Here is a 55,452-nt window from a genome sequence, read left to right as displayed (position 1 = left end):
ACCGCCGACGGGCACCCCCCTGCGGGCACCCCCCTGCGGGCATCGCCCGCGGCGCGGCACCCGCTCGCCACGGCCTCGGCAGCGACGACCGGGGTGGCGCTGTGGAGGGCTGCCGGAGCGGGATGCCGTGCGGAGGGAGTGCCCGACGCTTCGTCGAGGGGACCGGACGGCGTCCGGCGCGCCCGCCGAAGCCGCACATCGGCACGGCACGCCGGTCGTGCGCCGAACGCAGCACCCCCCGCCCGCGTTCGGCGCACGACCAGAGGTCTGGAAGGATGGCCGGCAACCGTTCGCAACGGGTCGGACCCGCGGGCGGCGACAGGCGGGCGGGAGAGCGGAGCGGTGCGGCACATGCCGGAGTACCCGGAGTACCTCATCGCGGTCGTGTTCGCCGCGGGCGGCGTCGTCAACGCCCTGCTGGCACCCCACCGGTTCTCCACCGCCGTCCTGTTCTGCCTCGCGGTGACCTCCGCCGGACTCGGTCTGGCCGCTCGTGATGGGGCGGCCCACCCGGCCATCGCCACCGGCCTCGCCGTCGGCGCCGTGATGCTGGCGCTCGCGCTGGGTCTGCTGCTGCTGGCCGACGGCGTCCTGCTGGTCCGGCGCTACGGACCGCAGGCAGCCCTGCTGGCGACCGGGGCCGCCGGTTGCGCGGTGCTGGCGGTGCTCGGCCTCGACGCGGTCTTCCACGCGGTCGGCGGCCAGGTGCTCGGTGACCTCCTGGTCGCGGTGAACGCGGCCGCGGGATACCTGACTCTGCTCTTCCTCGTCTTCGCCGGCTACGCGTTCGTCCGGGGCCGCACCACCCCCCTGCCGGAGACCACCCATGTCGTCGTCCTGGGTGCCGGGCTCGACGGAGACCGGCCCGGCCCGCTGCTGACCCGCAGGCTGGAGCGCGCCCTCGCGGTCGGCAGCGCGCGGGCACCGGACACGCCTCGTGCCGTGTTCGTCGTCTCGGGCGGGCAGGGCGACGACGAGGTGCGCTCCGAGGCGGACGCGATGGCCGACTACCTGCGCGGACGCGGAGTGCCCGCCGACCGGATCGTGCGGGAGGACCGCTCCGTCAACACCGGGCAGAACCTCCGCTTCAGCGCGGCCCTCGTGGACGGCACCGCTCCCGGCCACCGTGCCACGGTCGTCACCAGCAGCTTCCACGTCTACCGCACGACGCTGCTGGCCCGCCGTGTCGGCGTGCCCGTCCACGTCGTGGGCGCGCCGACGTCGCCCGCCTACTGGCCGGCCGCGACACTCCGTGAATTCGCCGCCGTCCTGTGGCTGGACCGCCTCCCCCTGATCGGACTCAGCCTGCTGCTGGCAGTGCCGGTGGCGACGGCGATCTTCGAGCACTGAGAAGCCGGCCGCAGCCCCCGAGGACCTCGCACCATGAGAGGTCCCCCTCCACACCGCACGCGAGATGCAGGCCACCGGCACACCGTCCACAGCGGCGAGCCTCCAGCCCGAAGGGCTGCCTCATCCCTCCCTTGCGCTGGAGTGCGCTCCAAGTCGTAGCGTCGGGAGCGCAACGGTGCCCGAAGCCGCCCCAGCGCCCGCTCCTCCGGGATGCCGGGTGGACGCATCCATGCCTGGATGGACGGGGAGGCTTCGTGCCGCCGACGGACGATCACTGCGAAGGGAAGGCTGGGACACGACATGCGGAAGCGTCGTTTGCGGGAATTGCAGGTATCGGCCATCGGCCTGGGGTGCATGGGCATGTCCGCCTTCTACGGGACCGCCGACGAGGAGGAGGCCGTCGCGACGATCCGGCACGCCCTCGACCTCGGGGTGAACTTCCTGGACACCGCGCAGATGTACGGCCCGCTCACCAACGAGTCCCTCGTCGGCGAGGCCGTCCGGGGGCGCCGGGACGAATACGTGATCGCGACGAAGTTCAACTACCGGATGGACGACGCCGTACCGGGCGACGCCGGCACGGTCGGCCCGCAGGACGGCTCCGCCGAACACGTCCGCAGCTCCGTCCACGGTTCCCTGAAACGACTCGGAACCGACCACATCGACCTGTACTACCAGCACCGGGTCGACCCGAACGTGCCGATCGAGGAGACGGTCGGCGCGCTGGGCGAACTGGTCGCCGAGGGCAAGGTGCGCTACATCGGGCTGAGCGAGGCCGGCGCCCGCACCATCCGGCGTGCGCACGCCGTGCACCCGATCACGGCCGTGCAGAGCGAGTACTCGCTGTGGTCGCGGGACGTGGAGGCCGAGGTGCTGCCCGCCTGCAGGGAACTGGGCATCGGCTTCGTACCGTACTCGCCCCTCGGCCGCGGCTTCCTCGCCGGGCGGTTCAGCTCGCCGGACGACCTGGACGCCGACGACTGGCGCCGCCAGAACCCGCGCTTCCAGGACGCCAACCTCCAGGCGAACCTGCGGCTGGCGGCGAAGGTGAAGGAGATCGCCGCCGAGAAGGACGTCACGCCGGCTCAGCTGGCCATCGCGTGGGTGCTGGCCCAGGGCGAGGACCTGGTGCCGATCCCGGGCACCAAGCGCCGCACCTACCTGAGGCAGAACGCCGCCGCCGTCGACATCGAGCTGACGAAGGACGACCTGGCCCGCATCGACGCGGAGCTGCCCGAGGCGGCCGGTGAGCGGTACGACGAGGCAGGCATGCGGTCCGTCAACCGGTAGGGGGAGGGGCGCACAACGGTCTCCGTCGCGCTCGCGGCGGCGTCAGGCGGCTGGGGGAGCGGAGTCGACGACGACGGTGTCGCGTCTGTCGCTCACGCCCGCGCGCCGGGCCTCGACGGGGCGATCTCGGAGATCAGGGCCTCGACGAGCGTCCTGATCTCGTCGCGGATCGGACGGACGGCCTCCACGCCCTGTCCGGCCGGGTCGTCGAGCTTCCAGTCGAGGTAGCGCTTGCCGGGGAAGACGGGGCAGGTGTCGCCACAGCCCATGGTGATGCACACGTCGGACTGCTTCACCGCGTCGAGGGTGAGGATCTTCGGGACCTCGGCGGAGATGTCGATGCCGACCTCGGCCATGGCCTCGACGGCGGCCGGGTTGATCTGCTCGCCCGGGTCGGAGCCGGCGGAGCGGACCTCGACGCGGTCACCGGCCATGTGGGTCAGCCAGGCCGCGGCCATCTGGGAACGGCCGGCGTTGTGGACGCAGACGAACAGAACCGACGGCTTCCTGCCGGGACTTGCGGGCATGAGGAGCTCTCTCGTCTCACGGCGGCTGCACGCCGCCCACGACATCGGCATCCGCTCGTATCAGCGAACGATGATGTGACAGTATCAGTGGATGCTGACTTCAGTCGATCCTGATGTGATCCGGGCGCTGGGCGATCCGCTCCGGCTGCGGATCGTGACCCTGCTGGCGCGCGAGACGCTGTGCACCACGCACCTGGTGGAGGAGACCGGGGCCAAGCAGACCAACCTGTCCAACCACATGAAGGTGCTGCGCGAGGCCGGCCTGGTGGAGACCGAGCCGTGCGGACGCTTCACCTACTACAGGCTCAAGCCCGAGGTGCTGGCCGGCCTGTCCGGGCAGTTCGCCGCCCTCGCCGCTTCCGCCCGTACCGCTGCCGAGAACAGGCGGGCCTGCCCGTGACGTCCACGCAGTCCACCACGACCGCAACCGCGCTCGAGTCGTCGGTCGTCGCCAGGCTCTCCACCCTCGACCGCTACCTGGCGGTGTGGATTCTCGCCGCGATGGCCATCGGCCTCGGACTCGGCCGGCTCGTCCCCGGGCTGAACGACGCCTTGGCGCGGGTGGAGATCGGCGGGATCTCGCTGCCGATCGCGCTCGGCCTGCTGGTCATGATGTACCCGGTGCTGGCGAAGGTCCGCTACGACCGGCTCGACGCCGTCACCGGCGACCGCACGCTGATGGTCTCCTCGCTGGTCGTCAACTGGGTCGTCGGCCCCGCGGTCATGTTCGCGCTCGCGTGGACCTTCCTGCCGGACCTGCCGGAGTACCGCACCGGTCTGATCATCGTCGGCCTGGCCCGCTGCATCGCCATGGTGATCATCTGGAACGACCTCGCCTGCGGCGACCGCGAGGCCGCCGCCGTCCTCGTCGCCCTCAACTCGGTTTTCCAGGTCCTCGCGTTCGGGCTGCTGGGCTGGTTCTACCTCGACCTGCTGCCCGGCTGGATCGGCCTGGGAGACGGCGAGCACCTGGACATCTCCATGGGGAGGATCGCGCTGAACGTCGTGATCTTCCTCGGCATCCCGCTCGCCGCGGGCTTCCTCACCCGACGCGCGGGCGAGAAGAAACTCGGGCGCGCCGACTACGAGCAGCGGTTCCTGCCGAGGATCGGGCCGTGGGCGCTGTACGGGCTGCTGTTCACGATCGTCGTCCTCTTCGCCCTGCAAGGGAAGACGATCACCTCGCAGCCGTGGGACGTCGCGCGGATCGCGCTGCCGCTGCTGGTGTACTTCGCGGTGATGTGGTTCGGCACCTTCGCCCTCGGCAAGGCCCTCGGTCTGGCCTACGACCGCACCGCCACCCTGGCGTTCACCGCGGCGGGCAACAACTTCGAGCTCGCCATCGCGGTCGCCGTCACCACCTTCGGCGTCACCTCCGGCCAGGCCCTGTCCGGCGTCGTCGGCCCGCTCATCGAGGTCCCGGTCCTCGTGGCGCTGGTCCACGTCTCCCTCGCCTGGCGCCGTACGTTCACCACGCGCCCCGGAACGCCGCCCCGCTGACCCGTCCCGTCCATGCCCGTCGCCCCGTCCAGTCGATGCCGTGCCAGTGGCTCCGGCGCCGACCGCCGGTCAGGTCGCGGCCGGCAGGGTCAGCAGCTTGCCCATCGCCGCCAGTACCGACCGCTCGACGCGGTAGTAGACCCAGGTGCCGCGCCGCTCGGAGGTGAGCAGCCCGGCCTCCTTGAGCTTCTTCAGGTGGTGGGAGACGGTCGGCTGGGAGACGCCGACGTCCGAGATGTCGCACACGCACGCCTCGCCGCCCTCGTGGGAGGCCACGGCAGAGAAGAGGCGGAGACGGACCGGGTCGCCGAGCGCCTTGAACATCCGCGCGGCCGTCTCGGCCTCCTCGGCGGTCATGGGCCGCTCGGTCAGCGGCGGGCAGCACGGCGCCGCGCCCTGACCATCGGCGGAATCGAGCAGCGGCAGCGCCTTCGCGTGGGACATGCGTCTATGTTGACACATGTCTAACCAGGCGGGCAGGCGGGCGATTCGGCTGCAGAACGGCCGCCGGTGCGGCACCCCCCGGGTGGGGGCGTTCGAGGCGGGCGACCCGCCGCCCGATCGCCGCCACCTCGACGCGATCCACGAAGGAACTCCTCCCGAATTCGATAGGTGTCTATGTTGACGTCTGTCGATGCCGGTGCCATGCTGGCCAGGGAAGACATCGACGAACGTCGAATCATGCAAGGAGTCGCCGTGAGCGCGTCCCCCACCACCGAGCTGCCCGTCCTCGTGATCGGCGCCGGCCCCACCGGTCTGGCCGCCGCCGCCCACCTGCTCGAGCGCGGCGTCGAGCCCCTGGTCCTCGAAGCCGGCCCGGCCGCCGGTGCAGCGGTGCGGGAGTGGTCGCACGTACGGCTGTTCTCCACCTGGGGCGAGGTCGTCGACCCGGCCGCCGAGAAGCTCCTCGTTCCGACCGGCTGGACGCGGCCCGACCCGGCGACCTACCCCTCCGGCGGCGACTGGGTCGAGCAGTACCTGCAGCCGCTCGCCGACGTCCTCGGCGAGCGCGTACGCACCGGCGCCCGAGTCACCGGAGTCTCCCGGGCGGGAAGAGACCGGATCGTGGACGCCGACCGCGAGCAGCAGCCCTTCGTCGTCCACGTCGCCCACGCCGACGGAGCCGAGGAGCGCCTGTTCGCCCGCGCGGTCATCGACGCCTCCGGCACCTGGGCCACGCCCGGCCCGGCCGGCGGCAGCGGACTCGCCGCCCTCGGCGAGCACGCGGCGGCCGACCGTGTCACCTACCGGGTCCCCGACCTCGACGACCCGGCCGTGCGCGCCCGGTACGCGGGCAAGCGCACCGCCGTCATCGGCTCCGGCGCCTCCGCCTTCACCGCGCTCGCCGACCTGGCCGACCTGGCCGAGGCCGGCGACGCCGCCGGCACGAAGGGCGTATGGATCCTGCGCCGCGGCATCTCCGGGTCCACCTTCGGCGGAGGAGAGGCCGACCGACTGCCCGCCCGCGGCGCCCTGGGCCTGGCCGCCAAGGCGGCCGTCGACCAGGGGCACGCCGACGCGGTCACGGGCTTTCGCACCGAGGCGATCGAGCGCGCCACGGACGGCCGTGCGGTGCTGGTAGGCGAGGACGGCCGCCGCCTCGACCCGGTCGACGAGGTGATCGTGCTGACCGGCTTCCGCCCCGACCTGTCCTTCCTGTCCGAGATCCGTCTCGGTCTCGACGAGCGCCTCCAGGCCCCCGTCGAGCTCGCTGCGCTGATCGACCCGAACCAGCACTCCTGCGGCACCGTCCCCCCGCACGGCCACCGCGAGCTCTCCCACCCCGAACGGGGCATCTACCTGGTCGGCATGAAGTCCTACGGCCGCGCCCCGACCTTCCTCGCCATGACCGGCTACGAGCAGGTCCGCTCCGTCGCCGCCGCCATCGCCGACGACCTCGAGGCGGCCGACCGCGTCGAACTCACCCTGCCCGAGACCGGGGTGTGCGGCGGTGCCGGCCTCTTCGACGCCCCCGAATCCGACCAGAGTGGCGGCGGTTGCTGCGCCCCCGCACCCCGGCTCGTCCGGCTCGCCCCGGGCGCGGTGGCCGTCGGCGCCGCTGCCGAGGAGGCTCCGGCGAGTGGCTGAAGGACGCCGGCGCCGGACGTGGTGAAGTCGCCGAGTCCCAGGACCTGCCGCCTCAGCTCCGGGAGCGAGGGTGCGGCTCGGATGCGGCCACCATGATGTCCGGCAAGTAGTGACGGGCGAAAAGGGTGGCGACCAGGTCCCGTCTGCTGCGGACACCCGTCTTGTCGAACACCGCCTTGAGGTGATCCTGGACCGTGTGCGGTGACAAGCCGGTGCTACGGCTGATGTCGGCGGTGGACTTCCCCCGCAGCACCGAGACCGTGATGTCCCTCTCACGAGGGGTCAGCCCGTACGCGGCGACGATCAGCGAGATGTGCTCGGCGGGACCGGCCCGTTCGACGACGACGGCGGTGCGCGCCGGGGTCGCCGAGGATGCGTCCAAGCGCCAGGCGTGTAACCGGACCCGGCCGTGCCGGTGACTGTGCATCCACGAGGTGTGGGAGGGCGCGGCCCCGTCGGCCTGCACGGCCGCTGCCAGCGCGTAGACGGCGGGCGGCAGTCCGTGGTCACCGGTCGGCACGTCGCCGGAGTGAGCCGGGTCGTCGAACCACGTGGCCACGGTGGGCGTCGTGTGCACCACCTGATGGCCGCCGTCCAGCAGCACCAGTCCCGGCGCCAGCGCCGAGGCGTTCTCCTCGGCGAGCCGTGTCAGGTGCAGCCGACGCAGTGCATCGCCCAGCGGTCGGACCAACGCCGCCGCCGCGGCCAGCTCCGGCGAGCCGAACGGGGGCGCGTCGTCGGCGCGTCCCATGACCAGGGCGCCCCACGCCCCGTGGCGGTCCCGCAACAGCACACGCAACTCGTCGCGGAAGCCCAAGGGCCGCATGATGTCGCGGTACCGGGGACTGAGGTCGAGGTTGCCGCCCGTCTCCCGGCTGAGCAGGCCCACCGGCGTCGGCCTGGCCGCCAGATCCGACAGGTCGTTGGCGTCTCCCTCGCGGTACTCGATGTCGAGCATGCGCGGCAGCATGGCGGGCGGCAGGCCGTCCCGGTAGTCACCGCCGGTGTTCATCAACGTCTGCGGATCCACGGTCACGCACGCACACACGTCGAACCGCACCGCGGGCCGTACGACCCGCTTCACCGCCTCGAAGAACTCCTCGACGTTCTGCGCGGACCGCGCCGCCCGCGCCGCCGCGTCCCCGATCTCGCCGACCCGCGTCGTTCCCCCGTCACGTCTCATGGTCCGAGGCTAAGTCCGAGCAGCGGTTCCCGAGCCCGGCTTGCGCAGGCGGCCGTGCCTCCGCTTGCCGTGCCCGGGAACGGGTGCGCTCGGGAAGCGGGACCGAAGCCCCGCCGCCGGTCAGCGGTTGTTGTGCAGGACGAGGTTGAGCTTCGCCCAGTCCTTGCCGCCGTTCTCCCCGTTGCGCAGCGTGATCTCGCTGATCGTCGAGGTCTGTCCCGCGGGGACGTAGCGGTTGAAGTTGTACTCGGCGTCGAGGTCGGTGTTGGTGTCGTTCGTGCCCTCGTAGAACTGCAGGGTCACGTGGATCGTGACTCCGCCGGTGGCGTCGGTCTGCGCGGACACGTGCTTCTCCACGCGGATCTCGCCGCCGCACGTGGTCTCCCACCACACCGACGGCGTGCGGACTTCGTTCACCCAGCCCTCGGAGGCGACGTTGCCGTCGCAGTAGGTACCGGCGGCGAAGATCCCCTCGTCGTCGCGGATCGTGAAGGTGCCCGTCAGGGCGATGTTCCGCCACACCGAGGCCGTGGCCGCGTGGTCCGCCGCGGACGGGGCCGCGACAGCGGCCGGAACTCCCGCCACCGTCAGGCCGGCGGCGGCCGTGGCTGCGGTCAGCAGCCCGATGGTCCTTCTTCGGATGGACATGTCTTCCCCCTCGTTGTCGTCACGGATGCGCCGCAGGCGGCTCGCCGCCGTCGACCAGGTCAACAGTGCCGCGATCGGCAGGCGTATCCCATCCCAGAAAAGTGGGGGGGGGGAGGCAGGTGTCCACTGTTGCCGGCGTCGGGGAGTGCCGAAGTGCTCGATCTGCCTGGTGAGGATGGCGCGGTGCGGCGGGCGACGCGTCGGTGCCGTCGCCCGCCGCACGAGCCTCGTGCGTCGGCTCAGCTGTAGGGGATCACCACCACGGACTTGTCCGTGCCGGTCTGCAGCTTCGACGTGCCGTTGCCGATGGCGCTCCAGACCTCGAGCCGGACGGTTCCGCCCTTGAGAGCGCCGAGGGTGCCTGTGGACGCCTTGAGGCCGCGCGTCTGCGTGTACTCCTCCCATCCGGCGACCGGGTCGGTGGCGAAGTAGTTGTACGTCTCGGTCCGGTCGAAGCTGCCGTCACCGGTGAAGTCGTAGCTGACACGTGCCTGCTGGCCGAGGCCGACGGTGGTGCCGGCGTCCACCTGCAGCCGGAACGTCGTACCCGCGCCCGGGGTGGGCGTGCCGTTGACTCCGCGGACCTCGTAGACGAGTGGCTGGTACGGCGTGCCGTCGTGGTTGGCGCCGCCGCCGGAGGCGATCGTGTCGCTGCCGGAGGTGCCACCGGTCGCCGTGGTCAGCACTCCACCGCTGCGGAGCTGGAAGGTGTTCCCCGTCGGCGGGTCGGGGTCCGGGTCGGGGTCCGAGGATCCCGACCCGGTGGCGGTCGCGGTGGAGCGAGCCGGAACCGAGAGCGTCTTCCCGTCCGAGAAGGTGACGGTCCGCGCCGACGCCCCGTGGTTGTGGGCGACGTACGTACGGGTCGTCCCCTTGGTGAAGACGGCCGAGGTGGGGAGGTCGCCGGTCACCGTCGTGTCCGGTGCGCCGAGTGCGTCGAGTGTGTTGATCCAGTGATACGTGTGCGCCTTCGATTCTCCCTGTTCCGGGGTGTAGTTCGCGTTGCCCGCGTCCCACTTCGACTTGGCCGCGGCGGGGTCGGCCAGGGACTCGAACTCCCAGAGGATGTCGCGCCATTCGACGGCGGGGCCGCCGTTCTCCCGCTCCATCTCGGCGATGTTGCGCCGGATCGCGGCCTTCTCGCCACCGAGGTGCAGGGAACCGCCCGTGACGGGCAGGACGTTGATGCCGTGGATCTCTTCGGGGTTGGCGGTCCACCAGGTGGAGTAGGCCGCGCCGCTTCCCCACACCATGCCGGCCGTGTCGTGGTTGAAGGAGGAGGGGAAGACCTGCTGGTCGGCGTCGAACCAGTACTGCGCGATCGACTCCGACTCGGTGGTCAGCAGGTAGGTGCCGAGGTCGCGCAGAGACGTGTCCCCGGTGGCGGAACCCCACAGGACGAGGGCCGCGCTGAGGTTCGTGGACTCGGAGGAGGACTCCTGGTTGTTGCCGGCGGCGAAGCCCTGGTGGCCGGAGGCCCAGCTGTGACCGGCGTAGACGTCGAAACCGCGCAGGAAGGGGAAGGCGCTGTCGGTGCGGCTGGGGTTGACGGCGTCCCGCACCAGGGTCTTGACCATGCCGCCCCACGCGGAGTCGGCGGCCCATGCCTGGTCGTACTGCGCGACGATCGCGGCCGCGTAGACGTAGTAGCTGTAGTGGAAGTGGTGGTCGTTCAGTTCGGTGTCGCTGCCGTACGAGGCCGGGTAGCCCGTGAGGGTCTTCCAGTCCTTGTCGTAGCTGAACTCGTTGGCGCCACCCGCTGTGAACCACTCCTGGAGTTTGCCCTTGAGCAGCCCGAGCAGGCGGTCGCGTGTGCCGGTCTCACCGATCTGCTCGGCCACCGGGACGAGTTGGGCGAGACGGCCGAGCGCCTTGCCGGTCCAGTAGGTGTCGGTGGCGCCGGAGAAGGGGTCGGAGGCGTTCACGACCTCGTTCAGGTAGCCGCGCAGCCGGGCCGCGTCCACACCGCTGGACTTGGGCAGCCCGGGCAGGACCGGTGCCGCCTTCTGGCTCGTGGTGAACGAGGCCGACTCGCGCACCTTCATGGTGCCGCGCGGTGAGACGTAGGTGTAGGAGGTCAGGGCGTCGGAGGTGTTCAGCCACTGGTGACGGTAGAGCGCCTGCAGCGTGCCCCGCTCGGTGCCTTCCTTGGCCTCCGTGGTGAGCGTGTAGGTGGCGCGGACGGTGCCACCGGAGTAGCTCCAGGCGACCTTGGAGTCGGTGACGAAGCTGAAGGCGTACTTCTTGAAGGTCGCCAGCGCGCCGGTGGACGGCAGCACGGCGACGGAGAAGTAGTCCTTCGAGCCCAGGCCCGCCGTGACGGTGGACCCGGAGACGTTCCAGTCGCTGCCGGTCGGTGCGAAGAGCGCGTAGTGGTGTCCGGCGACGGTGATGCCGAGGACGTTGCCCTGGTCGCTGAAGACTGTGGGTGCGCCGGCGGTGGTGATCTGCGCGTTGCCACCCGTGCCCTTGGCGTATACGAACGGGGAGCCGTGGCCGATGGTGGTGCGCAGCGTGCGGGTGCCGTCGGACCACAGGGGGGTGACCGTCCAGTCGGACCAGTCGTCGGCCTTGGTGTCCGGGGAGTTGAGTCCGCTCAGCCCGATGGTGAGGTCCCGCTTGTGGGCGTACTCGTACTGACGGCCGTCACCGACGATCGAGGGGGAGGTCGGGTAGCCGACGTCGAGTCCGCCGGCCGTGGCCTGGTAGGTGAGGGGGTGCCCGTACATGGGGGTCGACCACGGATTGTCGCCGTAGCGCTGGAAGGCGAGGGAGGACCACCAGTCGTTGGTGGGCACGGCCCGGTTGCGCGCGGCGGCGGTCACCTTGGGCGTGACCGGCGTTCCTGTGTTGGTGGTGGGGCCGGACGTACCGGACGGCCGGGTGTCGGAGTAACTGCCCGAGCCGACGGGCACGGTGGCCGCGGCCGCCGGTGTGGCGGCCGGGCCCAGACCGAATGCGGCGAGGGCTGGGGCCAGCAGCAGTATCGCTGCCCGTCTGGTGTGTGGGGATGGCATGCGGCACCTCAAGTCTTCACAGGAGGGGAGTCTGAGAGCGCTCTCAGATGGCCGGAACGTAAATGCTGGGTAATAGAGGTGTCAATGGCTTGAACACAGCCGGTAGTTGATGGCCCATCGCAGCCGTTATGCCTTCGCAGCTTGACGATGAGCGCCGGTTGGTCCGGCTCGACACGGAACGGGAAGGGCGAACTCCGCGTCGACGGCGGCCTCATGCGATCGCTTCGGCGGGCTCACGCGCCCCCGTGACCAGGGCGGGTCCTTGGCTGATGGACGTACGCGCCGCAAGTCCGGTCGCCCCGCCCGCCCGGGGTTGGCGGCGCCACGGGTCGCACGTCCTCTGGGGAACGCACCGCTGCCCACTCAGGCGAGGCACGATGCCCATCCGGGCAAGGCAGCATGGCCCACTCGCAACGTCGCCAAGGCCGCGCTCGTCGGCGCCGGAGCACTCGCTCTGCTCGTCCCGCTCAGCGGGGACCGCCCCCGCGCCCGTCTCCGGCGTGCAGGGTGCCACCCCGCGTCATGGCCGCACCGCAGGCGGTCGTGCCGTACGGACCGTCGACATCCGGCCCGGCTCGGGCCGGCCCGGCCCGTCCGTTCCCCACGGTCGGCTCCGTGGCGACGGATCAGCCGCGCGGCCTCTGCCGGACAGCCCCGGCCGGCCGGGGACGTCGAGGACCGGTGTGCGCGCGATCGTTCGTGGCGCAGTGCAGGTCCGCGGTGGGCGTCTGACTGGGCAGCGCCGTGAACCGCGCTCGGTCCCAGCCGCGCGATGCACCGCCTCGGTGCGGACGGTGAACTCCCAGGCGTCACCGTCCGCCCTCGGCGTTGGGTCCCTGCGGACAGCACCGGGAAGTCGGTGGTCCGGTATTGCCCCGGAGGCAGTCTGTGGTGCCTATCGCCTGGTCGGCCGCGGAGTCCACGCGGCACAGAGCGCCGGTCCTGACGTCGACGTCACATGCGCACCGCCCGCGCGCATGCGCGGGGGGCCGACCCGCAGCGGAGCAGCAGGGGGGCGGCACCGGGCGGCACCAGGTCGTCATGCGCCCCGTGCCGGTCCCATGACCACCGGCTTCTCGATCACTTTCGGCGAGCGCCGCGAGCACAGCGGCGGGCGCAGCTACCGGCGGGGACCACGCCGACCGACGCCGAACGCGGGCAAGTCCCCGGATTCGGGAGCCGCGGCCGCGACGTCTGTCTACCCCACGTCCTGAGCGGTAGCTTGGAGGAGAAGGCCCCAGTAGGAGGGGGATTCGATGCCGTGGTTCCTGTGGTTGCTCGCTGCCGTGACGTTGGGTGCCGCGGAGTTCTTCACCTTGACCTTGGTGTTCGGACTGCTGGCAGGGGCCGCTCTGGTCGCCGCGGTGGTCGCCGGCGTCGGCGTCGGCCTGTTCGGCCAGCTCCTGGCGCTCGGGGCGGCAGCAGCAGCCGGTCTCCTGGTCATCCGTCCCATTGCGCTGCGGCACATGGAACAGCCCCTCACCTACGAGGGCAGTGACGCGCTGATCGGCAGGCGGGCCGAAGTCGTGCAGGAGGTCACCGCGACGCGTGGCCTGATCAAACTGTCCGGCGAGGAGTGGTCCGCCCGTGCCTTCGACGAAACGCTGGTGATCCCGGTGGGAGCGCTGGTGGACGTCCTGGAGATCGAAGGCGCCACGGCCGTCGTCTACCCCCGTGAACTCCTTCCGTGAACCGGCTGAGCACACAGCAACGGAGGCACCGTGGACGCTGTTGTCATCCTCGCGCTCGTAGCGGCCCTCGTGGTCGTCTTCCTCGTGGCCTCCACCGTGCGGATCGTCCCGCAGGCGCGCCGCTACAACATCGAGCGGTTCGGCCGGTACCGCCGGACGCTGCAACCCGGCCTGAACCTCGTCGTGCCGGTGGCGGACCGCATCAACACGAAACTCGACGTGCGCGAGCAGGTCTACTCGTCGGATCCCAGGCCGGTGATCACCGAGGACAACCTCGTGGTGAACATCGACACCGTGCTCTACTACCAGATCACCGACCCGCGGGCGGCGGCCTACGAGGTCGCCGACTACCTGCAGGCGATCGATCAGCTGACCGTGACCACACTGCGCAACGTCATCGGCAGCATGGACCTGGAGGAGACGCTCACCTCACGGGAGGAGATCAACTCCCGGCTGCGCGCCGTCCTCGACGATGCCACCGGCAAGTGGGGCATCCGGGTCAACCGCGTGGAGATCAAGGCCATCGATCCACCGCACACCATCAAGGAGGCGATGGAGAAGCAGATGCGTGCCGAGCGCGACAAGCGCGCGGCCATCCTGCACGCCGAGGGGGAGCGGCAGGCCAAGATCCTCACTGCGGAAGGCACCAAGCAGAAGGACATCCTCGAGGCACAGGGCGCACAGCAGGCCATGATCCTCCGGGCGGACGGTGAGGCGAAGGCGGTGGAGCTCGTCTTCCAGGCCGTCCACCGCAACAACGCCGACCCGAAGATCCTGGCCTACAAGTACCTGGAGACGCTGCCGCACCTGGCGAACAGCGACAACAACACGTTCTGGGTGATACCGGGGGAGCTGACGGAGGCGGTTCGGACCGTCACGCGCGCATTCGGTGACCAGTCGGCCGGCGCCCCCGGCGCCACGGCCGCACCGGAGGAAGCGGCGGGCGCCAGGACGGACGGCGGGGCGGGCGAGGGCCGGACTCCGGAACTGGACGCGGGCTGGACGGCTTCGTTCGACGCCGCCGCGGCGGCCGACGAGGCCGGCAAGCAGGCCGCCGCCGCGGTGAGCGACGCCAAGGCGGAGGCCGAGGCCGCGAAGTCACCCCAGACACCGCGCCGGGGGCCGGCATCCGCCGGTTGAGCCCGCGCTCGACCACGGCCGGTCCCGCCGGGCCACCGGCTTGCGGGACAGGTCGGCACGCCGCCGGTCCGGTCCGCTGCCCGGCTCCGGCCCGGTCGGCCCACCGGGGTGACTCGCACGGCAGCCAAATGGGCATGGGGAAGACAGCGCGCCAGCTCTACGGGTTCATGGCGCCGGCAGCGGTACCGGCCCGGCTTCACCGGGCCGTAGCAGGCGGCGGTCTGCTCGAACGAGGAAGGGGGCGGCTCGGCAGCGAACCGACGGGCCATCAGGCGCCGTCGGGTCGACGGTGAGCGTCTGTCACGGCCATGAGGAGTGCGCGGGAGGAAGGCGGTCATTGCCTGCCGCGTACGAGGGCGACGGGACAGTGGGCGTGGTGCAGCAGGGTCTGGCCGACCGATCCAAGGAGCAGCCCGCCGACTGCCCCGTGCGGTCCGGGATCGACGACGACCAGCTGTGCCTCTCGGCTGGCGTCGATCAGAGCGGGCCGGGTCCGGGCGCGGACCAGGCGATGCTCGACCGCGACGTGCGGGAAGGCCTGCTGCAAGGGCGCGACGGCTTCTTCGAGGAGCTCCTCCTCGATCGCTCGAAGGTGGTCGATGTCGGTCACCATGGCGTTCAACGGATCGCCGGGGCCTTCGTAGGCCCGCTCGCTCCAGGTGTTCCACACGTGAACCGCCCGCAGGGACGCCTTGCGCAGGGCGGCCTCGGTGAACGCGAACCCGACCGCTGCCTGTTCGGTCGGGGTGCCGTTCACGGCCAGCAGGACCGGACCGGCAGGGTCGGGGCGACCGCGTACCACTATCAGTGGGCGGTGGCTGTGACCGGCCAGATGCACCGCGGTCGAGCCCAGCAGCAGATCGGTGACGCGGGAGTGTCCCCGGCTCGCCAGCACGGTGAGAGCCGCGTGGCGCGACTCGTGCTCCAGGACCTGCCGTGGCTCACCGGGCACCACCGACCGGAGGACCTCTACGCCGGGCGCTGCCGCATGTGCCTGCTCCTCGGCGTCAGCCACCGTCGTCGGCGTAGGCGGCGCCGGTCCGTGGCCGGCCGAGGCTTGCACGGTGCCGGTGCCGGTGCCGGTGCCGGTGGTGCCGGTGGGGGCGGTGGTGGTGGTGGACGGTGGGTGCGCCGTGCGGCGGCCCAAGGCGTGCACGATCCGCAGCGGCACGGCACGCAGGTGCGCCTCACGGGCAGCGACGACGACGGCCTCGAGACTGCGGGCGGAACCGTCCACCCCCACGATCACCGGATCACTCATGGCGTACTCCCGTCCCGGAAGGCCGTCGAATGCATCTGCTTCTCCCTATCCTGAGCGCCCCGGGCTGCTCCCCGCCACAGTCCCGCGGCCGGGGCGACGAACCGGCGAGCAGCCGCGTACGGGGAGCAGGCACGTGAGGCTTCGCCAAGGGGGACAGGCAGGCGAGCTGTCGCACGCGGGGAGTTTCGGAACTTCCCGGCGCCCTGCCGACGGGCAGCCCCCGAGTGATGCGAGTATGCGGTCGCCGTCAGGGGCTCGGCGCGGTCAGGTACCGCTGGATCGTCGGTGCCAGCCATGCCACGATCTCCGCCCGTGCCAGCCCCATCGCCGGCGGCATCCGCAACACGTATCGCGTGAGCGCCAGCCCCAGGAGCTGTGACGCCATGAGTGCGGCTCGTGCCGGGATCTGCTCGGGGTCGGGACACACCTGCCGGGTGACCGGCAGCAGCTGGTCCCGCAGGATGCCCTGCATGCGCTCGGCGCCGGCCTGGTTGGCCGCGCCGACCCGCAGCAGGGCGGTGAGGACCTCGTTGTCCTCCCAGGTGTCCAGGAAGTGCTCGACGAGGATCCGCCCCGCGTCCTGCCGGCGGTCTGCACCGCTCAGGTCGGGCAGCCGCAGGTCGATGGCGACGGCCGCCGCGAAGAGGCCCTCCTTGTTGCCGTAGTACCGCATCACCATCGACGGATCGATGTTCGCGTCCCTGGCGATGGCACGGATGGTGGCGCGCTCGTAGCCGTCGGTCGCAAAGCGCTCACGGGCGGCCGCGAGGATCGCGCTGCGGGTGGCGTCGGAGCGGCGGCGGGGGGTGGAGGAGCTGGAAACCGTCGACGTGGTGCTGTCACTGCCCTTCATGTCAACGAGCGTAGGCCCACACGCGTAGGTCAACAAGCGTTCGTCAACGCCAGTTGGCCAACGAGCGTTGACATCATGCCCGACGTTTCGCTACCTTCATCAACAAGCGTTGGCCAACATCCGTTGGCAGGCGGCGGAAGCAGATGAGGCGTTGGCGACAGGAGGCCACATGAACGGCACCGCCACTCACCGCACCGTGATCGTCGTCGGCTCCGGCCCCACCGGTCTGCTCCTCGCCGGTGACCTCGCCGCAGCCGGCGTGCCGGTGTCCCTCGTCGAGAAACGGCCGCGCCGGATCAGCAACCTTTCCCGCGCCTTCGGGGTACACGCCCGCACTCTGGAACAGCTGGACGCCCGCGGCCTCGCCGACGAACTCCTCACCACCGGCGACACCATCACCGGCCTGCGGCTCTTCCGCCGTCTCTCCCTCGATCTGAGCACGCTGCCCTCGCGCTTCCCGTTCCTGCTCATCACCCCGCAGTACGAGGTCGAGCGGCTCCTGGAGCGGCGGGCCCGGGAGGCCGGAGTGGAGTTCGCGTACGAGAGCGAGGTCGTGGGAGTGCGGCAGGACGGCGAGGGCGTCGACCTGGACGTACGCGGTGCGGACGGGACGGTCGTCACCCGCCGGGCGGCCTACGTCGTCGGCGCCGACGGCCACCGGAGCGCCGTGCGGGAGGCGATCGGCCTGGACTTCCCCGGCGTCTCCGTCATCAAGTCGCTGATCCTGGCCGACGTCCGGCTGGCCGAGGAGCCCGAGGACGTCCTCACCGTCGACGGCCGCGGCGACACCTTCGCCATGATCGCCTCCTTCGGCGACGGCTGGTACCGGGTCATGGGCTGGAACCGCCGCAACGAAGTCCCTGACGACACCCCGCTCGACCTCGCCGAGGTCAAGGAAATCACCTGCCGGGCCCTGGGCACCGACTACGGCATGCACGACGCCCGCTGGCTCTCCCGGTTCCACAGCGACGAGCGCCAGGCACCGCACTACCGGGTCGGGCGGGTCTTCCTCGCCGGAGACGCCGCGCACATCCACTCACCGGCCGGCGGGCAGGGCATGAACACCGGTCTGCAGGACGCGGCCAACCTGAGCTGGAAGCTCGCCGCGACCATCCAGGGCCGGGCGCCGGAAGGGCTCCTCGACAGCTACGAGGCCGAACGGCACCCGGTCGGCAGGGCGGTGCTGCGCAGCAGCGGTGGACTGGTCCGGCTGGCCCGCGCGCGGAATCCGCTGCTACGCGCCGCTCGCACGCTGGTCTCCGCGTTCGTCGACATGGCACCGCCCGTCCGGCGCAAGGCCCTGGGGCAGATCACCGGGATCGGCTACGCCTACCCCGCCCCCCGCGGCGCCCACCACCTCACCGGCACCCGCGCCCCGGACGTCGCCCTGCGGGACGGCCGGCTCTACGAGGCGCTGCGCGGTGGCCGGTTCGTGCTGATCACGCCCGGGACGTACCAGGGCCCTGGTGTCCATGGGCGCCGGCTGACCGTGGAACGCTGGGCCGGCGACCGCCGGACGACAGTCCTGGTACGGCCCGACGGGTACGTGGCCTGGGCGGCGGAGGGTGTGGAAGCGGCGGAGATCGAGGCGGCCGTGGCCCAGCATCTGGGCCGGGTTCCTGTGCCCGGCCGGAGCGAGCGGCGGTCTCGCCCGCCCACCCGTACCTGACCCGGGTCAGGTCCCTACGACTTCCGCGGCGATGAACTTCTCCACGAACTGCTGCGCACGACGCTCGAAATCGGCGTACTGCGCTGCTCGCTCAGCACCGGCGACCGCTTCACCGATCAGGAGGTTGCCGTCGGAGTCGACACGCTGCGGGCGCTCCTCGGCGTCGGTGAGCAGACCGACGGCGGAATGGGAGAAGCCGCAGTAATAGGCGATGCCCTCGCTGAGGTTGGCCTCGAGGAGGGTCTGCATTCCCGCAACGACGGCATCGTCGGCGGTGGCGCCGGCCAGCCCCAGCCACAGGATGCGCTTGCCGGCGAGGCGGGGCCTGCTGCGGCCGTAGGCGAACCCGTAGTTCCACACGCGGTCGATCCAGCCCTTGAGGAGGGCGGGCACGCTCTGCCAGTACACCGGGAAGACGGCGACGATGGCATCGGCGTCGAGGACGCGCTGCATGTGGGCGTGCGCTTCGTCCGAGTACCTCTTCTCCCGGTTGCCCCAGTCCGGCTGGTCGGCCAGGTTCATGCGCGGGTCGAACCCCTCGGCGTGAAGGTCGAGCAGGTCGACGCGGTAGCCGGCGGCTTCGAGCCGGGCGGCGGCGCGGCGGGCCGTGTGCGCGGTGAGGGAATCGGGACGGTGGTGTGCCACGACGACGAGGGCTGTCCCGGCATGGTTGTCCTGTTGAGTCACGGTGTCTCCCGGCTGGTCTCGGTCAGTTCGACGAGTCCAGTACATCCGCGGCGTCATAGATGATCCATGGGAGAAGCGCTTCGGAACATAGGAGATCGTCTAAAGTGGGTTCCGTGGATCCACTGAGCTCGCTCCTGAGCGGCATCCGGGCCGAGGGCTCGGTCGTCACCCATGCCGTACTGACACAGCCCTGGACCATCCGCTTCGCCGACGCGGCACCGCTCACGATGATCAGCGTGCTGCGCGGCGGCGGCACGCTGCTGCTGCCGGACGGAACCGAACGCGTTGTGGCTGCCGGCGACACGGCCGTCGTGCGCGGCCCCGAGCCGTTCCACCTCGCGGACCATCCCGCGACCGTGCACAACCCGCACGCCGCCTACGAGATCGCCTGCTTCACCACGGACACCGAGTGCACCGCGCAGGAACTCGGCGGGATCCACTGGGGCGCCGACTCCGCGGAAGCGACCGCGCTGATCGTGGGCGCCTACCGCGCCTCGGGCCACCGGCACGAGCGACTCCTGCGTGCGCTGCCGCCCGTCCTGGTGGTGGAGGAGGACGCCGAGGTCTGTGCGTGGCTGGAGACGGCCGCCGCCGACGCCGCCCAGCAGACGGCCGGTTCACAGGCGTTGATGGACCGGCTCCTCGACTGGGCGCTGGTCTGTACCCTGCGCAGCTGGTTCGACGAGGCGGGCGCCGACGCACCCAGTTGGTACAGGGGCCTCGCCGACCCGGTCCTCGCTCCCGCCCTGCAGTCCTTCCATGACCGGCCGGCCCAAGCGTGGACGGTGGCCTCCCTGGCCGCCCGGTCCGGCGTCTCCCGAGCACTGTTCGCCAAGCGCTTCACCCAGCTGATGGGGCGTCCGCCCCTCGCCTACCTCACCGAATGCCGCTTGGACGAGGCCGCGACCCTCCTGACCGACACCGACCGCAGCATCGCCCAGATCGCCAGGTCCGTCGGCTACGCCGACGCGTTCGGCTTCAGCGCCGCCTTCAAACGCCACAAAGGCTTGAGCCCCAGCGTGTACCGCAGGACCGCGGCGGCCGAGGCGGGCCCGGACTCTCTCCGGCCGAGGTGATCGTCGGCGCGCGGAGCGGAGAACACGATGCCGCGCGCCCGAAGGCCCACGCGTCAGTACCCGGCGGCCCACCCTCCGCGCGCTGCCCTTGCCGGTCCTGCACGCGAGCCCTCTGCCGGTGGTGCACGCATCGCCGAGGTGATCGCGACGACTTGTCCGACGCTGGCGGCCGGGAGGGTGCGCGTCAGAACACGTAGTGCTGCGAGAACCCGTGCGGGCAGTTCTCGCATTCGAGCCGCCAGGGCTGCGTGTTGGGGACCCAGGCCTCGCACGAACAGCCGTCGGCGAGGCAGAAGGGAAGGGGGCCGTCGTCGAACCGCACGCCGGCCGCGGCAAGGCGGGTGCGTGCTTCGTCGAGCGCGTGGTCGAGGTAGGAGGACGCGTCATCGACGGCCTGCTGTTGTTCGCTGGTCAGTTTGGCGTCGTTGGGCAACATCGGAGGACCTTGCGTGTGGTTACGGTGTGTCACGGAAGGTGGCCGCGGCCCGGGTTGCAACCCACTCTCCTTCCAGGAGACCACCAGTGCCACGGTCCGGCAATGCGGCCGGGGTGAGGTGCCCGGAGCATGCCCGGGGCCTCGCAGAGTCCGGCTGAACGGCCCGGCGGAAGACGAGTTCCGCCGGAGTAGCCGTCCGTGGTCATGTGCGGCGGGCGGCCCAGACGGTGCGCTCGGTGCGTACCGTCAGGTCGTCGCGGCGCAGGATGCTGTGCGGACCGCTGGTGTCGAGGAGGCGTTCGAGTGCTGTGAGGTCCTCGGGGGTGAGATCACTGGCGACGGCGCTGCGGAGGCGCTGCAGGACGCCGGTGGCGTAGCGGCCGATCGCTTCGCTGCGAGAACCTTCGAGGTTCACGGCGAGGGTGTGTTCGCCCTCGATGGTGAATCCGGCGGCGATCAGCATCGGGCCCCAGTCGGCGCCGCGGTGGGGCATGCGCTCGGCTTGGCGGCGGTCGGCTGCGGCGTGGACGCGCTCCTCCAGGCCGGGCCGGTCCGCAGGGGCGTTGAGGGGCAGGAAGCGGGGATGGCCGGCCAGTTCGACGACGGCGAACATGCCGCCCGGCGCGAGCGTGTCGTGGACGGTGCGCAGCGTGCGACCGGGGCGGGCCATGTGGTGCATCGAGGCCGACGCCCACACCAGGTCCGGTGAACCCAGGTCGGGCCAGGCGGCTTCGTCGAGGTCGGCCTGCACGGTGTGCACGCGCTCCTGGACACCGAGGAGGCGTGCCCTGGCCCGCAGGCGCTGAAGGTGTTCGGCGGACGCGTCGACTGCGGTGACATGGGAGTCGGGGAAGCGGTCGAGGAGGGCGAAGGTCCCCGCACCCGTGCCACAGCCGAGATCCACGATGTCGTGCGGGTCGGTCTTCAGCGGCAGCCACGCGGTGATGGCGGCGGTGTGCTCGGCGAGGACTTCGGCGTCCAGGTCGAGGATGTCCGCCTGGCCGTCGGGTCCGTGCTCGTGGCGGTGACCGTGCGAGGCGCCGTGCTGGGAGATGTGCGTGTGTGCGTGGGTCATGCCCTTCACGCTACGAGGGGTATGCGTCTGCAGCACGCAGTGTCCCGATCCGCGCAAGATGATGGTGGAAGGCGCTGCCCCACGCGCAAGAGGTCACCGCTGCGGAGGCCGTCGTACCGCCCGCGCCGTCATGCGGGAGGGCCCTGGGCGTCGTCGCGGTCGCTCTGGTGACCGCGGCGGGCGTCGCGGTCGAAGATGCCCAGGATCTCGCACGGCCCGCCCTCGGCGCCGATCGCGTGCGGCGTCATCGTGGGGAACTCGGCGGCTTGGTTGGTCTCGAGGCGGAAGCGCCGGTGGCCGAGCATGAGGGTCGCCGTGCCCGACAGGACGACGAGCCATTCGCGTCCCGGGTGCGCGCGCATGCGCGCCGGGTTGTCGGGGGGTGGTTGGGTCATGCGCTGGCGCACCACGCTCATCCCCGGGTCGGCCTTGACGGGCCAGCGCATTCGGCCGTGGGTGCCGTCGATCGTGGGACTGGTGACGACGTCGTCGGTGGCTGTCTCCACGAGCTGATCCAGCGTGGTGTCGAGGACGCGGGCGAGGGTGACCAACTGGTCCAGTGCGAGGCGGCGTTGGCCGTTCTCGATGCGACTCAGCGAGGACTGGCTGAGGTGGGCGCGGGAGGCCAACTCCTCCAGGGACCAGCCCTGTGCGACCCGCAAGGCGCGGATGCGTTTGCGTACGAGGCTGTCCAGGTCTCCATCGTCTTGCGTCATGAGCAAGAGTGTATGCCAGGATCGCAAGGCGGTTCCAGCGTCGTGGGCAGATGGTCCGCACCGCTGGGGACCAGCGAACGAGAACGCGCTCTCCATCCGACGCGGCACCGGCCACTGCGGCCCTCGATGCATGTGGCGCCGGGCCGTGCTCACCCTCCTTCACCCGGAGACCGGTCCTGCTCGGCGCTGACCCGGCATGCCCATGACTGAGAGGAATCCATGAGTACGAACCAGCCCGTCCAGGCCACGCCGGGCGACGGCGGAAGTGCCCCTGATGCGCGTCAGCTGCGCTCGGTCCTGATCACCGTCTCCCTCGCCCTGATGGCGGTCCTCGCCTCGGTGACCGGGCTGAATGTCGCACAGACCCACATGGCCGTGGAATTCGACGCTTCTCAGGGCACGGTCCTGTGGATCATCAACATCTACACCCTTGCCCTGGCCGCGCTGCTGCTGCCGCTCGGCGCCCTGGGCGACCGCCTGGGCCGCAAGCCCATGCTCGTCGCCGGGCTGGCGGTCTTCGGCATCGCCACCGTGGTCGCCGCCCTGGCCCCGACGACGGGGGTGATGCTCGCCGCGCGCGTGGTCAGCGGCATCGGCGCTGCGACGATCATGCCGATCACACGGGCCGTCATCACTTCCACCTCTCCCGAGGAGCAGCGCGGCAAGGCGATCGGCGTGCGGACCGGCGTCGCCGGAGGTGGTGGCATCCTGGGCATGTTCCTCGCCGCGCTCCTCGTCGACATCGCCGACTGGCGCTGGCTGTTCACCCTGCCGATGGTCCTGAGCCTCGTGGCCCTGGCCATGACGCTGCAGTCGGTTCCCGACTCCCGCGAGACCTCGGCCCATCGATTCGACACCGTCGGCGCCCTTGTCTCCGATCGCCGTGACCGGCCTCGTCCTCGTCCTGCAGGAAGGCCCCGAACGCGGCTGGACGGCACCCGCTGCGTCACCATGGCGGGGTGGTGCCGTGCTCGAGGGCCGGGCTCGCGCGTGTGCTCGCGGTCCGTGCTTGCGCACCGGGCCGGCGGACCGGATGGCACGCATCGGATCGAACGCCGGTCCCGCCGGCCCGAGGGCGGCCGGATACAGTGCCCGGAACGGCAGCCTGGTCTGTGAGGGAAAGCGTGACCGAGACGAGCGACATGCGACCCGCCGACGGTGAAGCGCGGGCGACTCGGCGGAGAAGGCTGCGCAACCTGCTGCGCCACCTCCCGATGATCGCGCCTGTTCTGCTGTGGGTCGTGCCCTGCTGGGTACTCCTGCACACCGGCCAGCACTGGCCCGTGCCCGTCACGCTCATAGGCACCGGCCTCTTCGCACTCGGCCTTGTCGGCATGCCGCTCGCGATGACGCGCGGCCACGGCCGGCGCCAGGACGACCGTGCGGCGATCGCCGGTGACACCTTGCTGGGCGTGAGCTGGGTCCTGTTCACCTGGTCCGTCCTGCTCGGGGTCGCGCTTCGGCCTGTCCTCGCGGTGATCGGTGCCGGCGAGGGCCAGGACCGGGCCCGCATCGTCACCTGGGCCGTCCTCGGCGTCAGCGCCGTACTGCTTGCCTGGGGGTACACCGAGGCCCGCCGCGTGCCTCGCGTGCGCCGACTCGACGTTCAACTCCCGCGTCTGGGGCCGGGGCTGGACGGCGTCCGTGTCGTTCTCATCACCGACACCCACTACGGCCCCCTCGACCGCGCCCGCTGGTCCGCCCGGGTGTGCGACACCGTGAACACTCTCGACGCCGACCTGGTCTGCCACACCGGCGACATCGCCGACGGCACCGCAGACCGCCGCCGCGCCCAGGCCTCACCGCTCGCCACCGTGCGGGCGACCGGCGCCCGTGTCTACGTCACCGGCAATCACGAGTACTACAGCGAGGCCCAGGGCTGGGTGGACCTGATGGACGAGCTGGGCTGGGAACCGCTGCGCAACCGCCACGTTCTGCTCGAACGCGGCGGCGACACCCTCGTGGTGGCCGGCGTGGACGACGTCACCGCCGAGTCCTCCGGCTTGGCCGGTCACGGCGCCCACCTGGCCGGAGCCCTGGACGGCGCAGATCCCGACCTGCCCGTCCTTCTCCTGGCGCACCAGCCCAAGTTCATCGACCGGGCGGCGGCCGCCGGCGTCGACCTCCAGCTCTCCGGCCATACCCACGGCGGCCAGATCTGGCCCTTCCACCACCTGGTCCGCATCGACCAGCCCGTCCTCGCGGGTCTCAGCCGGCACGGCGCCCGCACGGTCCTCTACACAAGCCGAGGCACCGGCTTCTGGGGCCCGCCGTTCCGTATCTTCGCCCCCAGCGAGATCACCCTGCTCGTGCTGCGCTCTCCGGACCCGCCTGCCCGGACCTGACACTCGGCCCGGCGCCGAGGCCGTGCGCCGGCCATCGGGTGTCGTCGCGGCGTCGCGTGCGGCCGTCCTGACAGCTGTCAGGGACCTGCTCGCCCCACGTCTGCCCAGCCTGGCGAACCCGATGGACACAGCTGGTGCCGGTCAGCCGAGAGGACGTGAATCCCACTGACATCTCGACTCCGTCGCCCAGGCGTGCTCGTCACCGCACTGGCCACCGCCATCGCTGTGCTGGGGCTGGCGACGCCCGCGGACGCCGCCATCCACCGGTGCAGCATTTGGTACCTCGACACCGGCAATCCGAGCGTGTGGCAGCAGCAGATCCGACGGTGCTGACCGGGTGTCGCCCGAATCAGCCGGGCAGGCAAGAAGGAGGCCCGCTCCGGTCCGACCCGGTGACGGTGCCGGAAGGCCGGGGCGTCGGTGACGGACCTGAGCGATCGCCCGCTCCGGTCCGTCACCGCGAGAAGCCCGTGCCGGACGCGGGCCGCAGGGGGGACACGCCATCCGCCGGCCCTCGACGGCGCCATCGGCGACAGGGGCAGGACCGGGGTGGGGGAGCAGCCCTTCGCCCTCGGCTCCGCCCGGGCACGGGGAACCGGGTGAGCGGTCCACGCCCGCTCGCCCCGTGACGGCGCTGTCGGCCGGACGCTACGTTGGTGAGCGCGGTAACAGGGTTGCCGCGAAGCGGAGTTGGGGGACAGGGAATGAAGCGGCCGTACAGACTGGGCGCAGCAGTGACTGCCGGAGCAGTGGCGCTGCTGGTCGCGGGATGCAGCACTCCGACGGACTACAGCGAGATCGTCACCTTCACCGACAAGCACGGGCGCGTCTGCACCGCGGCGGTGATCGTCGACCAGGAGCAGAACGAAGGCAACGACTACGAGATCAGCAGCCTCGACTGCGACTATCCGCCGGAGGGCCGCACTCCGGGACCCAGCGGCTACTCGTCCCTGCCGAAGCGGGATACCGAATGACGTAGCTGGGCGCCGTGTGGTGGGCAGGCCCTCCCTGAGCGCCCGCCCGCCCCGGTGGTCGGCGGTGGCGTCCCCTGATTCGCCGCTCGGCGGTGACGAGCCGTGCGCCGTCGACCGCGGCCACGCGGCACCCGAACGGCGCGCGACGAACGCTCCCGGAGGAGAGCCTCACGGCGTGAAGTCAACAGCGACCTGGGCGAGTTCCAGTGGTCTCAGTGCGCCTGCGCCGGCGGGATCGTGACGGGCACGGGCGCTGGTTGTGCCGATGGCCGTTCTCACCGCCCGCTCGATCAGCGCGATGCCGCCTCGCTTCGACGCGTTGCCGCTGCTGAGGGCCGAGACCACATACCGGTGCCCGTGCAGCGTGACCTGCCCGATGCTGTTGATGACCCACCGCCCCGTTGCGCTGCGCTGCAGCCAGCCGTTCTTGAGTGAGCATCGCGGGGACGCGGCCGACACTCCCCAGTCCTGGCCTTCCGCGACGTCGCCCATCAGCTCCCGGATGTACGCCGTGGATCGAGTGTCCAACTCTTCACGCGTGCGGGCGGCGTTCGCCGCACCTCGATGGAAGATCGACTGCAACAGCCTGATCTGGTCCTTCGCTGTCGTCCGGGTGAGGCCCCAGTGGACGCCGGGGCCACCATGGGTCGAGGAGAGCCCCAGCCGTTCGTTCGCCGCGTCGAGGCCTTCTCCCTTGCCGATTGCTCTCCAGAGCAGGTCCGCCGCGTCGTTGTCACTCTCCTTGATCATCGCCTCAGCGGCCCGGCGCTCCGCGGCGGTCAGGTCACGGCCCTGATCCTGGGCACGGAGCAGCAACGCCGCGAGGATGTCCACTTTGCTGATGCTCGCCGTGATGAACAACGCCTCACCGTGGTAAGACCCGATCTGCGGATCAGCGCTGTCCAAGTCGAGGACGGCCACCGCCAACTCGGCGTGAACGCCCGTCACCACCGGCTCGAGTGACCGCGCGAGGGCTGCGCTGAGATCGGTCGACGGTGGCCCCGCCAGGGCGTCGACGGGTGCATCACTGCGGGCGACGGTCGGCTGTGCCCTGTCGATCGTGCCAGTGGAGGAGCAGGCGATGAGCGACGCCATGACCGCCGCGGTGGCGCAGGCCGCCAGCGCGCGCGTGCGCAGGATGACGCGAGGGGGTCTGCGGGACTCCACGTGCGCCTTGTTGAACTGTCCATCAGGCATAGCGGGCAGGCCTCAGTACGTCTGGAGGGGGACAGGTAGACCACGTAAATATGACATATCGGTCATAGGTATGGTGATCGACAGTGCGGCAAGCGTGTCGTTGCGTGCGAAGGGTCGGACGTGCATGTGGCGCGCCCGGCGGCACTACCGCGGCGGCCTCCCCACCGCACCTGCGTGACGGCGGGTGACCGAGACGCCCTGGGGCTTCGACGTGCGCTGATCCCGGGCCGACAGGGGAGTCCCGTTCGTGGAGAAGAACGGCCTGCGGGCGGTCGCGGGGGTCGGGTCCGTTCGGCCGGTGGAGGTACTCAGAGCGTTTGCCAGACCCGGCTCAGGGCCGAGGTGGTGAGGACCTGTTCCGGGCGTCCCTGCCCGACGAGGCGACCGTCCTGGAGGAGGAGGCAGGCGTCCGCCGCGCGCGCCATCTCGAGGTCGTGCGTGGCGTGGACGACCGTCACGCCGTCGGCGACGAGCGCCGTCAGCAGTGCCCCGATGCGTTCCCTCGCCTCGGGATCCAGGCCGGTGGTCGGCTCGTCGAGGAGCAGGAGGTCCGACTCCTGTGCCAACGCCTGCGCGATGAGCGCGCGTTGCCGCTGCCCGCCCGAGAGCGTGCCCAGCTGCCGGGAGGCGAGGTCGCCGATCCCGAGCCGGTCGAGCGCCGCGTCCACGATCGCGTGGTCCCGGCGGGTCAGCCGGCGCCAGGGGCCGCGTTCGCCCCAGCGCCCCATCTCCACGGCCTGCCGCACGGTGAGCGGCAGCGTGTCGCCGACTGCTCCGCGCTGGGGCACGAAGGCGGGCGGCCGGTCGCCGGTGCGCAAGAGGTCACCGGATGTCGGCTTGATCACACCGGCGAGCACTCCGAGCAGGGTCGACTTGCCGCTGCCGTTCGGACCGACGAGCACCGTTGTGGCCAACTCGGGTATCTCGCCGCCGACTTGGTGAAGCACCGGGCGTCCTGGATAGCCGGCGCGCAGATCCGAGAAGCGGATGCGGGCGGTCCGCTCGAGATGGGGGACGGATGAGGGGCGCGGTGTGATGAACATGGTTTTCATTGTAATGTCCTGGCCATGGAATGGTTGACGGTCCCGTTCGAGGTGACCTTTGTGCAGCGCGCCCTGTGGGGCGGGGTGCTCGTATCCGCCATCTGCGCGCTGGCGGGCACCTGGGTGGTGCTGAGGGGGATGGCCTTCCTCGGTGACGCCATGTCGCACGGGCTGCTGCCGGGCGTCGCGGTGGCCGCGCTCCTCGGGGGGAACCTGATGGTGGGCGCCGTGGTCAGTGCCGCCGTCATGACGGCCGGCGTCACCGCGTTGGGCCGTACGCCGAGGCTGTCGCAGGACACCGGCATCGGACTGCTGTTCGTGGGCATGCTTTCGCTCGGCGTGATCATCGTGTCGCGCTCGCAGTCCTTCGCGGTCGACCTGACCGGCTTCCTCTTCGGTGACGTTCTCGCCGTCCGGGAGCAGGACCTCCTCGTGCTCGCGGCGGCCCTGCTGGCCGCGCTGGTGGTGTCGGCACTCGGCCACCGTGCCTTCCTGGCCCTGGCGTTCGACTCGCGCAAGGCGCACACCCTGGGGCTGCGGCCGCGCCTGGCCCACGCGGTGCTGCTCGGCCTGCTCGGCCTGGCGATCGTCGCCTCGTTCCACATCGTCGGGACGCTGCTGGTCCTCGGACTGCTCATCGCCCCACCGGCGGCCGCTCTGCCCTGGGCCCGCTCCGTGCGCGGAGTCATGGCGCTCGCCGCCCTGCTCGGGGCCTCGGCCACGTTCGGCGGCCTGCTGTTGTCCTGGCATCTGCACACGGCCGCCGGAGCGACGGTTTCGGCCCTTGCGGTGAGTCTGTTCTTCCTCTCCCACGTGCTGTCCGGCCTGCGTGACCGCCGTACGCGCCACGCCCACGCCCCGGCCCCTGTACCCGAAGTCAACTGAAAGAAGCCGGAGACGATCGTCATGACCGTCCGCAGCAACGCCACTCCGTGGGCAGCGGCCGCACTGGTGCTCACCGCCCTCCTCACCACCAGTTGCGGGGCAGACAGGAGCAGCGCACCAGGGCCCGCCGCGAATGCCCCGTCCGCCACCCCGCACGGGTACGTCGAGGGAGCGCGGGAGGCCGCCGAGCAGCAGTCCCGGCTGCTCCTGAACGACCCCGGCAGCGGCAGCACCAGGGTCCTCGACCTCATCACCGGCAAGGTGCACAGGACGGCCCCGGTGAGAAACGCCGTCCGGTTGTGGACGGACGGCAGGTTCGGCTACCTCCACAGCCCCGGGGGCACACATGTCGTCGACAGCGGCGCCTGGATGGTGGACCACGGTGACCACGTCCACTACTACAGCGCGGCGACACGGGACGTGGGTGAGCTTCCCGCCGGCAGCCGTGCCCAGGCGCGCAGCGACGCCGCCGTGACCGCGGTGACCGGCGAGAACGGGCGCGCCCTCCTCTACGACCGCAGCAAACTGGAGAAGGGGCGGATCACGCCGTTGCGGACGCTGCCGGGCACGTACGCCGGTGCCGTGGTCCCGTACGAGGAGCACCTGCTCGCCATCGCGGTAAACGGCGACACGACCGAACTCGTCGTCCTCGACCGCGAGGGAGGACGCGTCGCCGCACCGGACGTGACGTGTGAGGAGCCCCGAGGCGACGCCGTCACCAGGCGCGGCGTGGTCCTCGGCTGCGCCGACGGCGCCCTGCTCGTCCGGGCTCACAACGGTGCTTTCACCGTCGACGAGATCCCGTACGGAAAGGACGTTCCGGCGAAGCAGCGGGCCACCGTCTTCCGTCACCGCCCCGGCAGCGACACCCTCACCGCCGCGGCCGAAGACGCCGTCTGGGTCCTCGACGTCACCGAGCGGACCTGGACCCGGGTGGACACCGGACCGGTCGTCGCCGCCAACACAGCCGGAGAGGGTTCCCCCTTGCTCGTCCTGGAGGCCGACGGCTCGCTGCACGGCTACGACATCGCGACCGGGAAGCAGACCGCGCGCACCAAGTCGCTGCTGACAGACGGGAAGCGAGCCGCCGCCGAGGGCAACGCCCCCGTCATCGAGGTCGACCGCAGCCGCGCCTACGTCAACGACCCGGAAGGCAAGAAGGTGTTCGAGATCGACTACAACGACGGCCTGCGCATCGCGCGCTCCTTCGACCTGGACGTCAAGCCCGTCCTCATGGCGGAGACGGGACGATGAGCCGCGCCGAAGCGAAGCAGCGCGCGCGGGTGGGCGTCGCCCGCCTGCGCCACCTGATCGCGGGCCTGCTCGCCCTCGTGACAGCCGCGGCCGCCACCGCCTGCACCACCGGCGACGGCCGGCCCGACATCGTCGTCACGACCAACATCCTCGGAGACGTCACGCGGGAGATCGTCGGCGACGAGGCGGACGTCACCGTCCTGATGAAACCCAACGCCGACCCGCACTCCTTCGCTCTGTCGGCGGTGCAGGCGGCCGAGCTGGAACAGGCCGACCTGGTCGTCCACAACGGCCTGGGCCTCGAGGAGAACGTCCTGCGGCACGTGGACGCCGCCCGCGAGTCCGGGGTCGCGACCTTCGCAGCCGGGGAGGCGGCCGACCCGCTCACCTTCCACACCGCCGACGACGGCGGCCCCGAGGGTGGCGGGGGGCAGCCCGACCCGCACTTCTGGACCGACCCCGACCGGATGCGCAAGGTCACCGGCCTGATAGCCGACCAGGTCGTCGAGAACGTCGACGGCGTCGACGCCGACGCCGTACGCACCAACGCCGACCGTTACGCGAAGCGACTGACGGACCTCACCACCTGGATGGAGAAGTCCTTCGGCCGGGTCCCCGAGGACCGGCGGGCCCTCGTCACCAACCACCATGTCTTCGGCTACCTCGCCGACCGCTTCGGCTTCAAGGTGATCGGCGCGGTCATCCCCAGCGGCACCACGTTGGCCTCACCCAGCTCCTCGGACCTGCGCTCCCTCACCGAGGCGATGGAGCGGGCGGGCGTACGCACCGTCTTCGCCGACTCCTCCCAGCCCGCACGGCTCGCCGAGGTACTGCGGACGGAGATGGGCGGCGGGGTTCGTGTCGTCGAGCTCTACTCGGAGTCCCTTACCGCCCAGGGTGCGGGCGCCGACACCTACCTGCGGATGATGCGCGCCAACACCACCGCCATGGTCACCGGTCTGACCGCCGGCTGACCCTCCGGGCCTTCCGGGACACCGGCCCTCGGGCGCCGGCACGTCGTACCCCACGCCGCCACCGCGCGGTACAGAAAGGAACACACTGATGAACACGTCGATACGCGGCAGAGCGCTGACGGGCACGGCACTGGCCCTGGCGGTCTCCACCGTCCTGACCGCCTGCGGCGGAGAGGGCTCCTCCTCCACCGGTACCAAGTCCGACGGCAATGCGAGCGCCACGCCCGCGGTGACGGTCAAGGATCCGGTGGTCGCCACCTTCGACGGCGGCCTGTACATCCTCGACGGCGAGAGTCTGAAGCTGGCCAGGACCATCGCCCTGCCCGGCTTCAACCGGGTCAACCCCGCGGGTGACGAGGACCACGTCGTCGTCTCCACCGACAGCGGGTTCCGTGTCCTGGACGCCACCGGCCAGACCCTCACCGACATCGAGTACAAGGGCGCCAAGCCCGGCCACGTAGTCCGTCACGCCGGCAAGACCGTCCTCTTCACCGACGGCACCGGAGAGGTCAACGTCTTCGACCCCACCGCCCTGAGCACCGGCACAAAGCCCCGGGGCCGCACCTACACCTCCGCCGAGCCGCACCACGGAGTCGCCATCGAACTGGCCGACGGCAAGCTCGTGAGCACTCTGGGCACGGAGGAGAAGCGCACCGGCGCGCTGGTGCTGGACAAGAACAACAAGGAGATCGCCCGCAACGAGAACTGCCCCGGCGTCCACGGAGAGGCGGCCGCCAGGAACGAAGCCGTCGGCATCGGCTGCGAGGACGGCATCCTGATCTACCAGGACGGCAAGTTCACCAAGATCGACGCCCCCGACGACTACGGCCGCATCGGCAACCAGGCCGGCAGCGACGCCTCGCCGATCCTGCTGGGTGACTACAAGACCGACCCCGACGCCGAGTTGGAGCGGCCCACCCGCATCTCCCTCATCGACACCGAGAAGAAGAAGCTGCGCCTGGTCGACCTGGGCACGAGTTACTCCTTCCGCTCGCTGGGCCGCGGCCCGCACGGCGAGGGCCTGGTCCTCGGCACCGACGGCGCTGTCCGCGTCATCGACCCGGACACCGGCACGATCGAGAAGAAGATCCCCGTCGTGGGCAAGTGGCAGGAGCCGCTGGACTGGCAGCAGCCCCGGCCCACCCTGTTCGTCCGCGGGCACGTCGCGTACGTCTCCGAACCCGGGAAGAAGGCGCTCCACGCCATCGACGTGGAGACGGGCAAGAAGATCACCTCCGTCACCCTGCCGAAGAGCACCAACGAACTGTCGGGCGTCGTCGCCGGACACTGACTCCGCGACGTGCCCTCCCACTGCGGCCCCCACGCTGCGGTGGGAGGGCACTCCGCTGTCCTGCCGGGCCCGGGCCCGATCCACGACCACGAGGGAAGAAGCGGCCTACGGACGCACGTGTGGCCGGGTGCCGGGTGTGCTCGTGCGGGCGGCGGCCGTGGGGAAGCCGCGTTCACCATCGGAGTCGTTCGGCCGGCCCGATGACACCGCGCGGGAATCCGTCCGGCTGCACCGCGCTCAGGGCCGACCGGCAGGGGCGGCATGGGGTTCGTGCGGCGGTCGGTCGGGGAGAGGGGTGGTGGGGTCGAGGGGAGCCAGTGCCTGTCTGAGCGCGGGGCGGCTGAGGGAACTGCCCCGTGCGGCGAGGTAGCCGTCGGGGCGTATCAGGAGCCAGCCGCCGGCTGCGAGTCCGAGGGCGGTGCGGAGTTGGCGGTCGGGGTCGAGCAGTGGGTGGGGTGTGCTGGTGGGGGTGGTGGTGAGAGTCCTGACGGACAGCCATGGGCCGTACTGCAAAGCTGCACTGATGGCGACGCCTTGGGGCCCGTCGTCAGGACCGGTGCCGCCGGCGGCGAGTAGCAGCGTCCAGCGGGTGTCGTGCAGCTCCGCCTGCAGGGCGAGGCAGGCGGGTGTGTGGGGGGCGTGGATGGGAGCGGTGGTGATGCGTTCGCCGGGGTGGGGGTGCTGGTGGGGGGCGTGCAGGGTGCCGGCTGCCACGGCCGGGCCGATGGCGCAGATGTAGTGGTAGGTGTTGTGGGTGGTCAGGGGGGAGGCGGGGTAGGCGGTGGCCAGTCCGGACAGGTTGCTGAGGAGCGTGCGGGTGAGTGCTGCGCGTAGCGGGCGCAGGTGGCGTGCGGCGCGCAGGGTGGTCGTGAGCGCGGTGTGGGCCAGCCGGCGTGTCACCTTGGTCATGAGGGTGGCTGTGGGGGGTTGATGCTGGGTGTGGAGCAGCCGTTCGTGGGTGTAGGTGTCCAGCAGGGTGGGCGCGGCGTGGCCCTCGATGACCTGGGCGAGTTTCCAGGCGAGGTTGTAGGCGTCCTGGACCCCGGCGTTCAGGCCCTGTGGGTTGCCGGTGGCGTGGGCTTGGGTGGTGTTGCCGGTGATGAAGATCCGGCCCTGCTGCAGGCGTCCGGTCGTGTGCCATCCGGTGGGGAAGGCTCCCGCGGGTGCGGGCCGATCGCCGTGTGTGACGGGTGTGGGGTGGCGGCGTCGCGTGTGCGGGTGATCGCGCCGGGTGCCGGGCAGGTCGGGTGCAGTTGTCGCTGTCTGGCCGCTGATGTGCCCCCAGGACAGGGTGGCGGGTGGTAGGTCGCCGTTGGCGGGAGTTCCGGCGAGCGCCCAGTGTTCGCTGACCGGGTCGGTCTGGTCCGTGTGCGGTTGTTCGGGCATGGTGCCGGGTCCGCCGTCGCAGCCGATCAGCCAGGACGTCTCCACCACCTGGGTGCGCCCTTGGCGCTGGAGATGCAGCAGGACTCGCTGTTCGTCCTGTTCCACGCGGGTCAAGTCGGTGTCCCACTCGGTCTGCACACCCAGCCGGGCCACTGCAAGCCGTAGCACCGCTTCGACGTCCTGCTGACCGGTGATCAGGGTGTAGGGGTGGGACGTCGGCGTGGAGGAGTAGTCCGCTTCCAGCCGCACCGGACGGTTGGTGCCGGTGTGCAGGGTGAGGGCCGTGGTCTTTGACCCGCGGGCCAGGAGCTGATCGACGACGCCCATCTGGGCGAAGGTCTCCAGTGTGCGCGGGTGGACGGCCACGGACCGGCCGGTGGCGGCCGGCGCGGGCGCGGCGTCCAGCAGGCGCACGGTGACACCGCGGCGGGCCAGCTCGTGGGCGACGCTCAGACCGGCGGGCCCGGCACCCACCACGACCGCCTGGGGCCTGCCGTCACGGACCATCACGCGACCGCCTCGATCGCGTCGTACCGACCGGGTTCGGCGGCGGCCGGCGAACCGGGATGGTCGACAAACGATGTCGATGTCAAGTTCGTGGCGCGCACGGCCGGGTCGTGGGCGAGCCGCACGGCCGGCTCCGGTGGCAGGTCGGATCCTCCGGCCCGGCCCAGAATCCGGTGGCGGCCGGTCCGGGCCGGTGCGGAGGCCGTCAGCCCCTTCGTCGCGGTGCGGAGGATGTCGGTGCCGCCGTGCGGGGTCGGTGTGTGCGTGAGGATCGCCATGGTCTGCTCCTGACGGTGGGGGAGAGGGCGAGGGGGCCGGAGGGCGCCGTGTGGTGAGGGTTGGAGGGGGCCGGGGTGGGTCTTTCACGCTGTGCCGGGTCGCTTGAGGAAGGTTCGAAGAGTGCTCGATCGGCTGGGGGGACAGTGGCGGTATCCGACGGAACGGAGGGTCGCTGCTATGACCACCGACACCTTGACGCGCCTTCAACACGACGCCGAGCAACCCGAGTTCGGCGGGCTGTACGGACAGGTGCAGCAGTTCTACGCACATCAGATGCAGCTGTTCGACGCGTACGAGGCCGACCGCTGGGCGGCGACCTTCACCGAGGACGCCGTCTTCGAAGTGCCCACGTTGGACGCTCCGGTACGGGGCCGGGCGGGGCTGGCTGCCGGGGTGCGGCGCAATCGGGCGCAGCAGGAGCGCAGCGGTGAGCGGCTGCGGCACTTCGTCGGCATGCTCGACGTCCAGCCGGGCCGCGCCGGTGAGCTCAACACCTGCTGCTACGCGCTCGTGTACCTGACCCCGCGGGGTGGGACCTCCCGGGTGGTGCGGGTGTGTGTGATGCAGGACGTTCTGGTACGGGTGCGTGGCAAGTGGCGTACCCGCCACCGCGTCGTCACCCGGGATGATCTGGCCTGAGGAAGAGGGACGAAGACGATGACGACCCATACCAGCGAACCCACCACCGGGCCGGACACTTCCATCACCCCGGGCACACCCACCCTGGGCACGCTCGCCCCTGGCGCGGCTGTGCCGGGCGCGCCTGCTGTGTCGGGGACGAGTGCGCTGCTTTTCGCGCAGGTGCAGCAGTTCTATGCCCGTCAGAGCGCGCTGCTGCGGGAATCGCGTGTGAGTGAGTACGCGGCGACGTTCACCGAGGACGGTGTGCTGACGTGTGTGCCGGCCGGGCCCCGGGCGCGGGGGCGTGCCGCGGTCGCTGCCGCGCTGCTTGCCGTGCACGAGCGGCGTACGGGGGGTGAGCCGGTCCGTCGCCGGTACTGGCAGGACGCGCTGGAGGTGTCGGAGCTGCCCGGGGGCGAGCTGCAGGCCCGTTACGGCATGCTGGTGACGGAGGTGCGGCCCTGGCAGCCGGCGGCGGTCGTGGGGGGCAGTGCGGCTGTCGAGGACCTCCTGGTGCTCGACGGGGGCGAGTTGCGGGTGCGCCATCGTCGTATCACCCCCGACCACGTGTCCTTCTGACTCCCCGGCCCCACACCGCCTCGCCCACGCCGTCTTAACCGCTCCGGGATCGGTGGAGGCTCTGCGCGTTGGTTCGGTGCCGATGAAGACGACTTCGTGCGCATATGGGCTGGTGGTGTCACGAGCGGAGGAAGGTTCGAGGCGAGCCACCGGACCGGCCCGCGGTCACAGTCCCGTCACCCAGTGCTGGCCGGCGAGGGTGAAGAAGCCCTCGCACCTGAGGACCCGACCTGCTCGAAGGCGCTGCTCCCCAGTGTCCCGGATGGAGTACCGGACGAAGTCTGGAAGGAGTGCGTGAACTCCGTATCGCCGGGCACAAGGACTATCGTACCGAGGCCCCGGCCTTCGAGGTTGGTCGGGATCTGCTAACCAAGGGACGAACTTGGGCCCTTGTGAAGCTCAAACGCGCACGCGCTTGAGCCGGAATTGACGATGGGGTTGAGATGATTATTCTCGGACTTATTCTGCTGATTATCGGCCTGCTTGTCGGCATGGGTCTGCTGACGACGATCGGTGGCATCCTCATTCTGGTTGGCGCCATCCTCTGGATCCTGGGTGCGACCGGTCGCGCGGTCGGTGGGCGCAAGCACTTCTTCTAGAAGTCACGTGGCCCGAAGGTGCTTGGTGATCGTTGCGGCTGGTGACCGGGGCCTGGTCCCGCGTGGCACGACCGGACCGGTAAGAGTGCGATGAGCCACAGGCTTGCCAGGAGATTCGGGACCAACGCGGTCGCGAAGTCGTACATGTGGGATTTCCCCTCCGCTTGAGCCGGTGTTCCGTGTGTGCCGGGCACCTCGGCACGCCAGCAACCTGGAGGGTCGAAACAGCGAAGGCAAACAAGCTGCTATAGCGTTCACCAAGGTAGATCGCACTCTAGGCGGGGTCTTCCTCTGTACCTTGAAGTCGTTCAGGTACAGAGGAAGACCCCGCCTAAGGGTTGTCCCGTTGAAGGTCTTGGATTCGCCTCGGGCGTAGCGGCCCACCGTGCCACATGCGACCTATCCGATGAGGGAGAGGTTGTGCATCCGGGCGATGCCGAGCATGGCGTGGTGGACGCCGTCGCCTTTGAGGCGGCAGTCGCGGAGGATCTTCCATGTCTTCATGTGGGCGAAGACGTGCTCGACACGGGCGCGGACCTGCTTGTGGGCCCTGTTGTGTTCCTCTTTCCAGTCCGGAAGTTCTGCCTGGCCGCGTCTGCGACGGTGCGGGACAACGAGTCCGGTTCCTGGGTAGCCGCCGTCGGCGATCGTGAGGGTCTTGCCGACGGCGGCCTTGGCGCCGGATTCCTCCCATGCCTTGCAGTCGTTGCGGTTCCCGGCGAGCGGGCGGCCGACCACGACGACCAAGCGGGTGTCGGCGTCGATGACGACCTGGTGGTTGGTGGAGTACCGGTAGTTCTTCGACCGCTCGGCGATGGTGTGGTCGCGGGTGGGGACCAGGGTGCCGTCCACGATGAGCACGGTGCCCTTGGCGAACCGCTCGCGGGGCCGGAGCGCCAGCAGGGGTCCGAGGTGGTTGATGACCCGGCTGGCCGTGGACTTCGAGATGCCGAACAGCGGGGCGAGCTGCCGCAACGTCAGATCGGTGCGCCAATATGCCGTGACCAGCAGAACTCTGTCCTCCAGTGGCAGACTCCACGGTCGGCCCCGGTGAACCACATCTGCTCCATCGCGCCGCAGCGCGGTCAGCAGCTTGCCGAAGCGGCGCGGGCTCAGCCCCGCGAACGGGGTTGTCCAGGACGGCTCCGACGCCGTGATCACAATCGCCACTTCTTCATGATCTCAACTTCAAGGGGTTCGGCCACGGCCTGCCGATGGAGATCGTGATGGACCATCTCCTGACCGGCAGCGGTCCGGACGGAATGGGCGCGTCAAGGTCGTCCCTGCCCAGGTGGTACATGGCGGCGATCGGGGACCTGCTCGCGGGCCATCTGCCGGCAACGGATCGGCGGGTTGCGCTCTCCCGGGCGGCGTCGTGCCAGAGCTCTTCGTGGGGCGGCCACGAGGGCCGTTGTCAGAGGCGATTGGCAGGATTGCGGCCATGAATGTCACTCCTGTCACTCCGCCACGGCCGATCGACGTTGCCGCGGTCTTCCCCCAACTGGCCCCGCTGGCCCGCACGGCGACCCGCCTGCACCCCCGCCCCGGGGCGCCGACATGGCACGACAGCTCAATCGGCGGGCCGCTGCTGTGGCCCGCCGAGGAGCCGTGGCCGCACTGCGAGGAACCGCATGTGGTGGACGGCATCAACCCAGCCCTGTCCCCGGCGGACCTGCGGCTGGAACGACGGATCTTCGCCGCCTCGCACGGCCGGGACCTGACTTCGGAAGAGCGGGAGACTCTCAAGCGGATCCGGCCCCCTCGGACGTATCCGGTGAGGCTGGCGGTCCAGTCGTACGACGGCCCCATAGCGATGCTGCCCGTCGCGCAACTGTACGCACGGGATGTGCCCGATCTAAGCCCGCCGGAGGGCAAGGACCTTCTCCAGGTTCTGTGGTGCCCTTTCGATCATCCGATCATGCCCAGGACCCTGCTCTTCTGGCGTTCCGCAGCCGCCGTCACCGACATCCTCGACACGCCCCCCGAGCCGCCCGCAGTGCAGTTCGACGGCTATCTACCGGATCCGTGCGTGCTCGAACCGGAGCAGATCACCGAGTACCCAGACCACCTGGAGCTGAGCGAAGAACTGCGGGAGCAGCTCAAGCAGTGGAGTGTGCCGCAGGCAGCAGAGGAAGACATGGACCCGGACACGTACTACGACTGTGTGCTGTCCAACGCACCCGGCTGGAAGGTCGGCGGCTGGCCCGCTTGGGACTCCACCGACCCCAGCCCACGGCACTGCTCCAAGTGCGGCACCGGCATGGAGGTCCTGATGACCGTCGCCACGTTTGAGCAAGGGGACGACGCCGGGAACAGCTGGTCTCCGCACCCCCACCCAGGTGCTGGACCGTACCCCAGCCACCGAGGCTACAACGCGACCGGGGTCCAGATAGGCAGCGGTTACCGGCAGCACCTGTTCGTCTGCCCGGCGGAGCCCGAGCACCCGCACATCGAGTTGATGACGTAGCCCGCCCCCAGTGTGGAGCCGGGGCGTCACGGTGCGGGCATGCCGTGACGCCGGGTGTCCGCGAGGCTCAGGGTGCCTACCTGCGGCCCGACATCCGAGAAGGAAACAGGCCGTCCCTGACACGACCGCGACGCATCGCCCCAGGTTGAGCGCGCCCTGGTGAGCTCGCCGGTCGGTGAAGCGACGCGGCCGTCCTTTCGCCTGGGTGGACGACGAACAGAGCGAGCTGGACCAGACGTACGTGACCGCCCACCACCAAGGGACCGAACTCCTGCACCTCAACCCACTGATCGGCCTACGAGAGACGACTTCCACACGCTGGCCGACTTCGCCCGGCCCCTGAGCACCTCACAAACCACCAGCTGAGCACTCCACCAGCTCTTTAGACCGCTCCGTACCCAGAGTCAAGATCTTTGCGGGACAGCCCTTAGGAACGTTGGTTTCTTCAACTCAGGCGAGTGCAGTGATGCAGACCACATCACTCTCTGAATGCGGTCATGCATGCGCCTGCATGTCGTTCGAATGCTCGATGGCGGCTGTGTCGGCTACAACGACTCGGAAGCGCTCGGGAAGCACATTCGCCTGGCGGGCGTGGCGTAGGGCCGGGACCGCGATGCCACACGCTCAAGGGCGGACTGCGGGTGGCCGATGGGTGGGGCATGCGCTCACTTCCTGCGGTCACTGGTCTCCGTTCGCGCGCCTGGCGCCTGCTCGGGACAGCTGCCGCACTGTCGGCCCTGTTGGGGACCCCCGCGCAGGGTTCGGCGCCCCGGCCGGCGGAGACCGTCGCGCCGCACTTGGCGGCAGCGGCCGTGCAGGGCGAAGCATTGCGGGCATTGTTCGGATCTGAGAACCGAGTGATCCGTACGTCCGAGCGGGTGGTCGCCGTGACGTTAAACGCGGCCTGGAACGAGGCCGGCCTGGACCGCGTCCTTGGTGAACTCGCCCGTCGCAGCGCCCCCGCCACGTTCTTCCTGACGGGTGACTTCGCCGAACGCCACCCTGCGGTGGTGAAAAGGATCGCGGCAGCCGGCCACGGTCTGGGCAACCACTCCTTCAGCCACCCCTACTTCAAAGACCTGACCGAGGCCGGCAGGCGGCACGAAGTGAGGGAGGCGCATCGGGCTCTCCGTGCGGCTGGGGCGGGCGGCGCGCTGACGCCGTTCTTCCGGTTCCCTTACGGCGAGACCAGCCCCGGTCACATCAGGGAGATCAACGCCCTCGGTCTCGCGGACATCGAGTTCACCACCGACACCAACGGCTGGAAAGGCGCCGAAGGCGGCATGACGGTGGATCGCGCAGTGCAGCGGGCAGTAGACGCCCTGCGCCCGGGCGCGATCCTGCAGATGCACGTCGGGTCGTCGCAGGGACGCACGGAAGTGATCGACGCCCAGGCTCTGCCCCGCATCCTCGACGCGTTCACAGCCCGCGGCTACCAAGTCATCGACCTGCGCGCCCTGCTCACCCCTTGAATGCCGCCCTTCACTGAGCCAGTGTCGTACCGACGTCACGGGTCTGGGTCAGGCCGCCGGCCGACGGCCCTCGCACGATCGAGGGGCACGGCTACCCGACCATTCTGGGAACTCCGTTGCTTCGCCTGCCTCGTGATCGGAGCCGCGCGTGCCGTCCGGCTGCGGGATCAGCTACTCGCAGTGGTGGTTGAGATGCGAGACGGCCAGAGCCCACCGGCAAGCGGGGGCCGCGTCGGGTGACCTCGCGGGGCCGGACGGAGGGCTATCCCGCGGTGACGTGATCAGCCTGCTGTTCGGAGAGAACCAGCGTGTGGGTGCTCGCGTGCAGCTACCACCGGTCACCGCGTCGCCTCACACGTAGGCGTAGCCCTGGCCGGCCGGCATTGCGGACACCACGCTGCCCGGTCGCTCAGCTATAGCCCGACCGCATGGTCGGCCCGCCGCCTCGCCTCGGGTCCCGTCGGTCTCTCCTCGCGTTCGGCGCCCTCCTCCAAGCCGGTAACACCTGTTACCATGCTTGTATGGCGAAGACACAACTGGGCGCGCGTGTGGATGAGGACGTTGCGGAACTCGCGAAGAAGCGCGCCGCCGACCTGGGGCTGAGCATCGGGGACTACCTCGCCAGACTGGTACAGGACGATGCCAGCGGCCTGCGCGCCCGAGCGGTGGACGCGGCCGCCCGCTTCCTGGCCGAACACCAGGCGGTCTTCGACGAAGCCGAACAAGCCCAGCAAGCATCCAGCGGAGCACGCGCGGCCTGATGGACCTGCACATCGACGTTCCCTGGATCCTGCAAGTCGCCGAAGCTGCCGGGGCGCACGATCCGGCCCCCGACGACTACGGCGTCCCCATCTCGGCGGTCGCCCGCCACCGCGCCGAACTCTTCGAGCAGCCCGTCTACGGCGGCCCCTACGCCAAAGCCGCCGCCCTGGTGCACACACTGGGCCGGTGCCGCTGGCTGGAGCGCTCCAACATGGCCGTCGCCGCCGCGTCCGGCGTCATGTACCTCGAAGCCGCCGGGATCTCCGTCAAGCCTGGCCGTGAGGACGCCATCGCTCTGAAGGACCTGCTTCTCGACCCCGCCTGCACCGCGGGGAAGATCGCCGCTCTGCTGCGGACCTGGCCCACCACCACCTGAAGCCCGCCGACCGGCCACCCGTCCCGCAGGGTCCGGGCGTGGGAACGGTGGGACTGCGCTTCGTCCTGAACCGCGGCCTGCTCCCGCTCCCGACCCCCAGGGGGGAGAGACAGCCTCGACCGCGGGGGCACGAGAACGGCACCGCACCACGAAGTGCAGCGCCGTGTCACCCGGCCGGGCAGGCCGACACGGAGGAGAAGCCACGCGGGGTCGCGCGGCTGTGGGCGACCGCTGCAGGTCCGTCCCGCTCAGCGCGTGGTCGGCTGTGCCGAATTCTCGACCCGGTGAAACCCGGGCCGGCTCGCTGGACTGGTCACCGGGAGTGCGTGCCCGGGGTATGACCGAACGCGCGGCGGAACACGTCGATGAAGGCGCTGGTGGATGACCATCCGCACTGGTGTGCCACCTTGGTCACCGGCATCTTCTCGGCGAGCAGGATCAGTGCGTGGTGGAGTCGCAGTTGGGTGCGCCACTGAGGAAACGTCATGCCGAGGTCGGTGCTGTACAGGCGGGAGAGCGTGCGGTCGCTGGCTCCGACCTCTCGGCCGAGTTCGGCGAGTGTGCGGTTGTCCGAGGGGTCGGACTGCAGGAGGTCGCACACAGTCCTGAGCAGTGGACTCCTCGGCGTGGGCAGGTGCAGGGGCTGCTGTACCGAGGTCTGCAGCTGGTCCAGGAGTACCGCGCACAGCCGCCTCCGCTCCGGGCTGTCGTCGTCCTCGGTGCGGGTGAAGGCAATGATGAGTTCACGTAGCAGCGGGCTCACCGCGAGCACGGTGGGGGTGTCCAAGCGCAGAGGGTTCTCCCGTGCGGGGAGGCCTACCAGGTGCAGTTCGAGGTCGCCGTGTGCCCGGTGGGCATGGACAGTGCCGGCTGGGATCCAGATGGCGCGAGTCGCGGGGGCGACCCAGGAGCCGGCGCTTGTGGTCACGGACAGTACGCCCCGGCCCGCGTAGACGATCTGGTGGTCGTCGTGCCGGTGCGCGTCTATCCCTGCACCGGACGCCAGTCGCTGGGTGCGGGTGGGGGCCACGGGCGTGTGGCGGACTTCCGTCATCGTCTGGCAGGTTATCGGAAGTCCGACACGGTGGGTGTCGTACACGATGACAGGGTGCGAAAGAATCTCTCGATCACTCTCTTATCTGTCGGGCATGGCTGTGTCGACGTCTATCAGGGCGCCGTCGCCTCCCTCGTACCCTTCTTCGTCATCGAGCGGGCGTACAGCTACGCCGCTGTCTCGGGCATCGTGCTCGCGGCCTCCGTGTTGTCGTCGGTGGCCCAGCCCTTCTTCGGCATGCTGACCGACCGGCGGGCGATGCCTTGGCTGCTGCCGCTGAGCACGCTCGTCGGAGGGGTGGGCATCGCGCTCAGCGGGGTGAGCGACTCCTACACGGTGACGTTGACGGTTGTCGCGGTGTCCGGGGTCGGCGTGGCCGCCTACACCCGGAGTCCGCGCGGGTGGCCAGGGTCGCCGGCGGCGGCAGCCACAGTGCGATGGGATGGTTCTCGCTGGGAGGCAACCTCGGCTTCGCGCTGGCCCCGGTCATGGTCGCCGTCGTGGTCTCGGTCGGAGGACTGCGCCTGACACCGCTGCTCGTGCTGCCGGCCGTGGCCGGCGCCGCACTGTGCCTACTCGTGCTGCGCGTGCTGGAGACCCGGCTGTCCGACGCGGCCAAGGCGCCCGCGACCGGCAGGGACGACAGGGCGTCGTTCGTCCGCCTCTCGCTGGCCGTCGTGTGCCGCTCCATCGCCTTCATCGGTCTGAGCACGTTCGTCTCGCTGTACGCCACCGAGCGCATGGACGGCAGCAAGGCCGCGGGCACGGCGGCTCTGTTCTTGCTGTACATGGGCGGCGCGGTGGGCAGCGTGCTGGGTGGTGCGCTGGCGAACCGATGGGACCGGGTGCGGGTCTCACGCTGGTCGTACCTGCTGACGGCCGGATCGATCGCCGGTCTGCTCTTCGTTCCCGGTCCTGCCCTCTACCTGTTCGTCATCCTCACCTCGGCCGGTCTGTACATCCCGTTCTCGCTCCAGGTCACGCTGGGCCAGGACTACCTGCCGTCGCGGGTCGGCACCGCCAGTGGAATCACGCTCGGTCTGACCGTGAGTATCGGCGGTCTGATCAGCCCGGTCATCGGCACCATCGCCGACAGGACTTCGCTGCGGACCGCCCTGTCCCCGCTGATCCTGATGCCCGTCCTCGCGTGGCTGCTGTTCAAGACCCTGCCCGAACCCGCCGTCCCGGCGTCGGAGAACCCGGCACCGAAGGGAGAAGACGCCCATGCCGAACCCTCTCCCGTCCAGCCCGGTCTCCGCTGAGGAGCCGGCCCACCCATTACGGCCGGCCATGCGGGCAGACGGTCCGGCGCTCCACTCCGTCCGCGAGGGATGTCCGCTGCTCGCTCGGGGCTGTAGGGCCACCGCGGACACGCCGACCTGGAAGCTGTTGTCCGCTCACTCGACGTCGAGCGGCGAGGTCGAGTACTGCAAGTGCAGCTGCGACGCCATCGTGGTGCTGTCCCGCGGCGAGGTGGCTGCGCTCATTGCTCCGGACGGTGAGGGCCCGGCGGACGTGGCGGAAGCGAGGGAACGCCGTGAACGGCACGGCAATTCTCTGTTTCGGCATGATGTCAGTCAGGCACGCAAGTAAAGAAGACACGAAGCACCCTCCTTCGAAGTCTCACCATGGAACGGCCAGATGACGGCCAGATGACTCGGTCCGTATCTGGCTCTGCCGAACTCTCGGTACGGGACCTCCTGGGCGGCACACCGTACGACCGCGCCGGTCGGCGCCTCCGCACCCGCCGCACCAGGTTGCGACTTCCCACGTGCTTGGCCTTGGAGGGCCCGGGAGCAACAGCGGGTCCACGCCGCAGTGCTCGGTAAGACTCGGGTGAGGCCCCGTTATGAAAGCCGGTACTACGTCCCATCTGGCATCGAGCGCCGTAGTCTGGGCTGGTCGTGACGTGAGGTGGTGCGCCACCAGGTGCGCCCTCCAGGAGGTACGTCCATGGCCACCCATGCCGGATCACACGGAGAAGCATTGGACCGCCTGTCCTACGGGGGCGATGACGCGGTGACTGGGGAGCACTGCCGGCACGACGACGCCTGGAAGCTACTGTCCTGTGCTCGGCCGATCTCCTGATGAGCGGGGCTCCGCGGGACGTCGATCTGGTGCGCGCCGCTCAGTCTGGCGACGCCGGCTCGCTCGGCCTGCTGCTTGCCAGGCACCGAGCGCGCATGTATGCGATCGCGCTGGCGCTGCTGGGCCACAGCCAGGACGCAGAGGACGCCGTGCAGGAAGCGGCACTCATCGCGCTGCGCCGGTGCGGAGACATACGAGACCCGGAAGCGGTCGGCCCGTGGCTCGGAATGGTGGTGCGCAACGTGTGCCGCGCCCAGCTACGCAGCATGTCCGCGGTTCCCGTGGCCGAAGTCTCAGGAGTCGTCGCGATGGACCGGTCGGGCGGTCCGCCCGACCCAGCCGAAGTGCTTGACCGCCACTCGCTGCGGGACTGGGTGTGGAACGCGCTGGAGGACCTGTCCCCGAGGCTGCAACTGGTGACGATGCTGCGCTACTTCACCGACGTCACGTCCTACGAGGACATAGCGGCACTGTGCGGGACGCCGGTCGGCACGGTGCGCAGCCGGCTCAACCAGGCGCGTACGAAGATGGTCGGCGCACTGCTGGGCTCGGCCGACCGGGCGTACGACGACGCTACGGTCAGGAACAGACTGCATCGACGGCTGGCCGAGGAGACCCTGGGGGCCGCCCACCGTGGCCAGTTCGCCTCGGCCCTGTCCCAATGGTGGTCCCCTCAGGCGGACGTGACATGGCCAACTGGCAAACACACGGGCGTCGACTACCTGCCCACCGCGTTCGATCACGACCTGTCCGACGGTGTACGCCACGAACTGCTGAACGTGGTGGCCGGCCGTGAGGTGGTCATCTGGGAGGCCGCTCTGCTCAACCCACCGGAAGACCCCTTGCACTGCCCGCCCGGCGTCGTCTGGGTGCACTTCCTGAACCAGGGTCGCGTCAGCAAGCTGCGCCTGTTTCACCGGCGCCGCCGCTGAAGAAGAGTTCGACGGCCGATCGAACTTTCCCCACCCTCACTGCATCGTGCGGATATGAACACTGTGAAACACGGTCCCGTGCGCCGAGCGACCCACGGGAGCCCCGTGGGCAAGGCACGGCCCGTCGTGGTCGATGCCGCACGCCAGGCCCACCGGGTCGTCGGTGAGGGGCTGGTATGCCGACTTCGCGAGACGGTCGAACAGACAGGCCGCTGCCCGCGGGTCTCGTGCGACCCGAGCCGTCTCCCGGCCCGTGGGACGTACGGGGCCGGCTCGGTGCGATCAAGGGTCCGACACTGATGACCGTCGGCATATACGCCTTCGCCTGCCCGCCCAGCCTCGCGCATGCACACGGACAGCTGTCCGAGCCATGCGAGAGCGGCCACTTCGGGCACATCGAACAGCCGGACGAGTTCGTCGCCATCGTGTCGGACTTCGTGAACAACCAAGAGATGGGGAAGCAGACATGACGACCACCGTGCCCATCGGCCTGGCCGAGGAGACCGAGATCGAGGCGTACGCCGACTTCGTAACCGGCGCTCCGACGCCGGTGCGGGAATCGCTCGGCATCGGCTCGCTGCGCATCGGCTCGGCGCTGGCTTTCGCGATCCGCGAGGACCCGAGCCGCTTCTTCAACCGCGCCGGCGGATTCAGCACAGGCGAACTGATCACCGCAGACGTCCCGGCGCAGGTCTGCGACTTCTACCGGGAGCACGGTGTACCCGAGGGCGCATTCATGATCGCGCCGCCGCTGCTACCGGCGGACTGGGCCTCGACCGCCGGCAAGCTCAACCTCACCGAAGGCAGCCGTTTCGTCAAACTGGGATGCGACGCCGAGACCACACTGTCCGCGCTCGACGGCGTCGCGGCACTCGACCCCGAGCTGCGCATCGGGCCGGTCGAATCCCACCAGGCCGACGAGTGGGCCACGGTCATGATGACCACCTTCGGGTTCACCACGCCGGCCATGATCGACATGGCGGCGTCGTGTGTGGGCAGGCCGAACTGGCACCAGTACGCGGTCTGGGAAGGCGAACGAATCGTCGCGGTCGGGAGCCTCTACATCAATGGTGAGTGTGCCGACATGTTCGGCGGAGCGACACTTCCCGAAGGACGCGGACGCGGCGCCCAGTCGGCGCTGCTCACCGCCCGCGCCCGGACGGCCCGGGCAGAAGGCTGCCGATGGCTCGTCGCCGAGACCGGAGCAGAAGGCCCCAACGACCACAACACATCCCTCCACAACATGCTGCGCACCGGATTCGAGCCGTTGTACGAGCGCTCCACATGGCTCTGGCGCGACCGGTGACAGCCCGGGTTGCCCATCACTGCGGCTCGGGGCCGCCGGGACGCCTTCGCCCCGGTCAGCGGGCGGGAGATCCGCCGAACGCTCGGGGCTTCAAGACCCTTCATCGCCCGGTCACACCCAGAGAGGGCGAAGACGGAGCCGGACACGGGTGCGAAGTACCGGACCACGCGCACGCAGAAGGTAGGTGCTCACGGAGAGGTAGGTAAGGAGCGGTTCGATGTCGGATGCGCTACGGCGGGCAAAGACGGCGATATCGTTCCGAACACTGCCCGGCAACGGTGCACGACGGCCACGGAGCGGCTGACCGAGGCGGGGCCACGGAGCGGCTGACCAAGGCGGGGGCCACAAGCCCATCCGCCCTGGTCGGCCACGCCTGGAATCTGTTGTGAGAGCGCTGGTCACAGTCACGCGTCGATGGCTGCGAGCCAGGCGATCATGGGCGATGACGTAGCGGAAGATGCCCAGGCCGGTGCCGTGTGGCTCACCTCTCTTGTGATCACGGGGCGGATGCCTCGATGCCAGGGCAGGCGGCGGTGATTGTCGTGGTCATTGCCGCGGTCGGCCAGCAGTGCGTCGGGGCGGTGGCGGGATCCGCCGACCTGCCCGCTACGGCGGGAATCCTGTCGAGCAGTGGCTCGAGTGGGGCGGCGTCGTCGCGGTTTCCGCCCTGGCCGAAGACTCTGCGCAGAGCACGCCCACTCAGGCGGATCAGTCGAAGGCGGAGGCGAGCTCGGCGCGGGCCGGCTCGGCCCGCCCGGGGCCCATCACCTGTTCCACTCGACCTCAGCAGCGCAGGTCGCCGGATTCCGACGGGAGGACCGCCCCTCGGCGGCTCCGGTCGGATGCGAGAGCCGGGCGCCGGGAGGGGGAGTGGCCGGTGTCCGTGCCTTCGGTTGGATCGCCGTCGCCGCGGTCGGTCAGACTGAGTGCCCCTGCGACCGCAGCCAGCGGTGCACGGTGTCCTTGTCGGCCGGTGTGATCCGGACGTCGCCTCCGACGTGCGGGCCCTCGTCCTCGTTGAACGCCGTGTCCGTGACGCGTGCGGTGACCCACGTGGCCAGGTCCTGTGCAGCCGGTTCAGTGAGGAAGCCTCGTTCCCAGCCGGCACGGGCCTCGCCGGCGGCGTCATGGTCGTGATGTTCGGTCTCGGCCAGCCACGCCCTCACCAGCCGCTCCACTGTCCCGCGCTGCTGGTCGCCGATCTGCTGCTTGTCGTTGTCGTCCATACCGTACCGAGTGCCCGCCCCCGCTGCCGCCTCCCCTCTGCACTCCGGATGCTCCCCGACGCGGCATACCGCCCTGCCGCCATCGCATCCCTGCACCGGGCACGCAGCGCGTCAGCTGCCCTCCAGGCGACGCCACCGAGGGGCGCACCGGCGATCTCCACCGCACCCGGTCCGGGCACCGGGTCGGTACGCGCTCGATCCCTTGTCGAGGTCTGCTGCCCGAACGCCCGCCCTTCTTGTCCGCCGCTGCCACCCCGGCCCACCAATCTCTCCGCCACAGGGCTTCCGGCCGCCGCTCAGACCGCAGAACAGTCAGAGCCGGCCATCGGCCACGTTCGAGGCGACCGGGCACACGTCCATCGCTCGTCGGGTCAGCGCCGCTCGGCCAGCGCCGCTTCGAGGGTGGCGATGTGCCGGGCCTCCGCCTCCCTGCGTACGGCGGCGAAACGGCGGTCCACGATCAGTACCGGCAACACCCAGAGCAGGCCCCAGGCACTGAAGGAGTCGATGACTCCGGTCTGGCGCAGCGCCGTGTTGGTCAGGAAGCACAGGATGCCGCTGGTCGCCCACGCGGCCGTCCGGTGCCGGCCGAGGAAGCGCACCGGAGCGTTCCACGGTCCGGACAGCGCCTGGAGGGTCGCGGCGCGCACGGCGGCGTCGCGGTCCACCGTGTCCACATCGTGCTGGGGCGCGTCGGTGCCCAGCCGGAGATCGTCGGCGAGGGCACGTGCCTGGGCCTCCGTGTCACGGCCCGCGACCGCGCGGGCCGCCGCTTGCATCCTCAGCTCGTCCCAGTAGCCGCGGCGGGCCCAGCGCTCGGCGCCGGCGAGCCGGTCGGCCTCGGCGGACCGCGGTGCTAGCTCCTTGAGGCGCCGGGAGAGGATGACGGCCTGCGCGGCCCGGCCCGGGTACTCGAAGGAGTCGGCACGCAGGCACAGCTCGGCGTAGCCGGCCAGGAGACCCGGGTGGTCGCTGCCGAGAGGGAGACCGGTCCGGAACGCTTCCTCCGCGGAGTCGTCATGGTCGTCGTCGTCCTCGGCGGCATGCCCGAGGGCCAGCCAGCAGTAGAGGTCGGGATGCGGGCCGAGCTCGTCGAGACCCTCCTGGGCGGCGCGTCTCACGGCCGCGTGTCCCCCGGCCGTGAAGAGCTGTTCGCAGCGCTGCTGGTACGCATCGATCGTCGTCATGCGGGATCCCCCCAACCACTGCCGCCCGTTCCTGACGGGGCGGATACCAGTGCGGCCCGATCTTCGCAGGCGGGGGACGGCTGCCGTGGGGCAGGGGGTGTCGGGGCAGGCCGTCCTCGGCGGAAAGTGATCGTGACCTGCTCGGGTCTGCTCCGGCCTGCTCGGGCCTGCTCCGGTCGGAGCGGATCCGTGGAGAGGGAAGGCGAGGCGTGGCGGCCGGACCCCGGTGCCGGTGATTCACTCCCGGGGCCGGGCGCCGGGCCCCAGCTGGGCAGTCACGTCCCCGGGAGTGAGAGTCGAATGTCCCTCGGAGCACTCGACGACGACGCGGACCGGCGTGCCGCATGCGGTGTGGCGGACGTCCAGTACCGGCCCCTCACCGTCGAGGGCGTATCTCTCGCCCCACTGGCTCAGGGCCATCAGCACGGGCCACAGGTCCCAGCCCTTGCGGGTCAGCCGGTACTCGTTGCGGGAGCGGGTGCCCGGCTCCCGGTAGGGGACGGTCTTCAGGACGCCGGCCGCGATCAGCTTGCGGAGACGGTCGCTCAGCACGGCCTCCGACAGACCGATGTGGCGGTGGAAGTCGTCGAACCGGCGGACTCCGTTGACGGCGTCCCGCAGGATCAGCAACGTCCACTTCTCGCCGACCACGTCGAGCGTGCGCTGGACGGGGCAGTTCTCCGTGCTCGCTTCAAGCCACTCCATCCCGCCATCGTAGAGGTCTGACTTCGTCATTGACAGTCAGGTGAGCGGCAGGCTAGCTTCACCTGCAAAAGTCAGAGGGAAGGCACAGGACCGTGGGACGAATGCGCACGTACCAATGGGAGGATCCCGCGATCCTGGCGGAGGCCGCCGGACGCATGGCGGGCATGGACTTCCTGCGCCTGGTGCAGGAGGGACGGCTTCCCGGCCCGCCCGTCAGCCGCACCGTCGACTTCAGCCTGGACGAGGTGGAACCGGGCAGGGCGGTCTTCAGTCTGACGCCGGGAGAGGAGCACTACAACCCGATCGGCAGTGTGCACGGCGGCATCTTCGCCACCCTGCTCGACTCGGCCGCGGGATGCGCCGTACAGAGCACCCTCCCGCAGGGCATGGCGTACACCTCACTCGACCTCACGGTGAAGTTCCTGCGCCGCATCACCGTGGAGACGGGCACGGTGCGCGCCCTCGGCACCGTGATCAACCAGGGCCGGCAGACCGCTCTCGCGCAGGCGCAGTTGCTCGACGCGAAGGACCGCCTGCTCGCCCACGCCACCAGTAGCTGCCTGCTCTTCCCGGTGCCTGACTCCGCGCGGTGAGCCGTGGGCGCGTCGCAGGGCGTCCGCATGCGCCGCCCGGCCCAGTGCGCTCTCATCCCTTCACCGATCCCGACCTGAGCCCCTGGACCGCGTCCCGGCGTCCTACGGAAGATCAGCGACGCCGACGTCGAGCGAGTCATCGTCAAGACACTCGCGGAGACGCTGAAGAACGCCACTCACTGGTCGACAAGGTCGATGGCCGCGGCCACGGGACTGTCGCAGTCAACCATCTCGCGGATCTTGCGGGCGGTCGCCCTGGCGCCGCACCGGTCGCAGGCATGAAAGCTGTCCACCTGCCCGGTGTTCATCGACAAGGTTCGCGACGTCGTCGGCCTCTACCTCGACCCTCCGTAGAAGGCCCTGCTGCTCTACGTTGACGAGGAGAACCAGATCCAGGCCCTGGACCGGGCCCAGTCGGTTTCGTCGATGATGCACGGTGCTCCCGAGCGCCGCAGTCACGACTGCGTCCGGGCCGGCACCCCCCACCCTCTTCGCCGCCCTCCAGGTCGCGACCGGCAAGGTCATAGGTTCTTCCACCGCCGTCACCGGGCAGCGGAGTTCAAGGTCCTCGCGAAGCCGAACGAGGAAGTTCCGGCCGATCTGCAGGTGGCCGACGCGGCGCCGCCTGTGCACACGAGGACGCGTTTCGTGCGCCGGACGCGTTCGATCCGGGCACGCCGCGGCCGGGCCGCCGCGTTGCACCCGCCGACGGGTCGGCGGCCGGGCCAGGCGGAAACAGGAGGCGCTGAGGCGCCCCTGCGGACCAGAATGCCTCCAGGACGTCAGGCCTTTCACAGTGAGGAGTGCCGACATCAGCAAGCCCATCTCGCCTCAGAACATGAAGAACCTGGCCTTCATCAGGTTGCTGCACCGCCAGGGCATCGAGCAGTCACTCCTTCCCGAGCCGCTTTCCTTCACTTCGGTGCTGACCTTCCACGACGCCGTGGAACTGTTCCTCATCGTCACCGCCGAACACCTGGGTGCCGTGGTCAAGGACCGGGACCCGTTCATCAAGCGGTTCTTCGAGGGTCTGCACCCGAGCAACTTCCCCGGTGGAGTGGAGTTGCAGGGGCAGTATGGGATCAAGCGCCTGAACGACCTTCGTAACGGGTTCAAGCACACGGCCGGCTTCCCGGGCACGAATGTCATCGCGGATGTCAAGGCTGACACCGCTCACTTCTTCCTGGAGAACACGCCACGTATCTTCGGCTTTGCCTTCGACGACATTGATCTGGCCGAAGTCGTTCAACATGCCCAGACCCGAGCACGTCTCAACACGGCTGCACAGCTCCACTCGAAGGGCAGCCTTCTGGAGGCCATGGGGACGCTGGCGATCGCATTCGAAGAGCTCATGAGCGAGCAGGTCGACGACGAACACGCGCCCCGAAGACGGTCTGCCTACAGCTTCGGCGAACGGATGCCCGCCTTTCCTCTCACCGAAGGCCAGGTCAGAGCGGTCCTGTACCAGCCGGATCACGCCTCGCGCAGGGGCACGCCGGTGCGAGGCGCGGAATCGCTCACCAGGGAGTACATGCGGACGCGCGACGTTACCCGGGCGCTGCAGGAAGGAATGCGCTTGATCGCGCTGGGGGTGGACTTCCATGAGTACCAGCGATTCACCCGACTCACCCCGGCCGTGGAATACCACGGCGATTCGACGACGCCCAGCTTCTCGGCGGAGCGCGGATATGCCCCCAATCAAGAAGAGTTCGACTTCTGCCGCCAGTTCGTCATCACCGTGGCGCTCCGCCTCGCCGAGATCAACGCACGGGCCGTTCCGCCGTCCTGGCGGTGAGGGCACGCACTGCGAGGGAGAGCCGTAGTCCGCCGGCGCGTCGCTGCGCTCCTCCGCCTGCGCGGCACGGTCTGGCCAGGCCGCGCCCCTGCTTGAGCTTGTTGATGCACCGCTCGACCGTGTTCCGCTGCTTGCATGCCTCGCGGTTGCAGGTCGGCGGGCGACCTCGGCTCTTCTGGCGGACCTTGCGGTCCGGGAGGAGAACCAGTTGCCCATGGCCGATGAAACCGCGGCGTTTCACGAGGTGGTCGCCCGGCCCGGGATCGCCGAGGTCTTCGACCGTGGCTTCGGGGGATTGCCCGGAGGCGTCGACAGCGCACACCGGGCGGCCTGATCTTGGACCTGCACATCGACATCCGGTAGCTCCTTGACCGGCAGGAGGAATTGCTCGGCTAGCAGCTCACCATGCTCGGTCCGCGGCCCGGAGTACTCCTGCCGCCACTGCCACGGCAGCGGTTACCTCCCGAGGCACGTCACCCCCGACCGGGCCGCCGACGTGGCCACCCCCTGCCCGACGTGCCCCGCCTACCGCGTCTCCTTCTGCTTCGGCTACGGCAGCGCTAGCCCTCCGAGAGGTCGTACTGCTTCGGGAACCCGAACGACCGCACCGCGGCCTACGACGCGGCGAACAAGGCGTTCAAGCAGGCGCAGGACTGGTACCTCGACAGCGCACGGGTGACTCCTTCCGGCACTGCTACTGGTACGCGCGGATGGAGATCCGCCTGTCCGCCACGGACGCCTACGAGTTCGACCCAGCACGAGTCGACGTCCCCGGGCGTCGACAAGCAGATGGACGTGAGGAACAACGCGATCGGTCGGGAGATCGACCGCAAGCGGACCGGCCAGATCAGCGCCGGGACGAAGGCGAGGGACGATTGCCGCAGCGCCCAGCGGAACGGCAAGCTGTGGATCATCAAGAGCGGCAAGCTTGTAAGGAGCAATCAGTGACCCTTTTCGTCAGGCGGGCCGGTGCCCTGATCCTCGTTCTGGAGGCCTGCTACCTGCTCCTCATGGAGTTGGCCCTTGGGGTGTTCGTGGTGGACACCTCTGAGATCGACCACACGGAAGCTGGGGGGTACGGCGGCCTCGGCGGCGTCCTCTTCCTCGCCGCCGAAGGGCTGACGGTCTTGCTGCTGCTCTGGGGAGCGGCCGTGCTCGGGCTCGCCCCCTTCGCGGACAAGGGTCACTCGTGGGCGCGTGCCGCTGGATTCGGCCTCGTGGCCGTCACGCAGGTGCTCGGTGTCTGGGTGGCGACGTCCAACGCGCTGGTGCAGGACGCCGGACCGGACGTGCTGGTCAACGCGGTGATGGTGCTGTTCGCCCTCACCGCCGGCGCCGCATGTGCCCTGGGGCTCCGCGGCTCCGTGCGGAAGGGGCCGTTCGCGGCCTGAGCGGTTCCCTTCCCCACGGAAGGCAGGGTCCCCGGTTCGGAAGAACCGGCCCCCGGCCTTTTTCGTGTTCAGGTGCCGCCGGAGGGCGGGGCGGTCAGCCCGTCGCACACGGCACACCTCCCGGGGTGAAGGCGCCGGGCACCACGGGACGCAGCGACGTAATTCTTCCCGAGCGCCTCGAAGTAGTAGGCCCCGGCACGGGAGACGTTCCAGGTGCCGGGGCTCCACTTCGAGAACGAGTTGAGACGGGCCCGAATCCTGTCGACCGGGGCAAGTACGGCTCGATGTTCGCCTGATGACCGAGCGGACCGGTCTGCCCCTGTCCGTCGGATTCTTGGAGGCCGACCTGCACGACGGTCAGGGGCTGATCCCGCTGGTGAAGGGGATAGCGCTGATCCGCTGGCGACGCGGACGATGGCGGCGCAGACCGGGAGAGCTTCACGCCGGCAAGGAGTACGACTACGACCACCTGAGGCGATGGTTACGTGGGCGGGGCATCGGGCACCACATCGCCCGCAAGGGCATCGAGTCCTCAACCCGCCTGGGTCGCCACCGCTGGACCGTCGAACGCACGATGTCCCTGCTCGCAGGGTGCCGCCGACTGCATCGCCGCGATGAGCGCAAGGCCGAGCACCTTCCTCGCCTTCACGAGCATCGCCTGCACCCTCGTCTGTTATCGGCGGCCCCCTCGGCTGATGTGGGCCTGCAGCAGCTTCACGGCCGGGTCGTGGCCGTAGTGATTGGCCATGTCCATGGGTGTGCGGCCGTGTGGGGCTGCGAGCTCCGGATCAGCCCCGAAGGCCAGCAACACGGCCGTGGTGTGTACCGTCAACGGTTGCCCGCTCTGCAAGGAGCCATCACCCTCGGCGTCGATCGCGTGCGTCAGCAGCTTCATGTTGCTGAAGACCTCGTCTGGATCGGAACCAGCGGCCGGCAACCGGGCCAAAACCTCAGCATCCTCTTGCTCGACCGCTCGATGCGTGGGTGTCCAGTAGTCGCTCATCACGACATTCAACTGGGAGGCAGGCGGCTTGGCTTGGGGCTTGTTGTGGCTGGGGTGGGGCGGGGTGGTTGCTGACCGGGCGGGCGGTGCCGGTCGGTGCGGTGGTCATCGGCTCGATCAATGACCGTTGCTTGTCTGATGAGTCGTTTGGGTTCGGGGTGTGTTCTCTTGTCCGGTCGTTTCGCCGGATCGTCGGGCGTGGGTGGGCGGTTGGTGTCGTCCGGTCAGCACCGTCAGGGGTCGGTGGGGATCTGTTGAGAGAGTCAGGGGGACTTTTGTTATGGGTGTGCTGTGGGGGTGTTGGGTGTTGTGAGGCGGTTGAAGCCGGTGAGGCGTGGTGAGGTGGTGAAGGGGAAGGGTGTGCCGTCGGGGGTTTTGAGGGCTGTGATGATGTCAGGGTCCGGTGTGCCGAATACTTCGAAGTGCTGCACGGTGCAGTGCTTCATCACTTCGCGGATGTGCGGATCCGACAGCTGCCAGTGGGTGCGGATGGCTTCGGAGTCGGGGTAGAGCTGGAAGCTGTGGGCCAGCATTCGTTCTTCGTCGATGAAGACCTCGACCATGAGTTGGGGGCCGTGGTGTTGAGCGAATGTGACTGCCTGTGTGATGGCGTGCCGGAAGCTGTCGAGGTGACCGTCCGTGATGCGCATGGTGTTACGGAAGAGGATGGTGCTGCTGTCTGTGGTGGCCATGCCTCGAGTGTTGCGCCTCAACCATGGTTGAGGTCAAGGGTGTAGTTCGGCGGGGGAACCGGCGACGACGCTGAGGCTGCTGAGGCTGCTGGGGGAGTCTTGGTGGGCTGTTTGGTGTTGCTTTCCGGTGTGGAGGGCAGGGCAGTGTGGGTGCCGGCGGGCGTGGTGTGGCGGGGTGGGTGTTTTCGTTCCCGATCGTCGTGCTCTGGCGTTTCGCTTCGTGCCCAGCGATGGACTGGGTATGGCATGGCGGTCGGTCGGC

53 protein-coding genes and 4 pseudogenes (1 of these 57 only partly in view) are annotated in these 55,452 nt (G+C 70.1%); 32 read left to right on the top strand and 25 right to left on the bottom strand.

Translation table 11 applies throughout. The features are described from left to right. Positions 1-353: the start of a nucleotidyltransferase domain-containing protein gene (locus Q5694_RS29980; RefSeq protein ID WP_333936657.1), read on the bottom strand. Its footprint begins 928 nt before the window's first position; only the first 353 of its 1,281 coding nucleotides appear in the window; the start codon lies at positions 351-353; the stop codon falls past the left edge of the window. On the opposite strand from Q5694_RS29980, the gene Q5694_RS29975 reads away from it, so the two are divergent. Continuing rightward, the gene (locus Q5694_RS29975) at positions 352-1,350 is read left to right on the top strand and encodes a YdcF family protein (RefSeq protein ID WP_333936601.1); all 999 of its coding nucleotides are present in this window, start codon (positions 352-354) and stop codon (positions 1,348-1,350) included. The two genes, Q5694_RS29980 and Q5694_RS29975, sit on opposite strands and share 2 nt — an antisense overlap. A gap of 300 nt (positions 1,351-1,650) precedes the next feature. After that, entirely contained in the window at positions 1,651-2,640 is a 990-nt protein-coding gene (locus Q5694_RS29970) for an aldo/keto reductase (protein ID WP_333936600.1), read from the top strand. A 92-nt stretch (positions 2,641-2,732) separates the two neighbouring features. Here Q5694_RS29970 and Q5694_RS29965 read toward each other — a convergent pair whose 3' ends face one another. Continuing rightward, a complete protein-coding gene (locus Q5694_RS29965; protein ID WP_333936599.1) occupies positions 2,733-3,167 on the bottom strand; it encodes an arsenate reductase ArsC in 435 nt (144 codons plus the stop codon). A gap of 91 nt (positions 3,168-3,258) precedes the next feature. Here Q5694_RS29965 and Q5694_RS29960 point away from each other — a divergent pair, with 91 nt between their 5' ends. Together Q5694_RS29960 and arsB are read left to right on the top strand one after the other, a co-directional pair. After that, positions 3,259-3,567: an ArsR/SmtB family transcription factor gene (locus Q5694_RS29960; protein ID WP_333936598.1), complete on the top strand. Its 309-nt coding sequence runs from the start codon at positions 3,259-3,261 to the stop codon at positions 3,565-3,567. Then, positions 3,564-4,667 (top strand): ACR3 family arsenite efflux transporter, encoded by a 1,104-nt coding sequence (gene arsB, locus Q5694_RS29955; RefSeq protein ID WP_333936596.1) that lies wholly within the window; start codon positions 3,564-3,566, stop codon positions 4,665-4,667. The genes Q5694_RS29960 and arsB overlap by 4 nt, the downstream gene beginning before the upstream one ends. 69 nt (positions 4,668-4,736) lie before the next feature. Here arsB and Q5694_RS29950 read toward each other — a convergent pair whose 3' ends face one another. Next, positions 4,737-5,111: an ArsR/SmtB family transcription factor gene (locus tag Q5694_RS29950; RefSeq protein ID WP_333936594.1), complete on the bottom strand. Its 375-nt coding sequence runs from the start codon at positions 5,109-5,111 to the stop codon at positions 4,737-4,739. Positions 5,112-5,348: 237 nt separating this feature from the next. Here Q5694_RS29950 and Q5694_RS29945 point away from each other — a divergent pair, with 237 nt between their 5' ends. Beyond that, entirely contained in the window at positions 5,349-6,755 is a 1,407-nt protein-coding gene (locus tag Q5694_RS29945) for an NAD(P)-binding domain-containing protein (RefSeq protein WP_443040968.1), read from the top strand. A gap of 52 nt (positions 6,756-6,807) precedes the next feature. Here Q5694_RS29945 and Q5694_RS29940 read toward each other — a convergent pair whose 3' ends face one another. The 3 genes from Q5694_RS29940 to Q5694_RS29930 form a co-directional block, all read right to left on the bottom strand. Continuing rightward, a complete protein-coding gene (locus Q5694_RS29940) occupies positions 6,808-7,938 on the bottom strand; it encodes a helix-turn-helix transcriptional regulator (RefSeq protein ID WP_333936592.1) in 1,131 nt (376 codons plus the stop codon). A gap of 120 nt (positions 7,939-8,058) precedes the next feature. Beyond that, positions 8,059-8,586, bottom strand: coding sequence for a hypothetical protein (locus Q5694_RS29935; protein WP_333936590.1), 528 nt, complete (start codon positions 8,584-8,586; stop codon positions 8,059-8,061). Positions 8,587-8,825: 239 nt separating this feature from the next. Continuing rightward, on the bottom strand, positions 8,826-11,603 hold the full coding sequence (locus Q5694_RS29930; RefSeq protein ID WP_333936589.1) for a glycosyl hydrolase: 2,778 nt from the start codon (positions 11,601-11,603) through the stop codon (positions 8,826-8,828). A gap of 1,256 nt (positions 11,604-12,859) precedes the next feature. On the opposite strand from Q5694_RS29930, the gene Q5694_RS29925 reads away from it, so the two are divergent. Both Q5694_RS29925 and Q5694_RS29920 read left to right on the top strand, forming a co-directional pair. Continuing rightward, entirely contained in the window at positions 12,860-13,294 is a 435-nt protein-coding gene (locus Q5694_RS29925) for an NfeD family protein (RefSeq protein WP_333936588.1), read from the top strand. Between the two features lie 30 nt (positions 13,295-13,324). After that, a complete protein-coding gene (locus Q5694_RS29920) occupies positions 13,325-14,434 on the top strand; it encodes an SPFH domain-containing protein (RefSeq protein ID WP_333936586.1) in 1,110 nt (369 codons plus the stop codon). Between the two features lie 334 nt (positions 14,435-14,768). Here the strand turns inward: Q5694_RS29920 and Q5694_RS29915 are convergent, their stop codons facing one another. Further along, on the bottom strand, positions 14,769-15,695 hold the full coding sequence (locus tag Q5694_RS29915) for a universal stress protein (RefSeq protein WP_333936585.1): 927 nt from the start codon (positions 15,693-15,695) through the stop codon (positions 14,769-14,771). A 247-nt stretch (positions 15,696-15,942) separates the two neighbouring features. Continuing rightward, positions 15,943-16,548, bottom strand: coding sequence for a TetR/AcrR family transcriptional regulator (locus Q5694_RS29910; RefSeq protein WP_333936584.1), 606 nt, complete (start codon positions 16,546-16,548; stop codon positions 15,943-15,945). A 169-nt stretch (positions 16,549-16,717) separates the two neighbouring features. On the opposite strand from Q5694_RS29910, the gene Q5694_RS29905 reads away from it, so the two are divergent. Beyond that, positions 16,718-18,217: an FAD-dependent monooxygenase gene (locus Q5694_RS29905; RefSeq protein ID WP_333936583.1), complete on the top strand. Its 1,500-nt coding sequence runs from the start codon at positions 16,718-16,720 to the stop codon at positions 18,215-18,217. Between the two features lie 6 nt (positions 18,218-18,223). Here Q5694_RS29905 and Q5694_RS29900 read toward each other — a convergent pair whose 3' ends face one another. Beyond that, positions 18,224-18,961 (bottom strand): NAD(P)H oxidoreductase, encoded by a 738-nt coding sequence (locus Q5694_RS29900; protein WP_443040967.1) that lies wholly within the window; start codon positions 18,959-18,961, stop codon positions 18,224-18,226. Between the two features lie 56 nt (positions 18,962-19,017). Here Q5694_RS29900 and Q5694_RS29895 point away from each other — a divergent pair, with 56 nt between their 5' ends. After that, on the top strand, positions 19,018-19,980 hold the full coding sequence (locus Q5694_RS29895; RefSeq protein ID WP_443040966.1) for an AraC family transcriptional regulator: 963 nt from the start codon (positions 19,018-19,020) through the stop codon (positions 19,978-19,980). A 184-nt stretch (positions 19,981-20,164) separates the two neighbouring features. Here the strand turns inward: Q5694_RS29895 and Q5694_RS29890 are convergent, their stop codons facing one another. From Q5694_RS29890 to Q5694_RS29880, 3 genes are all read right to left on the bottom strand, one after another. Next, entirely contained in the window at positions 20,165-20,416 is a 252-nt protein-coding gene (locus Q5694_RS29890) for a hypothetical protein (protein ID WP_333936580.1), read from the bottom strand. A gap of 202 nt (positions 20,417-20,618) precedes the next feature. Then, positions 20,619-21,491 (bottom strand): class I SAM-dependent methyltransferase, encoded by an 873-nt coding sequence (locus Q5694_RS29885; protein WP_333936579.1) that lies wholly within the window; start codon positions 21,489-21,491, stop codon positions 20,619-20,621. 128 nt (positions 21,492-21,619) lie between these two features. Next, on the bottom strand, positions 21,620-22,207 hold the full coding sequence (locus Q5694_RS29880; RefSeq protein ID WP_333936578.1) for a helix-turn-helix domain-containing protein: 588 nt from the start codon (positions 22,205-22,207) through the stop codon (positions 21,620-21,622). Positions 22,208-22,426: 219 nt separating this feature from the next. On the opposite strand from Q5694_RS29880, the pseudogene Q5694_RS29875 reads away from it, so the two are divergent. From Q5694_RS29875 to Q5694_RS29865, 3 genes and pseudogenes are all read left to right on the top strand, one after another. Further along, positions 22,427-23,147, top strand: a pseudogene (locus Q5694_RS29875) (MFS transporter); the annotation flags it as partial. A gap of 184 nt (positions 23,148-23,331) precedes the next feature. Beyond that, positions 23,332-24,552 (top strand): metallophosphoesterase, encoded by a 1,221-nt coding sequence (locus tag Q5694_RS29870; RefSeq protein WP_333936577.1) that lies wholly within the window; start codon positions 23,332-23,334, stop codon positions 24,550-24,552. A gap of 734 nt (positions 24,553-25,286) precedes the next feature. Then, positions 25,287-25,526 carry a hypothetical protein gene (locus Q5694_RS29865; protein WP_333936576.1) on the top strand — a complete coding sequence of 80 codons (240 nt, stop codon included), beginning with the start codon at positions 25,287-25,289 and terminating at the stop codon, positions 25,524-25,526. Between the two features lie 168 nt (positions 25,527-25,694). On the opposite strand, the gene Q5694_RS29860 is transcribed toward Q5694_RS29865, so the two are convergent. Continuing rightward, on the bottom strand, positions 25,695-26,723 hold the full coding sequence (locus tag Q5694_RS29860; protein ID WP_333936575.1) for a serine hydrolase: 1,029 nt from the start codon (positions 26,721-26,723) through the stop codon (positions 25,695-25,697). A 308-nt stretch (positions 26,724-27,031) separates the two neighbouring features. Continuing rightward, positions 27,032-27,775, bottom strand: a complete 744-nt coding sequence (gene aztA, locus Q5694_RS29855; protein WP_333936574.1) for a zinc ABC transporter ATP-binding protein AztA — start codon at positions 27,773-27,775, stop codon at positions 27,032-27,034. 15 nt (positions 27,776-27,790) lie between these two features. Here aztA and aztB point away from each other — a divergent pair, with 15 nt between their 5' ends. The 4 genes from aztB to aztD all read left to right on the top strand — a co-directional run bounded on the left by aztB (position 27,791) and on the right by aztD (position 32,170). Further along, the gene (aztB, locus tag Q5694_RS29850; protein ID WP_333936572.1) at positions 27,791-28,651 is read left to right on the top strand and encodes a zinc ABC transporter permease AztB; all 861 of its coding nucleotides are present in this window, start codon (positions 27,791-27,793) and stop codon (positions 28,649-28,651) included. Positions 28,652-28,672: 21 nt separating this feature from the next. Further along, on the top strand, positions 28,673-29,905 hold the full coding sequence (locus Q5694_RS29845) for a hypothetical protein (RefSeq protein ID WP_333936570.1): 1,233 nt from the start codon (positions 28,673-28,675) through the stop codon (positions 29,903-29,905). After that, the gene (gene aztC / locus Q5694_RS29840; protein ID WP_333936569.1) at positions 29,902-30,879 is read left to right on the top strand and encodes a zinc ABC transporter substrate-binding protein AztC; all 978 of its coding nucleotides are present in this window, start codon (positions 29,902-29,904) and stop codon (positions 30,877-30,879) included. The genes Q5694_RS29845 and aztC overlap by 4 nt, the downstream gene beginning before the upstream one ends. Before the next feature lie 88 nt (positions 30,880-30,967). Beyond that, positions 30,968-32,170 carry a zinc metallochaperone AztD gene (gene aztD / locus Q5694_RS29835; protein WP_333936568.1) on the top strand — a complete coding sequence of 401 codons (1,203 nt, stop codon included), beginning with the start codon at positions 30,968-30,970 and terminating at the stop codon, positions 32,168-32,170. Between the two features lie 237 nt (positions 32,171-32,407). Here aztD and Q5694_RS29830 read toward each other — a convergent pair whose 3' ends face one another. Further along, positions 32,408-34,063 (bottom strand): FAD-dependent oxidoreductase, encoded by a 1,656-nt coding sequence (locus Q5694_RS29830; RefSeq protein ID WP_333936656.1) that lies wholly within the window; start codon positions 34,061-34,063, stop codon positions 32,408-32,410. Then, the gene (locus Q5694_RS29825) at positions 34,063-34,341 is read right to left on the bottom strand and encodes a hypothetical protein (protein WP_333936567.1); all 279 of its coding nucleotides are present in this window, start codon (positions 34,339-34,341) and stop codon (positions 34,063-34,065) included. Before Q5694_RS29825 ends, Q5694_RS29830 begins: the two co-directional genes overlap by 1 nt. 178 nt (positions 34,342-34,519) lie before the next feature. Between Q5694_RS29825 and Q5694_RS29820 the strand changes: the two genes are divergently transcribed. The 3 genes from Q5694_RS29820 to Q5694_RS29810 all read left to right on the top strand — a co-directional run bounded on the left by Q5694_RS29820 (position 34,520) and on the right by Q5694_RS29810 (position 36,141). Beyond that, complete coding sequence (locus tag Q5694_RS29820; RefSeq protein WP_333936566.1) at positions 34,520-34,981, top strand: nuclear transport factor 2 family protein; 462 nt, start codon at positions 34,520-34,522, stop codon at positions 34,979-34,981. Between the two features lie 18 nt (positions 34,982-34,999). Next, on the top strand, positions 35,000-35,542 hold the full coding sequence (locus tag Q5694_RS29815; protein ID WP_333936565.1) for a nuclear transport factor 2 family protein: 543 nt from the start codon (positions 35,000-35,002) through the stop codon (positions 35,540-35,542). A gap of 443 nt (positions 35,543-35,985) precedes the next feature. Then, a complete protein-coding gene (locus Q5694_RS29810) occupies positions 35,986-36,141 on the top strand; it encodes a hypothetical protein (protein ID WP_010059700.1) in 156 nt (51 codons plus the stop codon). A 399-nt stretch (positions 36,142-36,540) separates the two neighbouring features. Here Q5694_RS29810 and Q5694_RS29805 read toward each other — a convergent pair whose 3' ends face one another. Next, positions 36,541-37,311: a transposase gene (locus Q5694_RS29805; RefSeq protein ID WP_333936553.1), complete on the bottom strand. Its 771-nt coding sequence runs from the start codon at positions 37,309-37,311 to the stop codon at positions 36,541-36,543. 271 nt (positions 37,312-37,582) lie between these two features. Here Q5694_RS29805 and Q5694_RS29800 point away from each other — a divergent pair, with 271 nt between their 5' ends. The 4 genes from Q5694_RS29800 to Q5694_RS29785 all read left to right on the top strand — a co-directional run bounded on the left by Q5694_RS29800 (position 37,583) and on the right by Q5694_RS29785 (position 41,218). Beyond that, positions 37,583-38,608: a hypothetical protein gene (locus Q5694_RS29800; protein WP_161176171.1), complete on the top strand. Its 1,026-nt coding sequence runs from the start codon at positions 37,583-37,585 to the stop codon at positions 38,606-38,608. Between the two features lie 857 nt (positions 38,609-39,465). Then, a complete protein-coding gene (locus tag Q5694_RS29795) occupies positions 39,466-40,080 on the top strand; it encodes a polysaccharide deacetylase family protein (RefSeq protein ID WP_333936552.1) in 615 nt (204 codons plus the stop codon). A gap of 521 nt (positions 40,081-40,601) precedes the next feature. Continuing rightward, positions 40,602-40,841, top strand: coding sequence for a hypothetical protein (locus Q5694_RS29790; RefSeq protein ID WP_333936551.1), 240 nt, complete (start codon positions 40,602-40,604; stop codon positions 40,839-40,841). After that, entirely contained in the window at positions 40,841-41,218 is a 378-nt protein-coding gene (locus tag Q5694_RS29785) for a fic family toxin-antitoxin system, toxin component (RefSeq protein ID WP_333936550.1), read from the top strand. Before Q5694_RS29790 ends, Q5694_RS29785 begins: the two co-directional genes overlap by 1 nt. Before the next feature lie 313 nt (positions 41,219-41,531). Here the strand turns inward: Q5694_RS29785 and Q5694_RS29780 are convergent, their stop codons facing one another. Next, positions 41,532-42,272: an AraC family transcriptional regulator gene (locus Q5694_RS29780; RefSeq protein ID WP_333936549.1), complete on the bottom strand. Its 741-nt coding sequence runs from the start codon at positions 42,270-42,272 to the stop codon at positions 41,532-41,534. A 54-nt stretch (positions 42,273-42,326) separates the two neighbouring features. Here Q5694_RS29780 and Q5694_RS29775 point away from each other — a divergent pair. The 4 genes and pseudogenes from Q5694_RS29775 (at position 42,327) to Q5694_RS29760 (ending at position 46,598) form a co-directional block, all read left to right on the top strand. Continuing rightward, positions 42,327-43,534: pseudogene (locus Q5694_RS29775) on the top strand (MFS transporter). 825 nt (positions 43,535-44,359) lie between these two features. Then, the gene (locus Q5694_RS29770) at positions 44,360-45,292 is read left to right on the top strand and encodes an RNA polymerase sigma factor (RefSeq protein ID WP_333936548.1); all 933 of its coding nucleotides are present in this window, start codon (positions 44,360-44,362) and stop codon (positions 45,290-45,292) included. Between the two features lie 299 nt (positions 45,293-45,591). Beyond that, the gene (locus Q5694_RS29765) at positions 45,592-45,762 is read left to right on the top strand and encodes an alpha/beta fold hydrolase (RefSeq protein WP_333936547.1); all 171 of its coding nucleotides are present in this window, start codon (positions 45,592-45,594) and stop codon (positions 45,760-45,762) included. Next, positions 45,759-46,598 (top strand): GNAT family N-acetyltransferase, encoded by an 840-nt coding sequence (locus Q5694_RS29760; protein ID WP_333936546.1) that lies wholly within the window; start codon positions 45,759-45,761, stop codon positions 46,596-46,598. Before Q5694_RS29765 ends, Q5694_RS29760 begins: the two co-directional genes overlap by 4 nt. A gap of 917 nt (positions 46,599-47,515) precedes the next feature. On the opposite strand, the gene Q5694_RS29755 is transcribed toward Q5694_RS29760, so the two are convergent. The 3 genes from Q5694_RS29755 to Q5694_RS29745 all read right to left on the bottom strand — a co-directional run bounded on the left by Q5694_RS29755 (position 47,516) and on the right by Q5694_RS29745 (position 49,716). Beyond that, positions 47,516-47,824: a hypothetical protein gene (locus Q5694_RS29755; RefSeq protein WP_333936545.1), complete on the bottom strand. Its 309-nt coding sequence runs from the start codon at positions 47,822-47,824 to the stop codon at positions 47,516-47,518. Positions 47,825-48,195: 371 nt separating this feature from the next. Continuing rightward, a complete protein-coding gene (locus tag Q5694_RS29750; protein ID WP_333936544.1) occupies positions 48,196-49,011 on the bottom strand; it encodes a hypothetical protein in 816 nt (271 codons plus the stop codon). 237 nt (positions 49,012-49,248) lie between these two features. After that, positions 49,249-49,716: a winged helix-turn-helix transcriptional regulator gene (locus tag Q5694_RS29745; protein ID WP_333936543.1), complete on the bottom strand. Its 468-nt coding sequence runs from the start codon at positions 49,714-49,716 to the stop codon at positions 49,249-49,251. Positions 49,717-49,808: 92 nt separating this feature from the next. Here Q5694_RS29745 and Q5694_RS29740 point away from each other — a divergent pair, with 92 nt between their 5' ends. Further along, positions 49,809-50,309 carry a PaaI family thioesterase gene (locus Q5694_RS29740; RefSeq protein WP_333936542.1) on the top strand — a complete coding sequence of 167 codons (501 nt, stop codon included), beginning with the start codon at positions 49,809-49,811 and terminating at the stop codon, positions 50,307-50,309. 176 nt (positions 50,310-50,485) lie between these two features. On the opposite strand, the gene Q5694_RS29735 is transcribed toward Q5694_RS29740, so the two are convergent. After that, positions 50,486-50,617, bottom strand: coding sequence for a hypothetical protein (locus Q5694_RS29735; protein ID WP_333936541.1), 132 nt, complete (start codon positions 50,615-50,617; stop codon positions 50,486-50,488). A gap of 530 nt (positions 50,618-51,147) precedes the next feature. Here Q5694_RS29735 and Q5694_RS29730 point away from each other — a divergent pair. Next, entirely contained in the window at positions 51,148-52,104 is a 957-nt protein-coding gene (locus Q5694_RS29730) for a hypothetical protein (RefSeq protein WP_333936540.1), read from the top strand. A 73-nt stretch (positions 52,105-52,177) separates the two neighbouring features. Here the strand turns inward: Q5694_RS29730 and Q5694_RS29725 are convergent. Next, positions 52,178-52,285: pseudogene (locus Q5694_RS29725) on the bottom strand (IS5/IS1182 family transposase); the annotation flags it as partial. A gap of 614 nt (positions 52,286-52,899) precedes the next feature. On the opposite strand from Q5694_RS29725, the gene Q5694_RS29720 reads away from it, so the two are divergent. The 3 genes and pseudogenes from Q5694_RS29720 to Q5694_RS29710 all read left to right on the top strand — a co-directional run. Further along, the gene (locus tag Q5694_RS29720; RefSeq protein WP_333936539.1) at positions 52,900-53,052 is read left to right on the top strand and encodes a hypothetical protein; all 153 of its coding nucleotides are present in this window, start codon (positions 52,900-52,902) and stop codon (positions 53,050-53,052) included. Next, positions 53,049-53,495, top strand: a complete 447-nt coding sequence (locus Q5694_RS29715; RefSeq protein ID WP_333936538.1) for a hypothetical protein — start codon at positions 53,049-53,051, stop codon at positions 53,493-53,495. The genes Q5694_RS29720 and Q5694_RS29715 overlap by 4 nt, the downstream gene beginning before the upstream one ends. A 245-nt stretch (positions 53,496-53,740) precedes the next feature. After that, a pseudogene (locus Q5694_RS29710) lies at positions 53,741-54,232 on the top strand (transposase); the annotation flags it as partial. Here Q5694_RS29710 and Q5694_RS29705 read toward each other — a convergent pair. Then, on the bottom strand, positions 54,169-54,498 hold the full coding sequence (locus tag Q5694_RS29705; protein ID WP_333936537.1) for an ankyrin repeat domain-containing protein: 330 nt from the start codon (positions 54,496-54,498) through the stop codon (positions 54,169-54,171). The pseudogene Q5694_RS29710 and the gene Q5694_RS29705 sit on opposite strands and share 64 nt — an antisense overlap. Before the next feature lie 278 nt (positions 54,499-54,776). Continuing rightward, the gene (locus tag Q5694_RS29700) at positions 54,777-55,190 is read right to left on the bottom strand and encodes a hypothetical protein (protein ID WP_333936536.1); all 414 of its coding nucleotides are present in this window, start codon (positions 55,188-55,190) and stop codon (positions 54,777-54,779) included. Positions 55,191-55,452: the final 262 nt, after the last annotated feature.

Source organism: Streptomyces sp. AHA2 (assembly GCF_036857595.1).
In the GTDB taxonomy this organism is placed as follows: Bacteria; Actinomycetota; Actinomycetes; order Streptomycetales; family Streptomycetaceae; genus Streptomyces.
This window is presented reverse-complemented; position numbering and strand designations above follow the sequence as displayed.

Coding starts and splice junctions, on each gene's coding strand:
- Q5694_RS29730 (WP_333936540.1), top strand. CDS start 51,148: ATGAAGAACCTGGCCTTCATCAGGTTGCTGCACCGCCAGGGCATCGAG.
- Q5694_RS29880 (WP_333936578.1), bottom strand. CDS start 22,207: ATGACGCAAGACGATGGAGACCTGGACAGCCTCGTACGCAAACGCATC.
- Q5694_RS29705 (WP_333936537.1), bottom strand. CDS start 54,498: ATGAGCGACTACTGGACACCCACGCATCGAGCGGTCGAGCAAGAGGAT.
- Q5694_RS29815 (WP_333936565.1), top strand. CDS start 35,000: ATGACGACCCATACCAGCGAACCCACCACCGGGCCGGACACTTCCATC.
- Q5694_RS29945 (WP_443040968.1), top strand. CDS start 5,349: ATGCAAGGAGTCGCCGTGAGCGCGTCCCCCACCACCGAGCTGCCCGTC.
- Q5694_RS29760 (WP_333936546.1), top strand. CDS start 45,759: ATGACGACCACCGTGCCCATCGGCCTGGCCGAGGAGACCGAGATCGAG.
- Q5694_RS29925 (WP_333936588.1), top strand. CDS start 12,860: ATGCCGTGGTTCCTGTGGTTGCTCGCTGCCGTGACGTTGGGTGCCGCG.
- Q5694_RS29790 (WP_333936551.1), top strand. CDS start 40,602: ATGGCGAAGACACAACTGGGCGCGCGTGTGGATGAGGACGTTGCGGAA.
- Q5694_RS29785 (WP_333936550.1), top strand. CDS start 40,841: ATGGACCTGCACATCGACGTTCCCTGGATCCTGCAAGTCGCCGAAGCT.
- Q5694_RS29825 (WP_333936567.1), bottom strand. CDS start 34,341: ATGGCGATCCTCACGCACACACCGACCCCGCACGGCGGCACCGACATC.
- Q5694_RS29780 (WP_333936549.1), bottom strand. CDS start 42,272: ATGACGGAAGTCCGCCACACGCCCGTGGCCCCCACCCGCACCCAGCGA.
- Q5694_RS29770 (WP_333936548.1), top strand. CDS start 44,360: ATGAGCGGGGCTCCGCGGGACGTCGATCTGGTGCGCGCCGCTCAGTCT.
- Q5694_RS29975 (WP_333936601.1), top strand. CDS start 352: ATGCCGGAGTACCCGGAGTACCTCATCGCGGTCGTGTTCGCCGCGGGC.
- Q5694_RS29750 (WP_333936544.1), bottom strand. CDS start 49,011: ATGACGACGATCGATGCGTACCAGCAGCGCTGCGAACAGCTCTTCACG.
- Q5694_RS29745 (WP_333936543.1), bottom strand. CDS start 49,716: ATGGAGTGGCTTGAAGCGAGCACGGAGAACTGCCCCGTCCAGCGCACG.
- aztB (WP_333936572.1), top strand. CDS start 27,791: ATGGAATGGTTGACGGTCCCGTTCGAGGTGACCTTTGTGCAGCGCGCC.
- Q5694_RS29700 (WP_333936536.1), bottom strand. CDS start 55,190: ATGGCCACCACAGACAGCAGCACCATCCTCTTCCGTAACACCATGCGC.
- Q5694_RS29735 (WP_333936541.1), bottom strand. CDS start 50,617: ATGAACACCGGGCAGGTGGACAGCTTTCATGCCTGCGACCGGTGCGGC.
- Q5694_RS29810 (WP_010059700.1), top strand. CDS start 35,986: ATGATTATTCTCGGACTTATTCTGCTGATTATCGGCCTGCTTGTCGGC.
- Q5694_RS29965 (WP_333936599.1), bottom strand. CDS start 3,167: ATGCCCGCAAGTCCCGGCAGGAAGCCGTCGGTTCTGTTCGTCTGCGTC.
- Q5694_RS29890 (WP_333936580.1), bottom strand. CDS start 20,416: ATGTTGCCCAACGACGCCAAACTGACCAGCGAACAACAGCAGGCCGTC.
- aztA (WP_333936574.1), bottom strand. CDS start 27,775: ATGAAAACCATGTTCATCACACCGCGCCCCTCATCCGTCCCCCATCTC.
- aztD (WP_333936568.1), top strand. CDS start 30,968: ATGAACACGTCGATACGCGGCAGAGCGCTGACGGGCACGGCACTGGCC.
- Q5694_RS29910 (WP_333936584.1), bottom strand. CDS start 16,548: ATGAAGGGCAGTGACAGCACCACGTCGACGGTTTCCAGCTCCTCCACC.
- aztC (WP_333936569.1), top strand. CDS start 29,902: ATGAGCCGCGCCGAAGCGAAGCAGCGCGCGCGGGTGGGCGTCGCCCGC.
- Q5694_RS29830 (WP_333936656.1), bottom strand. CDS start 34,063: ATGGTCCGTGACGGCAGGCCCCAGGCGGTCGTGGTGGGTGCCGGGCCC.
- Q5694_RS29915 (WP_333936585.1), bottom strand. CDS start 15,695: ATGAGTGATCCGGTGATCGTGGGGGTGGACGGTTCCGCCCGCAGTCTC.
- Q5694_RS29845 (WP_333936570.1), top strand. CDS start 28,673: ATGACCGTCCGCAGCAACGCCACTCCGTGGGCAGCGGCCGCACTGGTG.
- Q5694_RS29950 (WP_333936594.1), bottom strand. CDS start 5,111: ATGTCCCACGCGAAGGCGCTGCCGCTGCTCGATTCCGCCGATGGTCAG.
- Q5694_RS29930 (WP_333936589.1), bottom strand. CDS start 11,603: ATGCCATCCCCACACACCAGACGGGCAGCGATACTGCTGCTGGCCCCA.
- Q5694_RS29940 (WP_333936592.1), bottom strand. CDS start 7,938: ATGAGACGTGACGGGGGAACGACGCGGGTCGGCGAGATCGGGGACGCG.
- Q5694_RS29820 (WP_333936566.1), top strand. CDS start 34,520: ATGACCACCGACACCTTGACGCGCCTTCAACACGACGCCGAGCAACCC.
- Q5694_RS29960 (WP_333936598.1), top strand. CDS start 3,259: ATGCTGACTTCAGTCGATCCTGATGTGATCCGGGCGCTGGGCGATCCG.
- Q5694_RS29900 (WP_443040967.1), bottom strand. CDS start 18,961: ATGACGCCGCGGATGTACTGGACTCGTCGAACTGACCGAGACCAGCCG.
- Q5694_RS29935 (WP_333936590.1), bottom strand. CDS start 8,586: ATGTCCATCCGAAGAAGGACCATCGGGCTGCTGACCGCAGCCACGGCC.
- Q5694_RS29860 (WP_333936575.1), bottom strand. CDS start 26,723: ATGCCTGATGGACAGTTCAACAAGGCGCACGTGGAGTCCCGCAGACCC.
- Q5694_RS29970 (WP_333936600.1), top strand. CDS start 1,651: ATGCGGAAGCGTCGTTTGCGGGAATTGCAGGTATCGGCCATCGGCCTG.
- Q5694_RS29800 (WP_161176171.1), top strand. CDS start 37,583: ATGAATGTCACTCCTGTCACTCCGCCACGGCCGATCGACGTTGCCGCG.
- Q5694_RS29765 (WP_333936547.1), top strand. CDS start 45,592: ATGACCGTCGGCATATACGCCTTCGCCTGCCCGCCCAGCCTCGCGCAT.
- Q5694_RS29905 (WP_333936583.1), top strand. CDS start 16,718: ATGAACGGCACCGCCACTCACCGCACCGTGATCGTCGTCGGCTCCGGC.
- Q5694_RS29885 (WP_333936579.1), bottom strand. CDS start 21,491: ATGACCCACGCACACACGCACATCTCCCAGCACGGCGCCTCGCACGGT.
- Q5694_RS29755 (WP_333936545.1), bottom strand. CDS start 47,824: ATGGACGACAACGACAAGCAGCAGATCGGCGACCAGCAGCGCGGGACA.